Source organism: Microbacterium sp. F01, from assembly GCF_056156365.1.
Genome location: NZ_CM149592.1, coordinates 858,227 through 915,303, shown reverse-complemented (window position 1 = coordinate 915,303; position 57,077 = coordinate 858,227). Strand labels below are relative to the sequence as shown.

Sequence of the window (57,077 nt, the reverse complement as noted above, 5' to 3'; positions counted from 1 at the left end):
AGCGCCGCACCGCCGCCGATCAGCCAGCCGCGCGTGCGGCTGCGCTTCGGCGCGGGCGCGGGAGCGGGCGTGGGCGTGGGTGTGGGCGTCGCGGCGACCGCTTCGGTCTGACCGGCGTCGAGGGGCTGGGTGGGAGAAGTCTCGGGGGTGCTGTTCTTACCGTCCATGCTTCGATCGTGCCGAGCGGTCGCTGAAGCAGACCTGAAGCATCCTGAAGCGGCGTTCAGGGTGCCGCCGGCAGTGCCACGGTGAACCGCGCGCCGCCGAGCGGCGAATCCTCGACGCGCACGCCGCCACCCTCGGCCTCCGCGATCGCGCGGACGATCGCCAGGCCCAGGCCGCTGCCGCCCGCATCGCGCGCGCGGCCCTCGTCGAGCCGCACGAAGCGCTCGAAGATGCGCTCGCGCTCCCCCGTCGGAACGCCCGCACCGTCGTCGTCCACCGTCAGCAGCACCTGCCCATCGCGCTCGAGCACGCCGATCGCGACGGCCGTTCGCGCGTGACGGGCGGCATTGTCGGCGAGGTTACGCACGAGCTGACCGAGCAGGCGGGCATCGCCGCGCACCCGGGCCGCGTGGATGCCGGACGCATCCACGACCGCGCCGGCGGCGCGAAGCCGCTTCGCCTCGGCGAGCGCGAGGTCGTCCACATCGACGTCGTCCCGCTGCAGCACCGCCCGCTCGTCGAGCCGGGTCAGAAGCAGCAGGGCGTCGACGAGCTGCTGCATCCTGAGCCCCTCGTCATGGACCACTTCGGCGAGGTCGTCGACGGACGTCGCCTCGGGGTGCAGCTGGGCCACTTCGGCGTGCTGGCGGATCGTCGCCAGGGGCGAGCGCAGCTCGTGCGAGGCGTCGGACACGAAGCGGCGCTGCGCGGTGGCGGCAGCATCCAATCGGTCCAGCATGCGATTCATCGTTCCGGCGAGCGCGGCGATCTCGTCACCCGATGGTGGCACCGCCACCCGCCGGTCGAGGCGGTCGGCGGTGATGTCTTCGACCTCCGCGCGGATGCGTGAGACCGGACGCAGCGCGCGCCCCACGACCCACCAGGTGATCGCGGCGACGAGCGCGACGACCGCGACGACGGCGACCGCAAGCAGCACCGCGACGGTCGCGAGGGTCTGCTCGTCGTCCTCCACCGGCACGGCGAGGAGCAGCGTGCCGTCGTCGAGGTCTTCCCGCACGACGATCATCGGCTCGTCGTCGTAGGTCACGGTCCCCTCGGCGTTCGGCAGGTCGCCGCTGTCGGCCTCCTCGGATGCGGCGACGACACGCCCGTCGTCGTCGAGCACCTGCGCGATGTCGTCGTCGAGATCGGCGACCGCGGAAGGCCCTTCGGCGTCGATCCGCGCGGCCAGTTGCTCGGCGCGCGTCTCGGCCGCGCGCAGGGTGGCGTCATGGATGCTGACCGAGAGGATGCCGTAGAACGCCAGCGCACCGACGACCAGCGCGGCGGCGACGACCAGCGTCGCGGCGGCGGTGATGCGCGTGCGCAGGGAACGACGCCGCGGCTCAGCCACCGTCGGCCGCCAGACGATAGCCCGCGCCACGGATGGTCTCGATCGCAGCTCGGCCGAACGGCCGGTCGACCTTGCGACGCAGATGCCCGACGTACACCTCGACGATGTTCGGGTCGCCGTCGAAGTCGTCGTTCCACACGCCGGCGATGAGGTCGCGCTTGGACAGCACCTGCCCGCGATGGCGGATGAGGTGCTCGAGAACCGAGAACTCCCGCGACGTCAGGTCGATCTCGGCATCGCCACGCCACACCCGTCGCGCGCCCGGGTCGAGCCGCAGGTCCCCCGCTTCGAGCACCGTCGGCCGCTCGATCCCGCCGCGGCGGATCAGCGCACGCAGCCGGGCGACGAGCACGGCGAACGAGAACGGCTTCGTGACATAGTCGTCGGCGCCGGTCTCGAGCGCCTCGACCTGATCCCACTCGCCGTCCTTCGCGGTCAGCATGAGCACGGGTGTCCAGTTCTCCTCCGCGCGCAGCGCCTCGCAGACCTTCCACCCGCTCATGCCCGGCATCATGAGGTCGAGCACGATGGCGTCGTAGGCCGTCTCGCGGGCCCGCCACAGTCCGTCCACGCCGTTGTGGGCGACATCGACGCCGAAGCCTTCGGCCTCGAGCCCGCGACGGATGCCGTCGGCCAGGCGCACCTCGTCATCCACCACCAGAATCCGCATCGGGTCCAGTCTGGCCCGCTGCGCCTGAATCCCGCCTGAAGCGCGCGTTCGTCATCATCACCGGCATCGTCGCTCCGGACCCGGGGCGAGGGGTGTTGACTCCGGCGAGCATTCTCGCGACCCTGGGCCATGGGATACAGCTTCCGCGGCGCGGCCCGGCAGGGGACTTTTCTGCAGCGCCACAGCCTCTCACTCGTGCTGGCGGCGATCCTCGTCGTCCAGACCGGTATCGCACTCTGGACTGGGCATCACGTCTGGATCGGCGAACAGAACACGCACGGCGATCCGCTCGACTATGCGGAGTTCTGGATCTGGTTCGTCTGGGAGTACAACATCAGCCTCGTCGCCGACACGTTCGGCGTCATCCTGATCGTCTTGCTCTCCAAACGTCTCGAGGAGGAGGGCAGCGCGGAATCCACGCACGAGGAGTCCTCGTCGCGCGACGACGGTGCCGATCCCGCTCGGGCCTGACCGCGGAGCGAGAGCCTGGGTCCACGCGTGGATCAGGGGATGTGCCAGAACTCGGTGCCGAGCCCGTACATGTTCCAGATCCACCACCACTGGCCGGCGGTGCACGCCACGAGCACGGCGATCCGCCAGGCCACACTGCGCGGGGCGGCCACAGCGCCCCACAGCGGCGAGAGCGGGAAGAGCAGGCGGAACACGCTCGACTGCGGCAGGAAGACGGCGAGCAGATAGACGAGATAGCTGGCCGCCCATAGCCGGATCTCGGGGCCCAGACGCACCACGTGGGGACTGAACGCCAGCACGGCGCCGATGCCGATCACCAGCAGGGCGAGCGCGCACAGGCCCCACACCGGATCGATTCCCCACGAGCGGAACCAATAGTCGACCGCCTGCGGCCAGCCTTCGAACGGGACGAATCCGCCGGCGTCACCGACCCACAGCCGCCGCCACGACAACTCGGTCGCGAGGTAAGCGTCGGGTCGACCGGTCGCGAGGCCGGCGATCAGCTGCCACGAGAACCCCAGCGCGGTCGCGAGCGCGCCGAGCGCCACGAGGTGCGCCGATTCGCGCCGACGCAGCGGCTCTCGCCGGCGGGTGAGCCAGCGGCGGATGCCGAAGAGTCCCACCAGGAGCGCGAACGCCAGCACCCCTGGCCTCGTGTACGCCATCACCGGGATGATCGCGTACAGCCAGCCGTACCGCCGGCGCTGTAGGCAGCGGATGCCCAGCATGATGAGGAGGAGGAAAGGCGCCTCCGCGTACCCCACCTGGAACATCGCGGCCAAAGGTGCCGAGGCGAAGAACGCAACGGCCCACAAGCACGCGGCCTCATCGAGTGCCGGTCGCAGGATGCTGCGGAGCACCAGGCAGCACAGATACCCCGCGACGACGGCGATCACCACGGCGCCCGCCGCCCACGACCCGAGGACTCCGCCGATGACGCCGGCCGCCCACGGATAGAGCGGCATGAACGCCCACGCGTTCTGGGCGACCTCGCCCGCAGACGTCAACGGCAGCTCGAGCGGATACCCCTCCGACGCGATGCGCAGGTAGTACTGCGCGTCCCAGGCGACGACGTAGCTGCCGAGATCGGCACCGGGGCCGAACCGGGAACCCGGCGGCGACAGCCCCGACGCCAAGAGGAACAACAATGTCGTGACGACGCGCGAGGCGATGTAGATCGCCGCGATCCGCACCGCGGGCACCGCCGCCAGGCGGCGCATCCCGCCCGCGCGTGATGCAGTCGCGACCCCCGACGTGGGTTCTGCGTCGAGACGGCTCACGCAGCCGCGTCCTCGCGCCGCAGGAGGAGTAGCGAAAGCACGGGCATTGCACCCATGCTCCGACGTCGGCGACGCGAAGTCGATGAATGGCACGTGTGGAGTGGATGAACGGATGCTGCCGCCTGAGATGGTGCGGCACGTCGAGGTCGGATCAGCGGCGAACCCTCTTGCGGGTGCGGTCTGCCGGGAGTATCTGTGAGGTGGTCGCGCGAGCACATCGCGGGTCCCGGGAATCGCAAGACCGGTGGGGAGTGTGGGGTGGCCGATGAGCAGTTCCTCACCAGCACTCGGCGACCCGGTCTCGGTCACGATCGGTCGCGTCCAGAGGTGAGCGGCGCGGTGTGACGAACGTGGAAATGCAATCCACCCACCCGAGAAGGAGTCACCGATGAGTTGGAACGACATCAGCAGCACTGTTCGCATGCTGTCCCTGCTGGGGCGCATCAACCCGGAGATGTTCGACGCCTTCCCGCCGCACAGCCATCGAGGGCGCCTCGGGAGCAGGTTCGACGCTGTGGCGCTCAATCCGCAGCCGCTGCCGCCCCGGTGGATGCTGGCGGCCTCCGAGCTGTCGGGCTACATCGCGGCGGCGGTGCTCGAAGCCGACCTCCGGGGCGAGGACCAGCCCGGCTGGGTGGCCGAAGTGGTGGACGACTGGTGCGGCACGGGGTGGCCGCGACGCCTTCCCATTCCGCTTCCCGGTCCGCGGGGCGAGGGGCCGCAGCCGGAGCCCTGGGACGTCGCTGCCGCGCAGATCACGGGCGCGGTGGCGTTCGCGTCGCTCGCCTCGCGGCTTTCGGGCGGGCACGCGCAGGCGGCGTTCGCCCAGATGGCCGAGAGCCTCGCGGAGGCGTCGAGCAAGGAGATGTGACCGCGGGCCGGGGCGGCGATCCGCCGCCCCGGAGCCGTGCGGTCAGTGATTGTCGCCGGTGTCGTCGATGAGCACCTTGCCGACGGCGCCCTGCTCGACCGCGTCGTGCGCGGCCGCGGTCCGGCCGAGCTCTCAGCCGTCGTGAGCGGCGCGCTCCAGCTCAGCGGCGACGTCAGGCACGTAGTTCTCCAGGTTGCGGGGCGGGCGCTCGTACCCGCGGGAATCGGGACGGACCGGGATCACGACCTCCTCACGCGGGACGAGCTCATAAGGGATGCTCGCCAGCAGGTGGGAGATCATGTTGATCCGGCTGCGGCGCTTGTCGACCGACGGCACCTCGAACCACGGCGCCTCCGGGATGTCGGTGTGGACGAACATCGTGTCCTTCGCTCGGGAGTAGTCCTCCCACCGGGTGATCGAGAGCACGTCGTTCGGACTGAGCTTCCAGCGTCGCATCGGGTCGTCTGCGCGCGACCGGAACCGGGCCTCCTGCTCATCGGGCGAGACGCTGAACCAGTACTTCAGGAGGATGACGCCGTCCTCCACCAGCATGCGCTCGAAGATCGGCGCCTGGTGGAGGAAGCGGTGGTACTCGGCATTGGTGCAGTACCCCATGACGTGCTCGACACCGGCCCGGTTGTACCAGGACCGGTCCATGAGCACGATCTCGCCCGCCGCCGGCAGGTGCGGCACGTAGCGTTGGAAGTACCACTGGGTCTTCTCGCGCTCCGTCGGAGTCGGCAGGGCGACGATGCGCGTGACCCGCGGGTTCAGGTACTCCGCGACCCGTTTGATCGTCGAGCCTTTGCCCGCGGCATCCCGTCCCTCGAAGATGATGACGATCCGCGCACCGGAGGCCTGCACCCACGCCTGCATGTCGACGAGTTGGGCCTGCAGTCGCCGCAGCTCGCGCTCGTAGACCTTCTTCGGCAGGCGCGAGGGGCTCATCTGGTGACAGTACACCCGAGCGCGCGGAGAAGCCGGGCGGCCGCTCGACGCTCCGGTCCGTTGCGCTCCGAGGGTCTTCGAGCTCGATTCACCGGAGGTCGTCGACTTCGTCGAGCGGACCAGGCGTTTCGACTCGCTCGTTCCTGGCTCGCTCAACGACCGGGAAGGAGGCTTCGCTCGACGGACGCAGCGTACCGGGACCTCCCGGCGACGACCGTCTCGACCACCTGGGCGTCGAGCAGCGCCTCCGCCCCGACCGCGAACGGGTCGGTGTCGAGCACGGCGAAATCGGCGGCGAAGCCGGGGGCGATGCGGCCGCGCCAGTGGCCGTCGCCGACCGACGCGGCGGCGTCGCGCGTCGCGTGACCGATCGCGCGGTCGAGCGGCAGGGCGTACTGCGGGTGGGTGGCGGGCACGCCCACCTCGAGCGCGGAGGCGCGCGTTGCGGCGATGTACATGTTCGCGAGGGAGCTGTGCGGAGCCGTCGGCGCGTCGGTCGAGAACGCCAGCAGCGCCCCGGCGTCCTCGTACTCGGGCCATGGGAAGGCGCGCTCGACCCGCTCGTCGCCGAGCATCTCTGCCCAGTTGGCGAAGATCGCGGGGTCGGAGTGCACCGGCTGCATCGACGCTGTGACGCCCAGGGCCGCCATGCGCGCCGCGGTCTCGGGAGCGGCGTACTCGAGGTGTTCGATGCGGTGTCGCCGGTCGCGCGGGCCGTTGACGGCGATCGCGTGCTCGATCGCGTCGAGGGCGATGTCGCTCGCCAGGTCGCCGATCGCGTGCTGCGCGACCTGCAGCCCCGCCGCGTCGGCGGCCGCGACCACGGGCTCGAGCTGCGCGAGCGGCCAGATCGGGCCCGCGTTCGTGCCATCGGCGTAGGGGTGGCGCATCGCGGCCGTGCACGCGTCGATGACCCCGTCGAGGATGAGCTTGATGCCGACGACGCGCAGCCACGGCGACAAGGGGCTCGCGGCGAGCGCGGCCGCGCGGGCCACCTGGGCGAGGTTCTTCGCGTCGTCGCCGGTGTTCTCGATGAGCCAGTGCGCGGCCACGCGGATCGGCAGCTCGCCGCCGCGCCGAGCGCGGGCGCGCTCGAAGGCGGCGAGTCCGTACTCGTCGAACGCCATGTCGACGACCCCGGTGACGCCGGTCGCGAGGTACGCGTCGATCGCGCGCTCGACGGCCTCGTCGCGATCGGCGTCGGTCGTGCTGGCGTCACGGTGAGCCCACGCGAACTGCACCGCCGCCGTCTCGTACAGCAAGCCGGTCGGCTCGCCGTCGGCGTCGCGGGCGATCTCGCCCCCGATCGGGTCCGGCGTGTCGCGCGTGATGCCGAGCTCGGCGAGCGCCGCGCGATTGACCCAGCATGAGTGGTAGTCGTTGGCGTCGAGATAAACGGGGATGTCGGAGACCACCGCGTCGATCATCGCGGCGGTGGGCGCGCCGCCGGGAACGGAGTCGAAGAGCCATCCGCGTCCGCGCAGGACCGCAGCATCCGGATCCCGCTCCCGTGCGTCGCGCAGCCGCGACTGGATCTCGTCCAGGGACCGGGCGTCGGTGAGGTGCACCTGCCCGAGGGCCGCGCCCATCATGAGGAGGTGGGTGTGCGCGTCGGTGAAGCCGGGGAGCACGAGCCGACCCTGCAGGTCGACGGTCGCGTCGGCCTCGGGAGCCTCCTCACCGTCGCCGACGAACATGATGATGTCGTCACGGACGGCGAACGCCTCGGCCCATGCCTTCTCGGGGTCGGGGTCTGCGGTGAAGACGCGACAGTTGACGTAGTTGGTGATCATGGGCGGCCCTTCTTTCCGAGCGGGGTGCGCTGGAGGCCAGCGTAGAGAACGGCGGCGACGAGCATGCCGACCGGCACCGAGAGGTCGATGTACCCCGTTGCGACCGCGATCGGGCCCGACCAGACGCCGGTCGAGAGGCACAGCGCGGTCGCGAGGCCGCCGACGAAGAGCGCGGTCACGCCCGGGATGCCCCATCCGCCGGAGTACCAGAAGCGTCCGCCGGGGTGGTCGTCGAACAGCTCCACGCCGTCGTACGCGTACCGGCGCAGCAGCACGTCCACGACGAAGATGGCCATCGCAGGCCCCGAGACGACGACGAGGAACTGCAGCATGAGGTTCGCGGCCTCGAGGAGGCTCGACGACAGCACGAGGTAGATCGTGAGGGCCGTGCCCACCGCACCCACGATGATGGCCGCGGGGATGCGGCGGAGCCGAAAGCCGATCGCCTGCAGCGCCATGCTCGAGGTGTACGTGGTCATCGCGTTCAGGGCGATCGTGTTGATGACGACGCCGATCACGAGGATCGGGCCGAACCACCCCGGCAGCAGGTCGAGCAGCGCCACGTCGAGGCCCGCGGCGAACGCGGCCTCGCTCAGCCCGGTGGCCAGGAGCACGCCGACGATCGTGAAGACGACGAACGGGACGGCTCCGCCGAGCGCTGTCGCCAGCGCGATGTGCGAGTGCTTCGTGGAGCGCGGCAGGTAGCGGGCGATGTCGGGGCTGTTGATGAACGACAGCGGCGTCGAGGCGAGGATCGTGAAGCCGATGGCCATCGCCGACCACAGGGCGGGACCCTCGAGCGCCACGGGCGCGGTGTACTGCCAGTCGACGGTCGGCAGGATGAAGGCGGCGACCCCGAGGAAGATGACGAACAGCGCAGCCGCCATGTAGGAGTACGTCCGCAGGATCAGGCCGTGGCCGAAGATCGCGACGAGGATCGTGATCGTCGCCACCACCAGCGTCACGCCGATGGGCACCCAGACCGGGTCCTCGAGACCCATGCGGCGCAGCAGGTCCGCGCCCATGAACGACGAGGCGAGCCACGTCAGCGACAGGAACACCGCGCCGATGAACCACCCGACGAACGCGACGAAGAGCCGGTTGCCGAGGATGCCGTACATGGCCCGCGTCACGACGGAGCCCGACGTGCCCGACGCGGGTCCGCTGCCGGCGATGATGCCCGGAAAGACCCAGAGCACGGCGGCGGCGAGGATGACCGCGATCGCCTGCCACAGCTCCAGCCCGAGCAGGATGAGCGTGGCGCCGATGGTCAGATTCAGGATGCTGACGCTCGGCGCCGCCCAGATGAAGAAGAGGTCGCGCGCGCGGCCGTGGCGCTCGGCATCGCCGATCAGCTCGATACCGCGCGTCTCGGGACGCGACGCGGTGTCGACGAACTCGTCATCGAGCTCGGTCTGTGAATGGGTCACGGTGTTCCTTCCGGGAGAAGCATCGTTGCTATTGGTCACATGCCCAATGGACTATTGGTCACACATTCAATAGCATGATCACCGTGACGTCAAGTGAGATTTCGGTTCGCACGCGCAAGCGTCCCGAGGAACGCCGGGAAGAGATCCTCGAGCACGCGACGGCGATCGCGCTCGACGAAGGGCTCGAGCGCATCACGCTGCGCGCCGTCGCCGACCGGCTCGGGGTGCGCCCGGGCCTGATCACGCACTACTTCCCCGCCGCCGAGGCGCTCGTCATCGAGGCGTTCACGCGCGCCGCCGTACAGGAGCGCGAACGGTTCTTCACCGCCGCGGGCACCCCGGTGGAACGCGTGGCGCATTTCGTGACGCACGTCGAACGCGGCGCCTCACTGCCGCTCGCCCGGATGTGGCTCAACGCGCGGCACCTCGCCCGCTTCAGCCCGGCGCTCGACGTCGCGCTGCAGCAGCAGGACGAGCTCGACCGCGAGCGCCTGACCGCGATCATCGAGGACGGCATCGCCTCGGGTGACTTCACCATCACGGATGCTGAGACCGCCTGCATCCGGATCCTCATCGCCCTCGACGGCGGCGGCTCGTACGTGAACACCGCGACGCCGCCGACCCACCGCGCCCATCGCGAGGTCGTCGCCGACGTGAGCGAATGGGCGCTCGGACTCGAGCCCGGCGCGCTGCGCGCCGCCGTGGAAACGGCGACCGCCGTCGAGGCGACGGCCGCCTCACCCGCGGACTGACGCGCGCACGACAGTGCGGGAGGCCGGGGCATCCGGCCTCCCGCACGACGCTGCGGCGCAGCATCCGTCATCCCGCGGGAATCAGCCCTTGACGCTCCCTGTCGCGAGACCCGACTGCCAGTAGCGCTGCAGGAACAGGAAGGCGACGATCAGCGGAAGGATCGATACGAACGAACCGGTGATCACTGTCGAGAAGAGCGCCTGCGTGCCTCCGCCCGCCGACGCGGCGGCCTGCAGCTGCGCGAGGCCGACGGTGATCGGATACAGGTCGGACGTGTTCAGCATCACCAGGGGCAGGAAGTAGTTGTTCCACGTCGCGACGAGCGAGAAGAGGAACACCGTGACGAGCCCGGGTCCGAGGAGGCGGAAGCCGACCTGCCAGAACGTGCGGAACTCGCCCGCCCCGTCGACGCGGGCCGACTCGATGAGCGTGTCGGGGATCGCATCGGCCGCGTACACCCTCATCAGGTACACCCCGAACGGACTGACGAGCGAGGGGATGATGATGGCCCACGGGGTGTCGGTCAGTCCGGCCCGCGCGAACAGCAGGTAGGTCGGCAGGGCGAGAGCCGTCAGCGGGATCATGATCGCGCCCAGGGTCGCACTGAAGAGCACCTTCTTGCCGGGGAACTCGTACTTCGCGAAGGCGTAGCCGGCCATCGCCGACAGCAGCGTCGCACCGACCGCCGCCGTCACGGAGTACACCACCGTGTTGATCAGCCACCGCGTGAACAGCCCGCCGCGGATCGTGAACAAGGTCTGCAGGTTGTCCCACAGCGAGAGCTCGCCGCCGAACCACAGCCCGAAGGTGGAGAACAGCGCGGAGTTGTCCTTCGTCGACGACACGAGCAGCCACCACAGTGGCAGCACGAAGTACAGCACGCACAGCCACAGCAGGATCGTCAGCAGCCAGCTGCGCCGGCGGGAGCGGGAGTACGAGCTCTGCGGGCGGTCGAGCCGCTCCCCGGTGACCAGCGTGCGGGTCTCGGTGGAGGTCATGCCAGCCCCTTCCGCTCACGGCGCGCGGATCGCTCGGATCCGAGCTGCACGAAGTACGACACGATCGCGATCACGATCCCCAGCAGGAACGCGAGAGCCGCACCGTAGTTCAGCTCCTGGTTGATGAAGGCGACGTTGAAGGCGTAGTAGTTCGGCGTGAACCCGTTGGTGATCGCGTCAGGGGCGAGCGCGTTGAGCAGGCTCGGCTCGGTGAACAGCTGGAACGACCCGATCACGGAGAAGATCACCGTCAGGAGGATCGCCGGCCGGATGGCGGGGATCTTGATGCTCCACGCCATCCGGAACTGCCCCGCCCCGTCGATCTCGGCCGCCTCGTACAGCTCGCCCGGGATCGCCCGCAGCGCCGCGTACATGATGATCATGTTGTAGCCCACGAACTCCCACGTGACGATGTTCATCATCGACCCGAGGATGTTGCCCGGTGACAGGAAGTCGGGGGTGCCGAATCCGAGCGCCCGCGCCATTTGGGCGATCGGGCCGAAGTCCGGGCCGTACAGATAGCCCCACATCAGCGTCGCCACGACCGCCGGAACCGCGTACGGCATGAAGATCAGCAGGCGGATGCCCTTCGACCCCCGCGCCAGGAACGTGTCGAGTGCGAGCGCGAAGAACAGGGCGAGGCCGAGCATGATCGGCACCTGCACGACGAAGAACAGCGCCACCCTGCCGAGGCCGCCCCAGAACTGCGGGTCGGTCAGCGCCCGGACGTAGTTGCTCAGGCCCGCGAACACCTCCCCTCCGATGAGCTTGCTCTCGAACAGGCTCAGGTACCCCGCGTAGACGAGCGGGATGACGAGCATCGTGAGGAACACGACGAAGAACGGCAGCAGGAACAGATAGGCGGCGCGGTACTGCTTGCGCTGGGTGGGACTGGTGCGCCGCTTCTTCACGGGCGGTGCGGGACGCGCGGTCGGCAGCGCAGATGCATTCGCCACGGGGTCTCCTTTCGAATGGATGCTGCGGGCCGGCGGATCGCGCCGCGACTGCGGGGCGATCGGCCGGGGCGAAGGGCGCCCGCCCCACGTGAGCGGGCGCCCTTCGGTCTCACTCGACGGTGAAACCCTGGTCCTCTGCGTAGCTGACGAGCTGGTCCTGCCAGGCGTCGAGGGCGTCGCTGATGTCGCCCTTGTCCGCGATCACCGTGCCCATGGTCTCTTCATAGGTGGAGTACACGTAGTCCATGAAGGGGAGCCACTGGAAGTCGGTGTCGACCGTCGTGGAGATCTCCGCGAACAGCTTGTTCACCTGCTGGCCGCCATAGAACTCCGACTCCTGGTCGGCGAACGCCGGGTCCTCGAGCACCGACACCTGCGGCGGGTAGAGGAACTGCTCGGTCGCGAGCATCATCGCCGACTCCTGGTCGTTGTTGATGAACTTCGCGAGCTCGTACGCGGCGATCGGGTTCTCGCTCGACGCCAGCACGGCGTCCGAGGACCCGCCCCAGTTGCCCGAGACCTCTTCGCCCGCGCTCCACTGCGGCAGCGGCGCCGCGCGCCACAGCCCCGAGGTGTCGGCGGCCGTGCCCTGGAGGAAGATCGGCCCCCAGGCGGCGGTCAGCCAGCCGGCGTACTTGCCGCTGGCCAGGCCCTGATACCAGGTGTCGTTGAAGTCGACATCGGTCGAGATGAGGTCCTGCTGGATCAGGCCGGTCCAGTAGTCGGCGACCTGCTTCGCCTCGTCGCTGTTGACGTTGATCGTCACGGTCTCCTCGCCGTCGTAACCGAACGGCTTGACGCCCGCTTGCCAGAAGAACCCGATCATCTGACCCGCCTGCGTCGCACCGAGGTTGGAGATGTACGAGCCCGTGCTGTCTTTGACGGCCTTCGCGGCGGTCGCGTAGTCGTCCCACGTGGCCGGCGGCTCGGTGATGCCCGCCGCGGAGAGGATGTCCTCGCGGTACAGGTTGCCCATCGGACCCACGTCCTGCGGGATCGCCCACACCTCGTCGCCGGGCGACACCTGGTTCCACGCCCAGTCGACGTAGTCATCGGCGAGGTCGTCGGCGCCGTACGGGGTGAGGTCGAGGAGCGATCCGGGAAGGACGAACGACGGGATGTACTGATACTCGACCTGCGTGACATCCGGCGCCCCCTCGCCCGCCTCGATCGCGCTGCGGAGCTTCTGGTAGTGCGCCAGGCCCTGGCCGACGTTCTCGACCTTGACCGAGATGTCGGGGTACTTCTCCTCGAAGAGATCGACCTCGTTCTGGATGTCGGGAACCCAGGTCCAGAACGTGAGCTCCGTCGGAGTGCTCATTGCCTCGTCGATCTGCTCCTGCGTGATCGGGCCCTGCGCGCCGCCGCCGTCGTCGCCGCTCGGGGCGCACCCCGTGAGGAGCACCGCGACCGTGGCCGCGCCGACGGTCAGCGTCGCTGCTGTTCTGCGTGCCTTCTTCATGATTGCTCTTTCTTCTCGGTGGGATCGTGCGATCCCCTGGGTGCTCACCTTCCGACGAGGCAGCGTGTCGACCACGCCGGAAGGGAGATCTCGGTGTCGGCGGACAGCTCGTCCGCCGTGACGGCGTCGGCCAGGTCGACGGCCGGCGTGAACGCCTGCGGCTCGCCGCTCCAGTTGAAGACGAACCACACGCGGCGGCCGTCCGGGAGCGAGCCCGAGCTCACGGTCACCGGGAGCGCGCGGTCCGGCGCGATCGCGTCGGCGACAGGCGCCGGAGTGGCCCAGCGGACGAGGTCGGCCGCCAGTTGGGCGGAGGGAACGGTGCCGACCACGGTGATGCGTCCGTCGCCGTGCGCGCGGCTGGTCACCGCGGCGAAGTCGCCGAACCGCGGGTGCACGTAGCGCACGAGGGTGTCGGCGTCGGACGGCAGGAGTCCGTCGGCCCACAGGGTCGCCTCCGCGCCATCGGAGAGCTCGAGGTCTCCCTCGGCCCGCACCGGCAGCGGTTCGCGCAGGTTCGAGAATTCCTCGTAACTCACGCCCGCAGCATCCGTCAGCCGCGCCGGAGCCACACTGACGCGAGCCCGTGCCTCTTCGTCGCCGTAGCCGGTACGGATGCCCACGATGAGGTGGCCGCCGGCCGCGGCGTACTCGCGCAGCAGGTCGAGGTGGGCGTCGGTCGCCACGTAGAGCCCGGCCGCGATGAGCACGGGGAATCGTGCGGCGAGCTTCGCCGCGCCCCACGAGAGCGCCTGGTCGGGATGCAGGATCCGTGCCTGTGCGCCGCCGTCGACGATGCCGCGATGGAACGCATCGAAGATGCGCGTGTAGCTGGTGCGGTCCGGCTGCCCCGTCGCGGTCGGGAAGGTGGGGAAGAACTCCAGCGCGAAGCGCGAGTCGTTCGACCACAGGATCGCCACGTCGCCGTCCGGCTCGTAGCCGTCGAGCAGGTCGCCGATGGCGGCGAAGTCCGCGCCGACGCCCGCAAGCTCGCGGTAGACGCGCCCCGGCTCGAGACTGTGGGGAAGGATGCCGCCCCAGTAGGTCTCGGTGCCGTACGGCAGCGTGTGCCAGTGCCAGTACTCGATCATCGCGGCGCCGCGCGAGACGAACGCGAACGCCGCCTGCGCGAGCTGGCCGGGATAGGGCGGCAGGTTGAACTCGGACCCGCCGATGGACTGCGCGTCGGTCTCGGTGACGAGGAAGCGGCCCTGGTTCGACGAGAACAATCGGTCGGCCTGGCGGAACATCGCGGGGACGCCGCTCGTCGTCCAGGGCGTGACCGGGGCGAGGTCCTTCGTGGCGTCGAGATGATCCTGCATCGCGTAGTACGGGTTGCCCGCCGTGATGTCGAGCGCCTCGACGAGCTTCTCGTCGTCGAGCGCCGGACGCGGGTACGCGATGCACGTGGTGACGAACTGCTCAGGCGTCGCGTATTCGCGCACGATGTCGGCCTGCCACGCGATGAACTCCGTCGTGAGTTCGGCCTGGTAGCGGCGCCACGCGAGGTCGTACTGCGGCAGCGAGTTGCCGTCGGGTGTCCACAGATCCGACCAGTCCGACAGCCGGTGCGACCAGTACGTCAGCCCCCACTCGCGATTGAGCGCGTCGACCTCGCCGTACTTTGCTGCGAGTCGGCGCACGAACCGCTGGAACGAACCGCGGTTGTGGAAGAGCACCATGCCGGGCTCGTTGTCGACCTGATACCCGATCACTGCCGGATGATCGGCGTACCTGCCGACGACGGCGCGGATGACCCGCTCCGCGTGGAAGCGGAAGGCGGGGTGCGAGTAGTCGACCTCCTGGCGTGCGCCCCACGGCATCGGCTCGCCGGTTCGCACATCGGCGGCGATCTCGGGGTACCCGGTCTGCAGCCACGGCGGAACGGCGTACGTCGGGGTGCCCAGCACGACCGCGATGCCGCGGTCGTGGGCGCCGTCGAGAACCGGCTGCAGCCACTCGAGGTCGAACTCGCCGTCGCGCGGCTCCCACGTCGACCACACCGACTCCCCCACGCGGATGACCGTGAAGCCGGCCTCCTTCATCAGGTCGAGGTCTTGATCGACGCGGTCGCTCTGGTGGTACTCCGCGTAGTACGCGGCGCCGAAGAGGATGCCGGATCGGTCGAGGTGCATCGGGGACTCCGTTGTCGTCGAGAGGAGGTTTGATGTTTTCGGAAACATCAGGGCGGAGTTAGTATGTTTCCGGTAACATCGCGTTGTCAAGGGACAATCGGGAATCGTGAGCAAAGAGACCCAACCGCAACTGGGGGCGCCGCCGTCGGGGTCGGCGCGCGCAGCGACGATCTACGACGTCGCACAGGTGGCCGGCGTGTCGCATCAGACGGTCAGCCGGTTCCTCACGGGCTACCCGGGCATCCGGCCGGAGACCAAGGCGCGCGTGGAGGCGGCGCTCGCCGAACTCGGCTATCAGCCGAACCTGTCGGCCCGCAGCCTCAAGTCCGGGCGGTCCCACCGCATCGGCGCGCTCGTCCACGACGAGTCCGAGACGGGTCCCAGTCTCACCGCGCACGGCGCGACCATGGAAGCGCGCGAGTCCGGCTACGTGCTCGACGTCATCTCACTCGACGCCCACGACCGCGACTCGATCGCCAAGTCCCTCGCCCTGATCGGGCCGAACACCCTGGCAGGGGTCCTCGCCCTCGCATCCACCGACGAGATGGTGCGCGCGTTCGAGGCCGCGCACTTCACCATGCCGACGTACGTCCACAGCGAGGCAGACGACACCCGGCTCGCGAAGACTGACGTCTCCCGCGTCGGCATGCCCGCGCTCATCACCTACCTCCGCGACCTCGGTCACCGCCGGCTCGCCCACGTGGCAGGCCCCGCGAACTGGTCGGCAGGCCGCAACCGGGCGCGCGCGTTCGCGGCGGCGGTCGAGGATCTCGGTCTCGTCCACGCCGGCGAACTCACCGGCGACTGGTCCGCCCGATCCGGCTACGACGCCATCGCCGGCCTCCCGACGCTCCCCGACGCGACCGCCTACGTGGTGGCGAACGACCAGATGGCGATCGGCGCCATCCTCGCCCTCAAGCGACGGGGCCTGCGCGTCCCGGCAGACGTCAGCGTCGTCGGCGTCGATGACCTCCCCGAGTCGGCGTACATCGATCCCCCACTGACCACGCTACGTGTCGACCACGTCGCACGCGGACGCGAGGCGGTCGCCTCCCTCATCGGAGAGATCGAGGGCGTTCCGCCGCGCGCCGTGCCCATCGACATCCCGCACGTGGTGGTGCGCGAGTCCTCCGGCCCGGCGCCAGGGTAGATTCCCGCACGCCGTGGTGTGCGGAAACCTACCCTTTCGCGATTCCAGCCGGACGGGGGACGGATGCTGCGACCCCGCGCGGGGCGTCAGGCCGGCTGCTTCTCGTCCAGCACGTAGCCCGTCTCGCCGTGCTCGGCGAGGTCGAGGCCGGCGATCTCGTCCTCGTTCTTGGCGCGGAAACCGAGCGTCTTGTCGATCGCGAAGCCGATCACGAGCGTGAGGATGAGCGAGTAGCCGAGCACCGCGAAGGCGGCGATCGCCTGGACCAGCAGCTGAGTGCCGTCACCGCCCATGAAGAGGCCGGTGCCGGTGGCGAAGAACCCGAGGTAGAGCGTGCCGATGAGGCCGCCGACGAGGTGGATGCCCACCACGTCGAGCGAGTCGTCGAAGCCCCACTTGTACTTGAGCTCGATCGCCAGGGCGCAGAGGGCGCCGGCGACGAGGCCGAGCACGATCGCCCAGATCGGGGTGAGCGCGGCACAGGCCGGAGTGATTGCGACGAGGCCGGCAACCGCGCCAGAGGCGGCGCCGACCGAGGTGGGCTTGCCGTCCTTGAGCTTCTCGACCACGAGCCAGGCGAGCAGCGCCGCGGCGGTCGCGGCGATCGTGTTCACGTAGACGAGGGCCGCGGTGCCGTCTGCGGCGAGCTCGGAGCCGCCGTTGAAGCCGAACCAGCCGAACCACAGCAGGCCCGCGCCGAGGAGCACGAACGGTGGGTTGTGGGGAACGTGGACGCCCTTCTTGAACCCGACGCGCTTGCCGAGCACGAGTGCGAGGGCGAGGGCCGCGGCTCCGGCGTTGATGTGCACCGCGGTACCGCCGGCGAAGTCGATGACACCGACGCCGAAGACCTCCTGCAGGCCATACGTGATCCAGCCGCCGTAGGCGAAGCTGCCGTCCTCGGCGAGCCCGAAGTTGAACACCCAGCTGGCGACCGGGAAGTACACGACCGTCGCCCACACGCCGGCGAACAGCATCCATGATCCGAACTTCGCGCGATCGGCGATCGCGCCGGAGATCAGCGCCACCGTGATGATCGCGAACGTGGCCTGGAAGGCGACGAACGCCATGGGCGGGTAGGCCGCTCCCTCCGGCACCTCGATGAGGCTCTCGAGTCCGATGGCCGACCAGTCGATCGACCACGGCGCGACGAGTCCGTCGGCGCTGGGGAACGCGATCGCGTAGCCGTAGATCACCCACAGCACGCCGATGAGCCCGGCCGCGCCGAACGTCATCATCATCATGCTGATGACGCTCTTCGCTTTGACGAGGCCTCCGTAGAAGAAGGCCAGACCGGGCGCCATCAGCAGCACGAGCGCTGCCGACAGCAGGATGAATGTGGTGTTTCCCTGATCCATGACGCGAGCCTCTCTGCAGGCGGCTGCGGGAGGGACCGCCGGGTTGCGGTGCACCTGTGATCTGCGCCTGCCGGCAGACCACTGCCGTGCAACCCATTTTCACCACGCGCAACTCAGCGGCGATTTCTGCCGCGTGAACCTTGCGTGACGTCGGGTGAGACCGGTTTTACGCGCCCGAAACATGGGCGACACCTGCGCGGAGCGGACTGGTTGTTACTGTCGTTCAACAAGCTTCACCAACAGTCAACTCGACCTGAGGAGATCCGCTATGACCCTTCCCGCCTTCGCCGGGGGTGACCTCGTCACGCTCCCCACCGCACCGCAGTCGCTGCGCGACCGCGCGCTGGCGGACGATGTCCGCTTCATCCTCGCGGTGTTCGTCGACCTCAACGGCAAGCCCTGCGCCAAGCTGGTGCCCGTCTCGGCGGCCGACGAGCTCGAATCCGGCGAGCTCGGATTCGCGGGCTTCGCCGCCGGTCTCATCGGCCAGCGCCCGCACGACGCCGACCTCATCGCCGTGCCCGACCTCGACTCGTACGCGCCCATCCCGTTCGTGCGCGAGGGCCTCGCGATCGTGCACTGCGACCCCTACGTCGACGGTGAGCCCTGGCCCTACGCGCCGCGCGTGATCCTGAAGCGCGCGCTCGCCCGCCTCGCCGAGCGCGGACTTTCGGCCAAGGTCGGCGCCGAAGTCGAGTACTTCCTCGTCGACCGTTCCGAAGACGGCACCCTGACCGCCGCCGATGCGAAGGACGAGGGCCTGCGCTCCTGCTACGACGCCCGCGGCGTGACGCGCATGTACGACCACCTCGCGGCGGTCAGCGACGCGATGAACGCGCTCGGCTGGGGCAACTACGCCAACGACCACGAAGACGCCCCAGGCCAGTTCGAGCAGAACTTCCAGTACGACGAGGCGCTCGTCACGGCCGACCGCGTCATCACGCTGCGCTACCTCATCGGCATGCTCGCCGAGCAGCGCGGCATGACCGCGACGTTCATGCCGAAGCCCTTCAGCGACCGCGCCGGCAACGGCCTGCACTTCCACCTCTCGCTGTGGAACGACGACGGCGCACCGGTGTTCCCCTCCGCGGCCGACGAGCGCGGCCTCGGACTCTCGGAGGTCGCCTACTCGTTCGTCGCGGGCATGCTCGACCACGCCCCCGGGCTGCAGCTGTTCCTCGCGCCGAGCGTCAACTCGTACAAGCGCCGTGGTGCGACGACGAGCGCCTCGGGCGCGACATGGTCGCCCAAGCACGCGACCTACGGCGGCAACGACCGCACGCACTTCATCCGCGTGCCCGACGCGAACCGCATCGAGCTGCGCGCGGCCGACGGCTCGGCGAACCCGTACCTCGCCCTCGCCGCGGTGGTGCACGCCGGCCTCGACGGCATCGAGCGGGCGGCCGACCCCGGCGCCCCGTGCGGACCCGGCGAGTTCCGCGAGACGTCGGCCGTGCTCCCCCGAACCCTGCTGCACGCGGTGCAGTCGCTCCGCGACGACGCCGTGCTGCGCGAGGCCCTCGACGCCGGTCACGGCGTGGGCGAGTACTTCGCCGACGCCAAGGAGGACGAGTTCCTCGGCTGGCACAACACCGTCACCGAGTGGGAACTCGACCGCTACCTCACGGCGTACTGAGCGCCGCGGCATCCGTTTCACGAACGAAAGGAACCTCTTCTATGTGCGGAATCGCTGCACTGCAGATTCGCAACCCCGCGCTGCGTGGCGAGCTCGGCGGCCTCATGCACGGCATGCTGTGCGAGATCGTCGAGCGCGGCCCCGATTCGGCTGGCCTCGCCCTCTACGGCTCGGATCGGCTGATTCCGGAGGGATCGTCGGCGATCACGGTGATCACGGATGCTGACCCCGCGGTCCTCGCGGCGGACCTGCGCGCGAGCCTGCCGGAGGGGGCGGAGCCGACAGTGGTCGCGTATGCCGAATCGGTGCTCGTGAACGCCGGGGCCCCGGCATCCGTCCTGGAGAAGGCGGTGCGTGCGGCGCTTCCCGGCGAGAGCATCATCGGGCGCGGATCGAACGTGGCGGTGCTGAAGGGCGTCGGCCACCCGGTCGAGCTCGCCGAGGTGTACGGACTCACCGAGATCAGCGGCACGCAGGCGCTGTCGCACACCCGCATGGCGACCGAGTCGGCCGTGACCGCCGTCGGCGCGCACCCCTTCACCGTCGCCGAGGACCTCTGCCTCGTGCACAACGGCTCGTTCAGCAACCACGCCTCGATCCGCCGGTGGCTGCGCGCCGAGGGCGTCGAGTTCGACAGCGAGAACGACTCCGAGGTCGCGGCGCGCTTCATCGCGTGGCGGATGGACCACGGCGACGACCTGAAGACCGCGCTCGAAGCGCTGCAGGGCGTGTTCGACGGGTTCTACACGCTCGTCGTCACCACCGCCGACAGCATGGCGGTCGTCCGCGACCCCATCGCGTGCAAGCCGGCGATCATCGCCGAGACCGACGACTGGATCGCGATGGCGTCGGAGTACCGCGCCCTCGCGGGCCTGCCGGGCATCGAGGACGCCCGCATCTTCGAGCCGTCGCCCGGCGTCGTCTACACGTGGACCATCACGACCGGGGCGCTCGCGCCCGTCCTTGAAGGAGCAGCCCGATGACCCTCATCGCCCCCGCAGCCACCGCAACCACGATCGACCTCGCTGATTCGACCGTCCGCCAGCTCAACCAGCTGCTGCACGACGCGGCCGACGGCGACGCGTTCGTCGTCGAGTCGCCGGTCGGCAGCCACAACATCGCGGTCGGCATCACGGCCGACATCGACGTCACCGTCGAGGGCAACGTCGGCTACTACTTCGCCGGCATGCACCAGACCGGCACCGCCACGGTGCACGGCAGCGCCGGCGTCGGCCTCGCCGAGAACATCATGTCGGGCGTCGTGCACGTGACCGGGGATGCCTCGCAGTCGACCGGCGCGACCGGTCACGGCGGTCTCGTGATCGTCGACGGCAACACCGGCGCCCGTTGCGGCATCTCGATGAAGGGCGTCGACATCGTCGTGGGAGGCAGCATCGGCCACGCGTCGGCCTTCATGGCGCAGGCCGGCCGCCTCGTCGTGTGCGGCGACGCCGGCGAGGCCCTCGGCGACTCGATCTACGAGGCCCGCATCTACGTGCGCGGCCATGTCGCCTCCCTCGGCGCCGACTGCGTCGAGAAGGAGATGCGCCCCGAGCACCTCGCCGAGCTCGCGGAGCTGCTCGAGCGCGCCGGCCGCACCGAGGACCCCGCCGACTTCAAGAGGTACGGCTCGGCGCGCAACCTCTACCACTTCAAGGTCGACAACGCCGGCGCGTACTGACCCCCAGAGACCCAGGAGCTTCACATGACCACCGATCTCGCCGCCCTCGGCCTGCGCGAATCCGCGACCTTCGACCGCGCCACCATCGCCGACATCCAGCGCGCCGCCGACACCGGCATCTACGACATCCGCGGCTGGGGCGCGAAGCGCGCACTGCCGCACTTCGACGACCTCCTCTTCCTCGGGGCGAGCATGTCGCGCTACCCGCTCGAGGGCTACCGCGAGAAGTGCGCGACCGACGTCACCCTCGGCGCCCGCAACGCGCTCGAGCCGATCCACCTCGACATCCCGGTGACGATCGCGGGCATGAGCTTCGGGGCCCTCTCGGCCAACGCCAAGGAGGCCCTCGGCCGGGGTGCGAGCGAAGCGGGCACCTCGACCACCACCGGCGACGGCGGCATGACGCCCGAGGAGCGAGGCCAGTCGAAGACGCTCGTCTACCAGTACCTGCCGTCGCGCTACGGCATGAACCCCGACGACCTCCGCAAGGCCGACGCGATCGAGATCGTGCTCGGCCAGGGCGCCAAGCCCGGCGGCGGCGGCATGCTGCTCGGCCAGAAGATCACCGAGCGCGTCGCGGGCATGCGCACGCTCCCGGTCGGCATCGACCAGCGCTCGGCGAGCCGCCACCCCGACTGGACCGGACCCGACGACCTCACGATCAAGATCGCCGAGATCCGCGAGATCACCGACTGGCGCAAGCCCATCTACGTCAAGATCGGCGCCTCGCGGCCGTACTACGACACCGCGCTCGCGGTGAAGGCCGGCGCCGACGTCGTCGTGCTCGACGGCATGCAGGGCGGCACCGCGGCGACGCAGCAGGTGTTCATCGAGCATGTCGGCATCCCGACGCTCGCGGCGATCGGACCCGCCGTCCAGGCGCTGCAGGAGCTCGGCGTCCACCGCACCGGCGTGCAGCTCATCGTGTCGGGCGGCATCCGCAACGGTGCCGACGTCGCGAAGGCGCTGGCATTGGGGGCGGATGCTGTGGCCATCGGCACTGCGGCCCTGATCGCTCTCGGCGACAACGACCCGCGCTACGCCGACGAGTACGCGAAGCTCGGCTCTGCGGCCGGCTTCTACGACGACTTCCAGGACGGCCGCGACCCCGCCGGCATCTCGACGCAGGACCCGGAACTCTCGGCACGCCTCGACCCGGTCGCCGCCGGGCGCCGCCTCGCGAACTACCTCCGCGTGCTCACGCTCGAGGCGCAGACCATCGCCCGCGCGTGCGGCAAGTCCCACGTGCGCAACCTCGAGCCGGAGGACCTCGTCGCCCTCACGGTCGAGTCCGCGGCGATGGCGGGAGTGCCGCTGGCCGGCACGTCCTGGATCCCCGGGCGCAGCTGACGCGATGTCCCTCGACCTGGGCGCACAGGCTGGTCTTGCCGATCTGGCCGACCTGGATGTGGTCACGCCCGCCGACGCCTCTCCGGAGTCGTGGGCGAACGGCCTCGGCGTCACGCGCGTGCTCGCGAAGCGGCTCGCATGGCGGCTGAGCATCGCGGAGCTGCGCGGACGGATGCCGTTCTCCGCGTTTCCCGGCACAGACCGCGTGCTCATCCCGCTGAGTGCGCCCACGGTCACCCTGGCCGTCGACGGCGTCGAGCGGCGCGTCACGCGGGAGCGCGGCATCCGTTTCCGTGGTGAAGCCCGCGTCATCGCGACCGCGGATCGCGGCGGCGTCTCGGTCGTGAACCTCATGGTCAAGCGCGGGCTCGCAGAACCCGCGTACCGGGTCGACCTGCACCGCGGCACGGTGCACGTCGACCCGGACGCGACCCTCACGGTGCTGCTCGCGGGAGCGGCGACGGTCGACGACCTGCCGCTCCCGCCCGGCAGCGCGCTGCTGCAGAGCCCGCGCGAACGCCGCATCCGCTGCGAGTCCGCGCTCATCGCGCGATTCGATCTCACTCCGTCCGGCGACGAGCCGCACACCTGAAAGGCCTGGAATGTCCACTCACCCGATCGCGATCATCGGCGCCGGCCTCGCGGGCGCCGCAACGGCGTGGCAGCTCGCCCGGCGCGGGCATGACGTCGTCATCCTCGAGCGCAGCGTTCCCGCGAGCGAGTGGGGCAGCTCGCACGGCTCGGCACGCATCCTGCGCTACACCTACCCCGACCCCTTCTACACGGGGCTCATGGTCGAGGCGCGGCGTGGCTGGGACGAGCTCGAAGACCTCCGCGGCGAGCGCCTCATCACCCCCACGGGCTCGCTGGACTACGGCGCGACCCGCGATCCGGCGGCGCTGGCAGCGGTGCTCGCGAACGCGGGCATCGCGCACGAACTGCTGACTGCCGCCGAGGCTTCGGCCCGCTGGGCGGGCTTCGCCTTCGACGGTCCGGTGCTGTGGCACGAGAACGCCGGCGTCATCGATGCCGAGGAGACGGTGAAGACGATGGTCGGGCTCGCGGTGACCGCGGGCGCCGAACTGCGACAGGACTGGGCCGCCACGCGAGTGCTCCCCCACGGCGACGACTACCTCGTCGAGTCGGAGGCGGGCGATACGGTCGTGGCGTCGCAGGTCGTCGTCGCGGCAGGCGGATGGCTGCCCGCGCTGCTCGGCGGTCTGGGCCTGCCACAGGAGGCGCTCGACGCGTTCCCGACGCTCGAGGTGCGGCAGGAGCAGGCGCTGCACTTCCCGTACCGCGACCCCGAGACGGCGTGGCCGACCTTCATCAACAAGCGGTCCGACATCCAGGTGTACGGCCTGCCCGGCGGACGCGACGCGGACTTCCGCGGGCAGAAGGTCGCGGAGTACAACGGCGGCCGCGTCATCGGCTCGGCGCTCGAGCACGACCGCATCATCGACCCGGCGCGGCGCGAGCGGCTCGTCGAGTACGTCGCCGAGGCGCTGCCCGGACTCGTGCCCGAGCCGTACGCCGAGACCACGTGCCTGTTCACGAACGCGCCGGCCGACGAGTTCATCATCGACCGCGTCGGCGGCGTGACGATCCTCTCGCCCTGCTCCGGCCACGGCGCCAAGTTCGCTCCGCTGCTGGGCGAGCTCACCGCGCGGCTCGTCACCGGCTCGGACTCGGGGGTGGCGCGGTTCCGCCCGCTCGCGGCCCTGGCGGGCGCATGAGATTCCCTAGGTCAACCTCAGGCGGCGATCTGCTGCATGGCGCCTCCGTGGAGTTGGGGGTTGTAGGCGGTGTGGTCTTGCCAGCAGCGCCAGATCACGCGGACCCAGGCGCGGGCGAGGATGCGGACGGCATGGGGGTGGCGTTTGCCGCGGGCGATGGCATCTTGGTAGATCTTCGCGGCCCAGGGGCTGGCGTGTCGGGAGTCGTCGGCGAAGTCGATGAGCGCGTTGCGGAGCTTCTTGTCCGCGGCCCAGCGGAACGCGACGGAGTGGATCTTTCCGCTGGCTCTGGTGACGGGTGCGACGCCGGCGAGGGCGGCGAGGGATTCCTCGTCGGGGAACCGGGCGCGGACGTCGCCGATCTCGGCGAGCAGCGTTGCGGCGCGGACGCCGTGGCCCGCTTTGGGGAGGCTGGTGAAGATGTGCGCGTCGGCGTGGGCGTCGAGGCGTTCGATGATCTCGGCTTCCAGTTCGCGTTCCTGGTTGCGGATGGTCTCCATGGCTTTGAGCAGGGCGTGGACGCAGACGGCGTGCCCGTCGGCTTCCTCGGCGGACAGTCCCGCCGGGGGCGCTTGGGTGACGCGAGCGTAGAGGTCGTCGACGCTCTTGCGGCCGCAGTAGGCGATGCGCCGCAGGAACGCCGCGAGCCGGGCCGGGGTGAGTCGGGCGGCGGCGCGCTGGGTGGGGTAGCGGCGCAGGAACGCGATGGTGACGTCGCTGTCCAGTCGGGCGAACAGGCCGATCGCGCCGGGGAAGCAGCGCTCCAGTTCGGCGCGCAGCTGGTTCATCAACCCGACCCGGGCCTCGACGAGCTGCTTGCGGGTGCGCGACAGCGACCGCAGTACCTGGGTGGCGCCGCTGTCCTGGGTCAGCGGGCTCAGCCGGTGGCCATCGGTGCGCAGCACGTCGGCGAGCAGGTAGGCGTCGCCGGCGTCGGACTTCGCGCCCGAGCCGGAGTAGCGGCTGCGCAGTCCCTTGACCTGTCGTGGCGTGATCACCACGACGTGCAGGTTCGCGTCCAGCAGCGCTTCGACCAGCGGCCCGTCACACCGTTCGATCGCGACGCCTTCGACGGCGAGCTTGGCCAACCGTTTCACGAGCCCCGCGAAGGTCTTGCCGGTGTTAGCGATCTCGAAACGCACCCGGATCTCTCCGTGAGCGTCGACCACGCAGACGGCATGGGTGTTGCTGGCCCAGTCGATGCCGGCGAACAACCGCGGGTCGTTCTCTGTGGACATCTGTCCGGTCCTTCCTGTGATGATGGATCTGGCACCGTCGGTGACGGGGAGCCAGTCCGGATGCTCATTGCGTGGCGGTCCAACCCGCATATCCCTAGCGCCGGTATCGGCTTCCCGGCCCGGCGGCTGCCGCAGATCTCATGCTGGTCCTCGAGGGACAAGCGGCTCAGGCGGTCAGCCACCGGCCGGCGGTTCAACAGGAAGCCTCATCCAACGCGACCCGCTCGCGCTACAGAAGCGATGGTGCACCAATGAGCGTCGCGGGCATGCTGCGCGAGATCGCGGCGGTGGGCGCGGATCCCGCGCGCGGCGGGTTCAGCCGTGCCGGATACTCGGACGCCGATCGCGAGCTCCGCGAATGGTTCACGGGCCGCGCGGAAGCCCGTGGCCTCGACGTCGAGCGCGACCGCAACGGCACGCTGTGGGCGTGGTGGAACCCGGGGGGCAGCACCGCGGACGCCGTGATCACGGGCAGCCACCTCGACTCGGTCCCGGGCGGGGGTGGTTACGACGGACCGCTGGGCGTCGCATCCGCTCTCGCCGCCGTCGATCTGCTGCATGAGCGCTCGATCGTTCCGGACCGCCCCATCGGGATCGCGGTCTTCCCCGAGGAGGAGGGGTCGCGCTTCGGCGTCGCGTGCCTGGGCTCGCGGCTCATGAGCGGCGCGATCAGCCCCGAGCGCGCCCTCGCGCTCACCGACCGCGAGGGTGACACGCTCGCCGAGGCCCTGCGCCGCGACGGCCTCGACCCGGCGCACGTCGGCCCCGATCCCGAACGGCTCGCGCGCATCTCGTCGTTCGTCGAGCTGCACGTAGAGCAGGGGCGCGGGCTGATCGATCTCGGGAAGCCGGTCGCGATCGCGTCGTCGATCCTCGGTCACGGCCGATGGCGCGTGACAGTCGACGGGCAGGGCAACCACGCCGGCACCACCCTCATGGACGACCGCCGCGACCCCATGGTCGCCGCCGCGCGCATGGTCGTGGAGATCCGCGATCTCGCGCGCCGCACGCCGGACGCACGCGCCACGGTGGGCCGGCTCGAGCCGGTGCCCGGCGGTACCAACGTCATCGCGTCGCAGGTGCGGTTCTGGATCGACATCCGCCACCCCGACGACCTGGTCACAGCGGCGCTCGTATCCCAGGCCCGCGACAGGGTTCTCGCGGTCGCTCTCGAAGAGGGCTGCCTCGCCGAGGTGCGCGAGGAGTCCTTGAGCCCCACCGTCGACTTCGACCAGGGCCTCCGCGAGGCGCTGCGTGCGACCCTCGCCGACGCCCCCGAGCTGGGCACGGGTGCTGGTCACGACGCGGGCGTGCTCGCAGCATCCGTCCCCACCGCGATGCTCTTCGTCCGCAACCCGACCGGCATCTCGCACTCCCCCGAAGAGCTCGTGGAGGACGCGGATGCCGAACTCGGCGCCGTCGCGCTGGCCGATGTGCTGCAGGGGCTGGCCGCGCCGGCCCCCGGGGCCGCGGTCGAGGCGGACCATATGATGGCGAGGTGAGTGCCGCGATCCCGGGAGCAGATGGCGCGGGAGGCGTGCTCGAGCCGATCATCGCCCAGCAGGTGCGCCGCTACCGCGCCGAGCAGGGCATCTCGGCGGCCGATCTCGCGGCGCGCACGGGGCTGTCGAAGGCGATGATCTCGAAGATCGAGTCGGCGACGACCTCGTGCTCGCTCACGACGCTGCAGCGGCTGGCGGATGGCTTCGGCATCCCAGTCACGGCGCTGTTCCGCGGGTCGGCGAGCGACCGCGAGGCGTCGTTCACCAAGGCAGGCGCAGGCAGCGTGAGCGTGCGCAGCGGCACACAACACGGGCATCTGTACCGGATGCTCGGCGTCTTGAAAGACACCCCGAACGCCCTCGAGCCGACCCTCGTGACGCTCACCGACGCCTCGAACGTGTTCCCTCTCTTCCAGCACCCGGGCACCGAGTTCCTCTACATGCTCGAGGGTCGCATGAAGTACGGACACGGCGGCTACGAGTACGAGATGGCGCCGGGCGATGCGCTCCTGCTCGACGGCGAGGCCGCCCACGGCCCGGTCGAGCTCATCGAGGTGCCGATCCGGTTCCTCGCGATCCGGTCGCGCTGAGCGGCCGCGCGCCCCGCGATGTCGGGGGACGGATGCTGCGCCCCTGTCGCATGTCGGACGCCCGTGATTGGCTGGCGCAATGGACACCGTGACCTCTGCTGACGGGACACCCATCGCCTACGACCAGACGGGTGACGGCCCGGTCGTCGTCATCGTGAACGGCGCCATGTCGACGGCCGCCGACGCGGCGGGGCTGGCGACGGCCCTGGCGGACGCCGGGTTCCGCGCCGTCACGTGGGACCGCCGGGCGCGCGGCTCCAGCGGCGACGCACGCGGCTCGACTCCCGACCGGGAAGTCGAGGACCTGGGGGCGGTGATCCAGGCCGTCGGCGGAGAGGCGGCAGTGCTCGGCCACTCGTCCGGTGCGGTGCTCGCGCTGGTCGCCGCCTCGCGAGGGGTGCCGGTGCGGGCGCTCTTCCTGTCGGAGCCACCGCTGCGGTTCGGCGTCGACGAGCCGGCCGACGATCTCGCGGAGCGCTTGCAGTCGGCCGTCGACGAAGGACGACTCGACGACGCGATCGTGACCTTCCAGCTCGAGGGCGTGGGGCTGCCGCGGGAGATGGTCGAGGGCATCCGCGCGAGCGATCAGTTCGCCGCGCTGCTGCCGCTCGCGCAGTCGACGGTGTACGACACCAACCTCACGCGGGAGGCGTCGACGCCGAGCGCCGAGATGCTCTCGGTCTCAGCCCCGGTCACCGTGCTGCGCGGCGCGCAGACATTCCCGTTGCTGATCGGCTCGTCGGACCGTCTCGCCGACGAGATCGACGGCGCCGAGCTCGTCGTCGTCCCCGAGTCGGTGATGCATCGCCCCGACCCCGCCGCCACGGCGAAGGTGATCCGGGAGCGCTTCCTTCCCGGTCGTTGAGCGAGCTTGCCGCGAAAGCTCGTCATCCGGTGGGAGGCGCGGGCCGGGGTCGAGGCTGAGACCACGACCACGTTCGAATTCGAGCCCGTCGACGATGGCGCGCGGACGCTCGTCACGATCACCGAGTCCGCCTGGCAGGCCAACGCTGACGGAGTGAAGAGCGCGTTCGGCAACTGCGAGGGCTGGACGGGCATGCTCGCCGCCCTCAAGGTGTGGGTCGAGCACGGCATCAACCTTCGCGACGGCTTCTACGCCTGACGACGCCGCTCAGGCAGCGAGGCGCCGACGCTCGGCGAGGCTCTCGATCGCCGCGCGGTACTCGTCGATCATCCGGCCGCGCGACAGCCCGGGGCGGGCGGCGAGCGCCGCGTCGCGGTAGCGGGCGCGATCGTCGAGCACGGTCTTCCAGGCGCCCGCGATGGCGTCGGGGTCGCGCGGGGTCACGAGGCCGAAGCCCTCGACGCTCTGGGCGGCGTCGCCGACGTCGGTGGTGACCGGCGTCGCGCCCGACGCCGCACCCTCGAGCAGGCACAGCGGGGAGGCCTCCCCGAACGCGCTGGTGAGCGCGACGATGTCTGCGATCCGGTAGAGCGCCGGCATGTCGCCGCGAATGCCGAGGGCGTGCACGCGGTCGGCCGGGGTCGCAGCATCCGTCATCAGCGAAGCGAACCCCGCGTTGTCGTGGGTCATGCCGGCGCCGCACAGCACGTAGTGCGCATCCGGGCGGGCCGCGGCGTGCCGTGCCGCCGCGCGGAGGAACAACCCCGGGTCCTTCATGGCGTCGAACCGGGCGGCGAGCAGAACCACGGGCGCGTCGAGCGGGATGCCGAGACCGGCGCGCAACGCAGCAAGCTCGGCGTCGTCAGCGGCAGGCCCGAACACGTCGATGTCGATGCCGTTGCGCACGACCCGCCGATCCAAGCCGAACGGCAGATGCTGCGCGTACGCCTCGTCGGTCGAGCCCGCGCACGAGATCGTGGCCGTGAGCAGCCCCGTCTCAGCCGCCTCGCGCAGCCACCCGAGCGCGGGGCCCGAGTGCGTCGGGTCCGAGCGGTGGAGGCACACGGCGACGGGCACCGACGGCATCAGCCCGTGCGCACGCAGCGCGAGGAGCAGGCCGAGCGGCTGCTCCTTGAGCGAGAGCACGACGTCGGCCTGGGCGATCGCCTCGGCGGCACGGTGCAGGTCGAGTTCGCCGAACGACGATGGGGCCATCGGATCCGCGCCGGCGGTGCCGCCGAGCGCCGTGATCTCGACACCCGCCCCGGCGAGCCGCTGATAGCGCGGATCATCGTGGGCGAACTGGACCGTCGCGTCGCGTCGCGCCTGCGCGGACAGCGACAGCACCGCGTGGGACTGCTCGCCGCCGGAGTGCAGGCCGGTGACGACGTCGGAGTGGAGGATCCGCGCCCCACCGGCGAAGAATCCTTCATACAGAGACAGCACGCGAAGGGTCATGTGGCACCTCTCGGGTGGAGGGACGACGGACGGATCGAATGCCGGAACCTTCGTTCCGGCCGGTCACTGTCGGCGCCGGTGCCGGTCGATCCATCGTCGGGGCCACGCGCCCTGATGTCGATGAACGGACGGGGTGTATCGGGTGAACGCTCGCCGCGCGTGCGGGGCCTCGAGCTGCACGTCCGCGTGCTCCCCGCGTCACTATCGCGTGCTCTCACCGAGATCACCCGATCCGAACGCGAATAACACGTGCTCTCGGCGAGAGCACCCGATGCGAACGCGGCGGCTCAGCGCGGGCGGCTCGCGGCCATGCGTCCGTCGGGATCGAGCCGGGCGAGCACGGCGGCGGTGATCTCGCGCAGCTGCGCCGCCTGCTCGGGCGTGATCACGTCGAGGAGAAGGGACCGAACGGTCGCGACGTGCCCGGGGGTCGCCTGCAGCACCTTGCGGCGACCGTCGGCGGTGATGACGGCGTCGGTGGCGCGGGCGTCGGCGGCGTTGCGCTCGCGTCGCACGAGGTCACGGGCCTCGAGCCGCGAGATCACGTGCGACAGGCGCGGCAGCGTCGCGTTCGTCATCGACGCGAGCTCCTTCATCTGCAGGCGGTGGTCGTCGGCGTTCGACAGCATCGACAGCGCGAAGTAGTCGAAGTGCGTGAGGTCCTCGTCACGCAGCAGCTGCGCGTCGAGCTCGCGCGGGAGCAGTTCGAGAAGGGCGGCGAACGGCACCCAGGTGTCCTGCTCATCCGCCGTATAGAACCTCGGCCTGCTCATTCTCCGATTCTAGGAATAGTTGTGGCGACAAGCGAGTTGCTGGCGGTCGGCGAGCAGATCGGCTGGACCGGAGGACTTGCGCTCGTGCGCTGAGCCCCGGACCACCGCGCCCGGGCGCGGGCCCGCTCCTACGCGATGCGCGTCCCCGACGGCAGGCGCCCGGCGGGGGTGCGCGTCCGCGCCCACGCCCACCACATCAGGCCCGCCGCGAGCAGCAGCTGCAGCGCCATGCCGACGAACCAGCTCGGCGTCGACTGGTCGATGACCTCCGCGGGCGTGGGTCGTTCGTCCTGGAGCGCAGGCGCACAGTCGTCCCAGCGCTGCTCGAGCTCGGGCGGCTGCTGAGCCGCACGCACGCCGAACTTGATCTGGCCGAACAGGTCGCTCGGATAGCCGTTCTCGTCGAACTGCGTGGGCGTCGCGTCGGCGAGGATCACGAATGGGTTGGCCGCGAGCAGCCACCACACGTGGTCGAACCGCGGCACCTCGTAGGTCGACGTCTGCCATTCCCCGCACGTCACCTCGGCATCGTCGTCGCACGGGTACTCGTCGCTGGGCGTCTCTCCGGGCATGCACGGGAAGGTGTCGCCAGAGTACTGATCGATCGACCGGTAGTGGTTCGTCACCTCGGACCGCATCGTCATGCCGACGAGCGCGAACGCGATGAGCGTGCCGACGACGAGCGCTGCGACGACGAGGTACGTCGTCGCGACCGAGAACAGCGGACGCGACAGGATGCCGCTGAGCGCTACGCCGATCGCCGAGATGATCCCGACCTCGAACACGAGCACCAGCAGCGACACCGTGATCGTCGCCGGCTCTCCCCCGCCCGCGAGCGTCGCGAGCACGAGGAACGGCACCGACACCGCCACGAACGCGAGGCCCGTGACCCACGCGGCGAGGAACTTGCCGAACAGGATCTCGAAGGTCGTCGCCAGCGTGACCTGAACGGGCGCGAGGGTCGCAGCATCCCGATCCCCGTTGATCGCGTTGCCGCTCAACGTGGGTGAGACGAGCACGACGAGGAGCAGCGTGATGTAGACGATCGTGGAGTAGATCGCCCCACCCGGCTGCAACGCCGACCCCCACGCGAGGAACGACAGCCCGGTGACGATCGCGAGCAGCACCGCGAAGACGCCGATCAGCACGTACCAGGCGATGCTCCGGGTGCGCTGGGTCAGCTCGAGGCCGACGATGGTGCCGAGTCGCTGACCGTTCACGAGGTCGCCTCGCTCTCGTCTTCAGCGGCGGCGGCTTCGGGCGGCGCCTGCGGCGGGCGTCCGTCGCCGAGGTCGAGGAACGTGCGCTCGAGCGCGCCCTGCGCGGCCGCGAACTCCACGACGTCGAGTCCGGCGGTGACGAGGTCACGCAGCGCGGCGGCCGCAGCATCCTCCGATTCGAACGACACCATGACGTCACGGCGGTCGACACCCAGGCTCTCCGCGGGGATCCGCAGTGCGTCGGCCACGCTCGGGAGGGCGATGGATGCCTCGGCCCCGGCGATCCGCACGCGCCACACGCGCGCGCGACGCGAGGCCGCCTCGACGCGCGCCGGGTCGACGGTCGCGCCGGCCATCAGGAAGATGGCGTCGTCGACGACCTCCTCGAGCTCCGACAGGATGTGGCTCGACACGAGCACCGTGCGCCCCTCGGCGGCGAAGCGCCTGAGCAGCAGGCGCAAGTCGATGCGCGCCTGCGGGTCGAGACCCGACGCCGGTTCGTCGAGCAGCAGCACCCGGGGGTCGTGCACGAGGGCGCGCGCGAGTCCCAGGCGCTGCTTCTGGCCGCGCGAGAGCACGCGGGCGGGCGCATCGGCGAGATCGACCAGGCCCACCTCGGCGAGGAGGGCGTCGGCACGGACGGATGCCTCGGCGCGCGGCATCCCGTACAGCCGCGCCGTGACCGCCAGCGTCTCGCGTGAGCTGAGCGAGTTCCACGCGCCGAGCGCGTCGGGCATCCAGCCGAGCAGCGCGCGGGCCGCCTGCGGGTCGGCCACGGGGTCGACGCCGTCGATGCGGATCGAGCCCGCGTCGGGCGCCAGGAGGGACGCGAGCATGAGGAGCAGCGTCGTCTTGCCCGAGCCGTTCGGCCCGACGAGGCCGGTGACACGGCCGGCGTGCGCCCGCAGGGTCACGTTGCGGACGGCCTGCACCTCGCCGAACGAGCGCCGCACGCCCTGCACGACGATGCCGGGCTCGGCGGGGATTCCTGGGGCCTGAGGGGCCGGACTCGGCATGCTCACGCGCCCCACCCTAGCGAGCCCGAGCGGCTCGGCCGCGCGTTGATGAGACGGGGAGTGTCAAGACACACCCGAAGCCTCCGCCGCGGGCTCAGGCGCGGAAGAACCCGACCCCGAGGTCGGGGTGGTCGACGAAGACGCCGTCGACGCCGGAGTCCCGGATCACCGCCCACTCGGACTCCCAGTCGCCGAACGCCGCCGGGCCACCTCGTCCACGGAATTGCCCGATCAGAAACCTGTTCTCGGGCCGACAGGTCCAGGTGAAGACGCGCAGGCCGCGCTCGTGTGCGTCGGCGACGACGCGAGAGGGGCCCGCCGTGCGCCCGAGCCGGTCGGGGCGCAGGATCGTGCGCTTGTCGACGCTGATCCCGTCGACCCGCCCGACGAGCGCATCGAGCCCCGCCGGCGCTGCCGTCTGCCGGTACGTCAGCGAGGCCTTCCCGTGGGCGCTGAACAGGTCGAACGGGCGCCCCGCGTCTTCGAGCAGGTACACATAAGAGCCACGGATGCCGCGTTCCTGCAGCGCGAACAGCACTGTCGACTCGAACGACTCGATGGTCAGCGGCAGCTCTCCGTCGGCCCACCCCGCGTCGCGCAGCTCGGTGTCGACGAGCTCCGCGACATCCCACCCGATAGAGGCGAAGTAGGTCGCGTGCTTGATCTCGAGCACGACGCCGATCTCGCGGCCGAACTCGAGTGAAGCCTCCCGCGCAGCGTCGAGCACGTCGCGCAGCCGCAGCACGTGCTGCTCGCCGTCGAAGCTCGCGCTCGTCGGACGCACGTCCGAGATCCGCTCGCGGCAGTGCAGCGTCGCCAGCTCGTCCCACGTGAAGTCCTCCGTGAACCAGCCGCTGAGCTCGACGCCGTCCACGTACTTCGTCGCGTGCCGATCGGCGAACTCCGGGCGATCGGCGACGTCCGTGGTCCCCGAGATCTCGTTCTCGTGCCGCACCACGAGCACGCCGTCCTTCGACACGACCACGTCGGGTTCGACGGCATCGACGCCCATCTCGAAGGCGAGGGCGTACGACGAGCGCGAGTGCTCGGGCCGGTAGCCGGGGGCACCGCGGTGTCCGATCACGAGGGGATGTCGACGGGGCATCGCTTCAGCGTAACCACGGGCGCCCTTGGCGGGCTCTGCGACCAGGGGTCGCAGCATCCGTTCATAGTCAGCTCACAGCACGAACCCGTGCCCGGTCACGGCCGGTCGGATAGTGTTGATCAACAGCATCGTGCTGGGATTCCCTTGACATTGGAGTGTGAGAGCAGTGGCCCTCAACAACCCCGCGTTCAACAACCCGGCCTTCCAGGACCCGAAGGCCGTTCAGACCTACCCGGGCGGTTCGCAGGCGGCGAACCTGGGCGGGCAGTCGCAGTTCCAGACGGCGCAGCGTGCCGGGACGGATGCTGCGGCCCAGGCGCAGCTCGAAGGCATGTACGCGGCACCGTCCGCAGGTGCCGTCGAGACCGGCCGCATGTCGTACGAAGACACCATCTGGAAGACCGTCGGCCTGTTCGCGGTCCTCCTCGTCACCGCGGCCGTCGGCTGGGTGTGGACGATGGCGGGCGTCAGCGCCGTCAACCCGAACCCGTCGATCCTCCCCTGGATGATCGGTGCGCTCGGCGGCTTCGTGCTCTCGCTCGTCGTGATCTTCACGTCGCGCAAGAAGATCCGCCCGGCGCTCATCTTCGGCTACGCCGCCTTCGAGGGCCTCTTCGTCGGCGCGATCTCGGCCTTCTTCGAGTTCCTGTGGCCGGGCATCGTCGTGCAGGCGACGCTTGCCACCTTCGCGGTCGTCGGCGTGACCCTCGCCCTGTTCGCCAGCGGCAAGATCCGCGCCTCGAAGCGCGCGACCAAGGTCTTCATGATCGCGATGATCGGCTACCTGGTGTTCTCGCTGGTGAACATCTTCCTGATGCTCTTCAACGTCCCGATCGCCGGTGGCGCGTTCGGCATGCTGAGCGAGCAGAGCCCGCTGTTCGGCATCCCGTGGGGTGTGCTCATCGGCGTCTTCGTCGTCATCATGGCGGCCTACTCGCTGGTGCTCGACTTCGACCAGATCCAGCAGGGCGTGCGCAACGGCGCTCCCCGTCAGTTCGGCTGGCTCGGCGCGTTCGGCATCATGGTGACGGTCGTCTGGCTGTACCTCGAGATCCTCCGCATCCTCGCGATCGCGCGCGGCAACAACTGACGCCCAGCGCTTCGCTTCCGAACGGCCGCCCGGTTCTCCGGGCGGCCGTTCTGTTCTGCGCGCGGGACGCTTAGGCTGAAGCCGATTCGAGGAGTGGCATGGCTCGACGTCATCCGTACGCCGCCGGCGCGATCGTCGTGCTGGCGCTGTGCCTCGCCGCGTGTTCCGGAGGAGCCATGACCGAACCCACGCAACCGGAGCCGACACCGACCCGCACGCCCTTCGAGACGACGCCGCGTGGCCCGATCGCCCCCACCGGCGAACCGGTCGCCGTGCCTCCCGCGCGGTGGGACGCCATCATCGCCGACCTCGCCGAGAGGGGCGTCTCCGGGGCGCCGGAGCTCGTCTCCGCCGAAGCCGTCACCTGGAACAACGGCGCCCTGGGGTGCCCGTCGCCGGGAGTCTCCTACACGCAGGCCCTCGTCGACGGCATGCGGATCGTCGTCACGGTCGAAGGCGAGACCTACGACTACCGGTTCGGCACGACGGATTCCCCCAAGCTCTGCACCCGTTGACATCGAACGGATGCTGCGGCGCCGGGCGGCAGCATCCATCCCGCGTCTGCGCAACGCGAGGTGGCGCCCCGCCGTCCGACGGAGCGCCACCTCGTTTCGTGCGCGGTTACTTGGCCTTGACGAGGATCGCCTCGTCCTTGCCCGCGGCGTTGTCCTGCACGACGACCATCACGCCCAGCGGCTTCTGCGCGGCGAACGCGGTGCCGTCGACCGTGACAGGCACGTCGACCTTGGCGCCCACCTCGATCGACGCGAACTGGCCGTTGGTGAGCGCAGGCGTCCACGGGTCGTAGCTCGCCATGCCGTCGATCGCGTCCTCTCCGTCGTTGACCGACGAGAAGCTCTGCACCGTGTAGCTGAACGCACCCGATGTGATGCCGAGGTCGCTCGCGATCACCGGAAGCAGGATCGTGCTGCTGTCGGTGGGCGCCGAAGCGTTGAACCCGGAGGCGAAGACCTCGCCCGTCGCGATCTCGTACTCGAACACCTGCGAGATGCCGCTGGCGCTGCCCGCCGTGATCAGCCCGCCGTCGGCCGAGAATACGATCCAATCAGGCTCGCCGTCGCCGTTCGTGTCGATGACGACGTCGAACTCGTTCGCCGCCGCGTTCGACCACCGGTTGTGGGTGTTGACCGCGAAGACGAGCAGCTGATCGCCGGCGTCGTCCCAGGGGAACGACTGCACGCCGGCGGCCCGCAGGTCGTAGCCGGTGTCGGTGAACGACTTCGGCGCGTCCTTCTTGTCTTCTAGTCCCCACGTGTAGAAGTCCGCCGCGCCGGCGAAGGCGCCTCGGTTGTTCTTCAGCATGACCGCCACCTCGCCGTCGACGGGCGTGTTCTTCTTCGTGACCTTGAGGTCTCCCGCCGCGGTCACGTCGGTCGTGGCGCGCGGCACGAGCAGGTACGGAACCCGCAGGGTGTCGGACGCCGAGGAGAGCACGACGTCACCCGAGAACTCGTAGAACGCGAACCCACCGGCGCCGGAGCTGCCCACGGCCGTCGCCGGGGCGGTGAGATCGACCGTGACCTTCTCGGAGCGGCCGGGCTTCACCGTGATCTGTGCCGGGCTCGCCGTCACCGTCGCGACCTCGGACTGCGCGGATGCCTCCGTGCTCACGCTGTACGTCACAGGCTGGGTGCCGTAGTTCGTCACCGTCACCGTCTTCTTGCCCTGGAAGGTCTTGGCGGTCTCCTGGAAGCCGAAGCTGAGCGCCGCCTCGCGCTGCTTGCCGTCGTCCGTCCGGAACGAATCGCCCGTCGCCGTGACCTGCTGCGACACGGCCTGCGCAGTGTCGACCAGACCGACGCCGCCGCGGACGAGATTCTGGCCGGTGACCTTGTCGGGGTCGGCGGTCGAGACGAGCACCGACGAGACCTCCGAGGCCGACCAGGCCGGGTGGGCTTCGACGGCGAGCGCCGCGACACCCGCCACGTGCGGCGCGGCCATCGACGTCCCCGAGATGGTCGCCGGGCCGTTGCCGGTGCCGACGCCGGTCGAGACGATCGAGACACCGGGCGCCGCGACGTCGACGCCGAGGGCGCTGTCACCGCTGCGGGGTCCGCTCGAGCTGAACGACGCGTAGCCGCGGAAGCCGGGGTTCTCGAGCGGGGCCGCAGCGACGGTCGCCTCGGCATCGTCGACGAGCTTCGGTCCGTCGGACATCCGCACGCCGAGGAACGGGATGGTGACCGTGTAGTCGTCGCCGGTGTCGGGGTTCTCGGTGATCTCGCCTTCGAACGGCGGGTAGTCGTTCGTGTTGTTGATCATGACCGCTGCCGCCGCGCCCGCCTGCTGCGCGAAGATGGCCTTCGCGACGCGCGCGCAGACTCCGCGGGTCGAGACCGCGAGCTGGTTGCCTCCGACGGTGACTCCGGCGTAGTTGTACGCCGCGACCGAGCAGCCGAGCGCCTCGTTCTCGTCCGGCGTCGCGGGGTTGTCGGTGAGCCGGACGACAGTCATCGCCGGAAGTCCGGTCAGCACCGCGCCGTTCGCGTTGATGGCGGGCACCTGGACCCCGTCGACCGTGATCAGCGCGCCCGGGAATGTCGCCGTGCTGTCGACGGCGGCGACCGAGACCACCCCGTTGCCGTTGCCGGCGAGGTACGGGCTCGGGCCCTCGTTGCCCGCGGACTTCACGACGACGACGCCGGCGCCGATCGCGTTCGCCGCGGCGACCTCGTCGGGGTCGTCCCCGCGACCGAACGGCGAGCCGAGCGACATGTTGATGACGTCCATGCCGTTGTCGACCGCCCAGTCGATGGCCGGGACGACGATGTCGGTCGATCCGCCGCACCCGAAGACTCGCAGCGCGTAGATGTCGGCCTGCGGCGCGACGCCCGGGCCGATCGTCCACTCGGCCGAGGCCGTGGACTCGTCGTAGGTGCCCTCGTAGGTGTCGCCGTCGGCCGTGACACCGCTGCCCGCGGCCGTGCCGGCGACGTGGCTGCCGTGGCCGTTGCAGTCGAGCGGGTTGGCGTCGGGCATCGGCACCGGCTGGTAGTCGTCGCCCGCTCCGGGGTCGGCGTTGTACGAGTCGCCCACGAAGTCCCAGCCGCCCTTGATCCGCGGCGCGTTCGGGCCGAACTGCGCCGGGTCGGCCGGCTGCGCCTCAGCCGCGTTCGCCGCGGCGTAGGCCTCGGGCGTGCCGATGCCGCCGAAGTTGGCGTGGGTGTAGTCGATGCCGGTGTCGATCACCGCGACCTTGATGTTCTCGCCGGTGTATCCGGTGCTCTCCCACACCTGGGGCACTCCGAGGAACGGCACCGACACGGCGTTGTCCAGCGTGTACGTCTTCACCGCGTGCACGGCCACGACGTTGGGCAGGGCTGCCACGGCGTCGACCTGGTCCGCAGGGATGTTCAGCTGGATGCCGTTGTAGGCCGACTGCATGGTCGCCTCGATGCGGCCGTCCTTCGCCTCGATCGTGCCGGCGATCGCGTCCTGGTTCTTCTTGAGCGAACTCTTGATCGCCTTGCGCTCGGCGGCGGTGAGGTCGCTGCCCTTCTTGGCCTGGGCCACCGCGACGGGATCGCCCGTCATCTCGACGATGACCGTGACCCGGCCGTCGGCGCCGACGCTCAAGGGGCGTGCGGTCGTGCCGACCGCGCCCTTGGTGTCGGACTTCTCGAATCGCGACGACGGATCGTCGTCTGGTGCCGCAGCCATCGCTGCGGTAGGGGTTGCGATGGCCAGCGCAAGCGCGCCTACCACCGCCAGGGGACGTCGGAACAAGGGGGAGCCTGCTTTCTCGTGTGTGGGGCAGCGAGGGTCGTGAGGGGGACGTTAGGGGGGATTAACCAAAACGTCAACAGGAAACTCCCAGGTTGAGCAGAGAACGCAACGAGACGGCCGGCGACTGCTCGAATCGATGCATAACGCCCGGCCGTGCCGCTTCTGCTGTGAGCGGAACGCCTCGCGGCCCGCGACACCGTCGCCTTATCGTGAGCGCATGGCTGAGATCATCCCGCTGCCGACGAGGGCCCCACGCCCTGCCCGTGAGCCCGAGCCGCTCTGGCGCGATGCGCTGGGCGAGCGACTGCGCACCCTGCGCCACGAACGCGGCGAGCGACTCGCCGACACGGCCGACCGCGCCGGAGTCTCGCCGCAGTATCTCTCCGAGATCGAGCGGGGACTCAAGGAGCCGTCGAGCGAGATGATCGCCGCGGTCGCCGGCGCGCTCGAGGTGACGCTGATCGAGCTGACGGCGGGTGTCGTCGACGACCTCCGCTCGCGCGCGACCGAGCGGGCGGCGGTCGGATGCTGCGCCGCCTACGCCCTCGCCGCGTGACTGGCTCGGTCGTGCCTCTGGTCGATGCCCCGGGCCGTCGCTAGCCTGGCCGGGTGTCGCCCGCGAAGACGGAAGCCGAGATCCTCGACATCGGCGGGAACGAGGTGAGGATCTCGAGCCCGAAAAAGATCGTGTTCCCCGAACCGGGGATCACGAAGCTCGACATCGTGCGGTACTACCTCGCCGTCGCCGACGGAGCCCTCCGCGGCGCGGGCGGTCGCCCGATGGTGCTCAAGCGCTTCCCGAAGGGCATCGATCAGGAGCCGTTCTTCCAGAAGCGCGTGCCCGAGAACCACCCCGACTTCATCGACACGGCGACCCTGCAGTACGCACGGGGCACGTCGGCCGAGGAGGCGGTGATCCGGGATGCTGCGGGCCTCGCCTGGGTCGTCAACCTCGGCTGCCTCGACCTGAACCCGCACCCCGTCCGCGCCGAGGATCTCGACCACCCCGACGAGCTGCGCATCGACCTCGACCCGATGCCGGGTGTGGACTGGTCGCAGATCGTCGACGTCGCCTTCGTCGCGCGCGAGGTGCTCGACGACGTCGGTCTCGTGGGCTGGCCCAAGACGAGCGGCTCGCGCGGCATGCACATCCTGGTGCGCATCGCGCCGGACTGGGACTACAAGCAGGTGCGCCTGGCCGCCGAGACGCTCGCTCGCGAGGTCGAGAACCGTGCGCCCGGGCTCGCGACCGCGCGCTGGTGGAAGGAGGAGCGCGGCGAGAGCGTGTTCGTCGACTTCAACCAGAACGCCAAGGACCGCACGGTGGCGTCCGCGTATTCGATCCGTCCGCTGCCGGACGCGCGCGTGTCCACCCCGCTCGGCTGGGACGAAGTGCGCGCCCGGCGCCCGGCGGAGTTCACTGTGCTCACGGTGCCCGAGCGGTACGCCGGCATCGGCGACCCGCATGCCGGCATCGACGACACCGTCGGCACGCTCGACGGCCTCCTGCGCCTCGCGGAAGAACTCGGCCCTCCCGAGAAGCCGCCCCGCGGCGGCGACGGGTCGGGGCGCCGCCAGTCGACGATGCCGCTCATCGAGATCGCCCGCACCAAGACCAAGCCCGAGGCGGTCAGCGCCCTCGAGGGGTGGAAAAGCACGCATGCGACCGTCGTGGAGCAGCTGCACCCTGCCGACGTGCTCGTCGACGGGATGCGCGGCTCGAGCTCGCTCTGGTACCGCGTGCGCGTCAACCTGCAGCACGTGCCCGAGGCCGAGCGCCCGCCCCAAGAAGCGCTGCTCGCCGACTACGACCCCTGGGAGGGCAAGACCTGGCCGGGGTCACCCCCCGGCCGGTAGAGCACGGCGTCCGCGAGGCCGTACGCCACCGCGTCGGCGGCGGTGAAGACGCGGTCGCGGTCCGTGTCCGCGCGCAGCTTCGCCGCATCCTCGCTCGTCGAGCGCGTCGCTGCCCCGCTGCTCTCCCGCCCCTAGCCCCGTTGAGTTGGCGTATATGCACGCGACACGCTGGCGTGTCGCGTGCATATACGCCAACTCAACATCGGTGAGGGTAGGGACGTCCGACGGTCATGAATGCCCGCGGCGGTCAGTGGGCGCGGCGCGAGGGGCTCTCGACGGCGGAGCGGAGCGCTGCGACGAGCGCGGGGCGCACGGCGTCGGACGTGAATGCCGCGGCCGCCGCCCGCGCCCGCGAAGACAGCTCAGCACGACGGCGGTCATCCTGCAGCAGGTCGATGATCGCGTCGGCGAAGGCGTCCACGTCGCCGGGCGGCACGACGATGCCCGCGTCGGCGATCGCCTCGCGCGGCCCGTACCGGGCGTCGAACGACACCACGGGCAGGCCGCGGGCGAGCGCCTCGGCGATCGACAGCCCCTGGCCCTCGAAAGCAGTGGACGTGACGAACAGCGCGGCACGGTCGAAGATCGCGTCGCGATCGGCGGTGGCCCCGTGGAGAGTGACGGATGCCGCCACCCCGAGCTCGTCGATCAGCTCCTGCAGCTCGTCGCGGAGTGGCCCGTCACCGTACACGTCGAGCCGCGCCGCGGGCACAGCCTCGGCCACGCGCTGCCAGGCGCGGATCGCGAGGTCCACGCGCTTCTGCGGGGCGAGGCGGTTGAGCATCACGACACGGTGCGGATCACGGGGTGCCGCATCCTGCGGTTCTGTGCCGAGGTCGATCGTGTTCGGCACGACGTGGAACGTGCCGGGGTCGCCGAACCGGGCGGCCACCTCGTCCCGCTGCGCGGCCGTCGGCCACAGCACCGCGTCGTACGCGTCGAGGGTCCGAAGCCAGCGCTCCCACAGCCCCGTGACGGGGGCGCCGGGATCGTCATAGGGCGTGGGCAGATGCGAGTTGTGAACGGTGTGCACGAGCCTCACCCGAGGATCACCCCATCCCACGAGCGCCTCGCCGATCTGCCGCGATTCGCACACCACCACGAACAGCCGGTCGGGATCGTCGGCGGCCCGTCGACGCTCATCGGCGATCGTCTCCAACCACGCGATGTAAAGGCCACGGAAGCCTCGGAGTGCCCGATCGCCGGCCTTCGCATGAACGACGACCGCCGCATCGCGCAGGTGCCACTCGGGGTCGTTCTCGAACACGGGAAGCGAGACGATGGGGCGGGAAGCGGCATCCGTGATCGTCCGATAGGTGACACCGGGCGTGCGACCCCCGGGCTCGCCGACGAGCTCGAGCCAGTCACCGCGATCCAGGAGGTCGTCGAAGAGATTGCGCACGCGCGACGCGTCGGGCACGTGGCGCCCCTCGACGAATGCCTGCCGCTGCGTCGCGTGCGCGTCGGGAGACTGCCCGTCGACGCTCAGCAGGAGCGGCTCACGAGCCCCTGACGACTCGAGCAGGCGTAGCCGTGCGGGCACGGCGACGGCGAACCCGCCGTCGAGTCCCAGTGCGACGCGGCTGCCCAGCAACACGTAGTCGGCGTCGGGCAGTGAGTCCGCAGCATCCGTCACCCGTCCATCTTTCCTCACCACGCCTCCGCTGCCACGAGCGCACGACCGGAAGAAACAGCGGCGCCCCGGACCGAAGTCCGAGGCGCACACATGCTCACTCCCACTCGATGGTCCCCGGGGGCTTCGATGTGACGTCGAGCACGACCCGATTCACCTCGCGCACCTCGTTGGTGATGCGGTTCGAGATCTTCGAGAGCACGTCGTAGGGCAGGCGCGTCCAGTCGGCGGTCATCGCGTCTTCGCTCGAGACGGGACGCAGCACGATCGGGTGGCCGTAGGTGCGGCCGTCGCCCTGCACGCCCACCGAGCGCACGTCAGCGAGCAGTACGACCGGGCACTGCCAGATCTCGCCGTCGAGGCCGGCGCGGGTCAGTTCTTCGCGGGCGATGGCGTCGGCATCGCGCAGAATCTCGAGGCGGTCAGCGGTGACCTCACCCACGATCCGGATGCCGAGGCCGGGGCCCGGAAACGGCTGGCGGCCGACGATCACCTCCGGAAGCCCGAGCTCGCGGCCGATCGCACGCACCTCGTCCTTGAACAGGGTGCGCAGCGGCTCGACGAGCTCGAACTGCAGGTCATCGGGAAGGCCGCCCACGTTGTGGTGCGACTTGATGTTCGCGGTGCCGGTGCCGCCGCCCGACTCGACGACGTCGGGGTAGAGCGTGCCCTGCACGAGGAAGCGGATGGGCTCGCCGTCGGCCTCGGCCTCCGCGACGAGCGCGGCCTCGGCCTGCTCGAACGTGCGGATGAACTCGCGGCCGATGATCTTGCGCTTCTGCTCGGGGTCGCTGACGCCGGCGAGCGCGTTCAGGAACTGCTCGCGCGCGTCGACCGTGACCAGGCGCACACCGGTCGAGGCGACGTAGTCCTGCTCGACCTGCTCGCGCTCGTCCTTCCGGAGGAGGCCGTGGTCGACGAAGATGCAGACGAGCTGGTCGCCGACGGCCTTGTGCACGAGCGCCGCAGCGACCGCGGAGTCGACTCCGCCCGACAGGCCGCAGATCACGCGGCCCGAGCCGACCTGCGCCTGGATTTTGGCGACCTGCTCGGCGATGACATTGCCACTGTTCCAGTCGGCCGGAAGACCCGCCGCCTTGTGGAGGAAGTTCTCGATGACCTGCTGGCCATGATCGGAGTGCTTGACCTCGGGGTGCCACTGCACGCCGTAGAACCGGCGCTCGTCATTGCCGAAAGCGGCAACCGGGGTGGCCCTCGTCGACGCGAGGACGTCGAAGCCGTCCGGTGCCTTCGAGACCTGGTCTCCGTGGCTCATCCACACGTTCTGCTCGGCCGGCTGACCGCCCAGCAGAACTCCGCCGCCACCCGTGACCGCAGCATCCGTCGCTCCATACTCGCGGAGTCCGGTGTTGGCGACCTCGCCGCCCAGCGCCTGCGCCATGACCTGGAAGCCGTAGCAGATGCCGAGCGTCGGCACGCCGAGGTCGAAGACGCCGGTATCGAGCGCGGGGGCGCCCTCTTCATAGACCGACGAGGGGCCGCCCGACAGGATGATGCCCACCGGGTTCTTCGCCGCGATGTCGGCAGCGGTCGCGGTGTGCGGCACGATCTCGCTGTAGACGCCGGCTTCGCGCACGCGGCGGGCGATCAGCTGCGCGTACTGTGCACCGAAATCGACGACGAGGACAGGACGCTGAGAGGTCTCGGTCTGTGCGGTCAACGCTGGTTCTCCGTGGGGATCGCGTGGGTGAGGGTCGAGTGCCCGGCCTGGGAGTGCAGCTCGGCTGCCTCACGCTCGGCCAGGTAGGTCTTGACGTCGCGGCCGACGCGCGCCTCCATGAAGAACGACAGGAGGGGCACGATGCCGCCTGCGGCGAGCATGCCCAGGCGCAGGAGGTTCCAGCGCATGAGGCTCCACACGCGGAAGCAGGAGATCAGGTAGACGACGTAGAACCAGCCGTGCGCGACGAGGATGCCGAGCGACAGGTTGAATCCGTCGCCGGTCGACTCGAGGCCGGAGGCCGTCTCGACGACGGGGGCGAACCACAGGAACCCACCGGAACTACCGAGGAACAGCTCGTAGCCGATCGCGTACTTGATGATCATCTCGGCGACGAGCAGCAGCAGCATCGTGCCCGTGATGATCGAGCAGATCTGGTAGAACTTCAGGGCTCCGCGGATCGCCGGAAAGGAAGCGAGCTTCGGGGCGCGGGGCATGACCCCCAGTCTACCCGCGGGGTTCCGGGGCGTTTCCCGCTCAGGATGTCGCGGGCTCGGGATCGCCTCCCGGCTCGCGGCGGTCGTCCTCGAAGTCCTCGACCTCCTTCTCCCACGCGTCCTTCGCGAGGCGGTACCAGAGGTAGAAGGCGAAGCCGGCGAACACTGCCCACTCGACGGCGTAGAAGATGTTGAGCCAGTTGATCCCGGAACCCGCGACGGGCGCCGGCGACGAGATCGCGTCGAGGCCGGCGAAGGCGTCGATCGAAGCGATGTACGGGCGGTAGACGAACAGGGCGTCGACGTCGTGCCATTGTCCGAGCAGAGCAGCCGGCGACATGCGGGTCAGCGTCTGCGGGTCTTCACCGCGCGGCGGAACCACCGGCCCCTCGTCGGAGATCAAGCGTCCGGTCACCTCGACGGTTTCATCGGCGGATGCCTCGTCCTCGAGCTGCGCGATGGCAGTGCGCGCGTCCTCCTCTGTGGCGGCCCATCCGAGCGCCACCGCGACCGACGTGGGTCCGACCGTGGCGCTCACCTCGGGGTCGATGCGCAGCTGCCCGGTCACCCAGTAGCCTTCGGCGCCGTCGTTGAACCGCGAGTGGACGACGATGAAGTCCTCGGGGACCCAGGTACCGCGCGTCTCGACGCGCTGGCCCACGAGCGGCTCCGGGAGGTACTCGCCCGGCAGGGCGACGTCCGCAAGGGGCTGCACTTCTTCGGTCGCCCCCGGCGGCACCGGATTCGTCTGCACCGCACGACCCAGCTGCCACTGCCCGAGCCACGCGAACACTCCCGCGACGACGAGGCAGAGCAGCAGCATCCCGATCCATCGCGGGCGCAGCATCACCTCGCGCAGGGTGGGCGGGAACGCCTCGGGCGCGAGGTCGGCCGCTCCCGGCGGCTCCGGGTCGGTCATGGCATCCGTCATCCCGCGGCGTACGGCGCGACGACGACCTCGACCCGCTGGAACTCCTTGAGGTCGGAGTACCCGGTCGTGGCCATCGACTTGCGGAGGGCACCGATGAGGTTCGCGGTGCCGTCGGCGACCGGCGCGGGCCCGTAGAGGATCTCCTCGAGCGACGCGACCTGGTCGACCTTCACACGACGCCCTCGCGGCAGCTTGGCGTGGTGCGCCTCGGGTCCCCAGTGGAAGCCCCGGCCCGGAGCATCCGTCGCCCGCGCCAGCGCGACGCCGAGCATGACGGCGTCGGCGCCCATCGCGATCGCCTTGACGATGTCGCCCGACGTGCCCACGCCGCCATCGGCGATGACGTGCACGTAGCGCCCGCCCGACTCGTCGAGGTAGTCACGGCGCGCGCCGGCGACATCGGCGACCGCGGTCGCCATCGGGGCGTGCAGGCCCAGGGTGGCGCGCGTCGTGGACGCCGCTCCCCCGCCGAAGCCGACGAGCACGCCGGCGGCACCCGTGCGCATGAGGTGCAGGGCCGCGGTGTACGTCGAGGCCCCGCCGACGATGACGGGGACGTCGAGGTCGTAGATGAACTTCTTGAGGTTCAGCGGCTGGTCGACACTCGAGACGTGCTCGGCAGAGACCGTGGTGCCGCGGATCACGAAGAGGTCGACGCCGGCGGCGACGACGGTCTCGTAAAGCTCCTGGGTGCGCTGCGGGGTGAGGGATCCGGCGACCGTGACTCCCCCGGCGCGGATCTCGGCGAGACGATCGCGCACGAGTTCGGGCTTGATGGGCTCGGCGTAGAGCTCCTGCATGCGGCGGGTTGCGGCGGCCTTCTCGAGGCCGGCGATCTCGGCGAGCAGCGGCTCGGGGTCGTCGTAGCGGGTCCAGAGGCCCTCGAGGTCGAGGACGCCGAGGCCGCCGAGCTGGCCCAGCATGATCGCGGTGCGCGGGCTCACGACGGAGTCCATCGGAGCGCCCAGCACCGGGATGTCGAAGCTGAAGGCGTCGATCGTCCACGTGGTCGAGACGTCCTCCGGGTTGCGCGTGCGCCGCGACGGCACCACCGCGATGTCGTCGAACGTGTAGGCGCGACGCGCCCGCTTGGCCCGGCCGAGTTCGATGTCCATGCTCACGCGTCCACCCTACCTTCCGGGGTTCTCACGACTCGAAAGCGTCAGCGTGTGCGGGCGACACGGGACTCGTCCCAGACGGGCTCGGTGGACTCGAACACCTGGCCGTCGGAGCCGAAGACGAGGAAGCGGTCGAAGGACTTCGCGAGCCAGCGGTCGTGCGTCACCGCGAGCACAGTGCCCTCGAAGCGCGCGAGGGCGTCCTGCAGCGCCTCGGCCGAGACGAGATCCAGGTTGTCGGTCGGCTCGTCGAGGAGCAGCAGCGTCGCGCCGGAGAGCTCGAGCAGCAGGATCTGGAACCGCGCCTGCTGGCCGCCCGACAGGCTGTCGAACGTCTGCTCGGCCTGCGCGACGAGCCCGTAGCGGTCGAGGGCGCTCGACGCCGCCTCGCGGGGTAGACCTGCGCGGGCGTCCTCACCGCGATGGAGGATGTCGAGCAGCGTCTTGCCGTCGAACTCGGGGTGGCGGTGGGTCTGCGCGAACCAGCCGGGCACGACGCGCGCTCCGAGGATCCCGCGACCGGTGTGCGCCACGGGATCGAGCCCCGCGCCGGTCGTGGTCACGTGCCCGAGCCGGCCGTCCGGGTCGGTGCCGCCACGGGCGAGCAGGCGCAAGAAGTGCGACTTGCCCGAGCCGTTCGAGCCGAGCACCGCGACCCGGTCGCCGAACCACACCTCGAGGTCGAACGGCTTCATGAGCCCGGTGAGCTCGAGATTCTCCGCCACGACCGCGCGGCGCCCGGTGCGTGCGCCGCGCAGCCGCACGTCGAGGTCCTGCTCCTTCGGGCGGTCCTGCGGCGGACCCGCCTCCTCGAACTTGCGCAACCGCGTCTGCGCGGCGCGGTACCGCGAGGTGAACGTGTCGTTCGCGGTCGCCTTCACTTTGAGGGTCGCCACGAGCTCCTTGAGCTTGACGTGCTGCTCGTCCCAGCGGCGGCGCAGCTCGTCGAGGCGCAGCATCCGATCCTCCCGTGCGCGGTGATACGTGCCGAAACCGCCGCCGTGCACCCACGCGGTGCTGCCCGCGCCCCCGGCCTCGAGCGTGACGATGCGGTCGGCCGCCCGGGCCAGCAGCTCACGGTCGTGCGACACGAGCAGCACCGTCTTGCTCGTCTCGCGCAGGCGCTCCTCGAGCCAGCGCTTGCCGGGCACGTCGAGGTAGTTGTCGGGCTCGTCGAGCAGCAGCACCTGGTCGGGCCCGCGCAGCAGCGCCTCGAGCGCGAGCCGCTTCTGCTCGCCGCCCGACAGCGTCGTGAGCTCGCGGAACCGGGCACGAGCGAACGGGATGCCGAGCGCCGTCGTCGTGCACGTGTCCCAGACGGTCTCGTACTCGTAGCTCCCGGCCTCGGCGTAGTCGGCGAGCGCGCCGGCGTACCGCATCTGCGTGTCGAGGTCGTCGTGCTCGATGATCGCCGCCTCGGAGTCCTCGAGCTCGCGTGCGGCGCGGCGCACGCGATCGGGCGCGACGGCGATGAGGAGGTCGTGGACGGTCTGCCCGGCTTCGCCGTGGCCGACGAACTGGTCCATGACGCCGAGCCCGCCGTCGATCGAGACGACGCCCGAGAGCGCGGGCGTCTCACCCCGGATGATCCGCAGCAGCGTGGTCTTGCCGGCGCCGTTCTGACCGATGAGCGCCGTCGTCGACCCCTCGCCCACACGGAACGAGACCTCGTCGAGCAGGGGCCGGCCGTCCGGCAGCGCATACGAGACGGCGGCGATGTCGATGTACCCCACGGTGTTCCCTGTCTGCTCCGGTGCGGCATCCGCCGCCGTTCAGGGAGCCGACCAGACTACCCCACCGGGCGGGTGCCGTCAGGCGGCGGGGGCGGCGTAGCGGCCGGACTTGATCGCGCGCTCGCGCGCCTTGGCCGCCTCGACCTCGCGGTTCTTCGGCGGTGCCACGGCGACGAGGTCGTCGAGCAGGTGTTGCGTGATGTGCGCGATCTCGTGCACGGCGTGGTCGAAGGCCTCCTGGTTCGCCTTCGACGGCTTGGTCGTGCCCGCGATCTTGCGCACGTACTGGAGCGCGGCGGCGTGAACCTCTTCGGACGAGGCGGCGGGCTCGAAGTTGTGGAGCGTGTGGATGTTCCGGCACATGCCCCCGACCCTACGCCGCGCCCCCGACGCGGACCAGGGCGCAGCATCCGTCCCCTCGTTCACATCGCGTGCTGTCACCGAGGCGACCCGTTGTGCGCGCGAACGACGCATGCACTCGGTGAGAACACGTGATGTGAACGGATGCTGCCGCCCGCGGCATCCGTCATCCGCAACGGAGCCGGTTACCAGCGGTCGGTGCCGCGCGGGAGCACCTCGAGCACGTGGGGCAGCTCGGTGGGGAAGCACGAGCGGAAGAGCTCGGTGATCTGCGGGTCGGAGCCGTAATCGTCGACGATGCGCAGGCCGATCATCGTCGAGATGAGCATTCCCTCGGCCATGAACGCGCGCGACTCGTCGGCGTCGAGGCCCATCTCGTCGCGGAAGAACCGCCACACCTTCGCGAATCCCTGGCGCGCGGCGGCGCCGATCGCGGGGTGGCTGCCCAGGAGGTACGCGTGTGCGAGCGTCTGGTGGAGGCCCCGCACCTCGATGAGGTCGACGTAGGCCTGCCCGATGCGCTTGGCGGCGGCCTTCTCGGGCGTGATGTCGGGGTCGTGGGGGGTGTCGTCGGCGAGCGCGGCGCGGAAGCCCGCGAGCATGCGCGCCAGGGCGTCGTCGAGCGCCGCGAGGAAGAGGTTCTCCTTCGAGCCGAACAGCCGCACGACGTACGGCTGGCTGACGCCGGCCGCCCGGGCCACCTCGTCGGTCGTCGCGCCTTCGTAGCCGCGGGCGCCGAACACGGCGAGCGCGGCCACCAGGATCTGGCGCCGCCGCTCTTCGGACGACAGGCGTTTGCCCGTTTCGGGCGCCTCGTCCATGGCGACGGCGCCGCTGCCGCTGCCGTTGAGTCCCGGAGATGTCATGTCGAAAGGTTATCAGCGAATGACTTGACTTTGTAATCAGTCGATTACTACATTGTGGTCCAGCAAGTAATCATCGAATTACAACGTAGCTTCCCATGACCGACACCACCCTGACAGCGGCCCCGCGCCGCACGCGCCCCTTCGCGCTCGTGCTGGCCGCAGCATCCCTCCCGATGTTCATGGCCACGCTCGACAACCTCGTCATGACGAACGCGCTCCCGGTGCTGCACCGCGAGATGGGCGCGAGCGTCGAAGAGCTGCAGTGGTTCGTGAACGCCTACACGCTGGCCTTCGCCGGCGCGATCCTCATCGCCTCGGCGCTCGGCGACCGGTTCGGCCGCCGCACGCTCTTCGCGATCGGCATCGCCGTGTTCGGCGTGGGCTCGGTGCTCGCCGCGCTCAGCGCGGATCCGGGTCAGCTCATCGCCGCCCGCGCGGTGCAGGGCCTCGGCGCAGCGGGCGTCATGCCGCTGTCGCTGGCCCTACTCAGTGGCGCGGTCGCCCCGGCCAGACGCGCGCTCGCGATCGGCATCTGGGGCGGCGTCTCAGGCCTCGGCGTCGCGGTCGGCCCGCTCGTCGGCGGGGCGATCATGGAGGGCTGGGACTGGCAGGCGATCTTCTGGATCAACGTGCCTGTCGCGATCATCGCGATCCCGCTCGCGCTCGTCGTGCTGAACAACGACTTCGGCGCCCGCGCGCGCATCGATGTTCCCGGCGCGCTGCTCGCGGCGGCGGGCGTGCTCGCCCTGGTCCACGCGATCGTCCGCGGCAACGACGACGGCTGGGACTCGATCGGGGTCATCGCCGAGATCGTGCTCGGGACTCTGCTCATCGTGGCGTTCCTGTGGTGGCAGACGCGGGCGACCGCACCCCTCATGCCGTTGCGCCTCTTCCGCGACCGCTCGTTCTCGATCACCAACATCGTCGGGTTCGCGTTCAGCTTCGGCACGTTCGGCGCGGTGTTCATCCTCATCCAGTACCTGCAGGTCGTGCAGGGCTCGACGCCGTTCGAGGCCGCCCTGCAGACCACCCCGTGGACGCTCGCGCCCATGATCGTCGCCCCGATCGCCGGCATCCTCGCCCCGCGTGTCGGCACCCGCATCCTGCTCGTGCTCGGCCTCGCCCTGCAGGGCGTCGCGCTCACGTGGATCGCCGCCGTCATGTCGACCGACCTCGACTACCCGACCCTGATCGCGCCGTTCATCATGGCCGGCGTCGGCATGGCGCTCGTCTTCGCCCCGTCCGCGACGGCGCTGCTGGCGACCCTCGGCCTCATCGACCACGCCAAGGCGTCGGGCGTGAACTCCACCGTTCGCGAGCTGGGCGTCGCCCTCGGCACCGCCGTGATGACCGCGATCTTCGTCAGCGCCGGCGGCGAGCTCCTCCCCGACCTGTACGTCGACGCCGCCCGCCCCGCGGTGTTCACCGGTGCGGCAGTGCTGTTCGCCGCGACGATCGTGGCGCTGTGGCTCCCCTCCGGGAAGGGGACGGATGCTGCCGCCCCGGGCTCGTCCGAGGCCGAGGCCGCCGAGCCCGCCGAGCCCGCCGAGCCCGCGCGCGAGGTCGTGCCCGTGACCTGACCCCGTCCCCGTTCCTTCCTTGCCCCGTGGGAAGGCGGGGAGCCGAGAGGCCGGGATCAGTCGCCCTTCCCGCGGAGGGCGCGGGTGAGCAGCCCGTCGAGGAAGAACAGCAGGAAGGCCGCCGAGCCGATCCACGGCGCCAGCGCCACCACCGCCGCCGAAATGAGGAGGGCGCTGAGCGAGCCGCGGCCGTAGGCCACAGCATCCGGTCCGCTCATGTCGGGCATCAGGACGTCGCGCTGCCGCACCGCCCATCCCCACTGCAGCCAGCTGAACAGGATCGCGAGGAAGAACGTCACCGGCATGGCGAGCCGGCCCGCGAGCCACTCGGAGTACTCGGTCGTCAGGTTCGTCGCGAACGGCACGAGCACGATGAACAGCAGCCGCGCGTTGTTCAGCCACACCGTCGTCGCGTCGACCCGGGCCAGGTGCTCGAACTGCTGGACGTGCACCATCCACATCAGGCACAGCAGCACGAAGCTCAACCCGAAGTTCAGGAACAGCTCGTACATGCCGCCGATCGCCGCCCACATCTCGGCGTCGGAGTCGACCTTGCCGAGCGAATGCTGCGTGAGATCGAGCACGAGCAGCGTCGCCGCGATCGCGAAGACGCCGTCGGTGAACGCCTCGAGACGCGTGGTCCGCTGTGTCGCCAGAGGGTGCCGCCGCTGCCTGATCATGGCGCCAGAGTAGCGACACCGTCCGCCGCAGCGCCCGTCACACTCCGTCACCGCCCCCTCGGCAGCGGCGCGCGGTGCGATTGGATGGACACGGAGACGGATGCTGCGCCCCTCGGCATCCGAGACCTGGGAGGCCCCGTGACCGAGCATGTTCCGTACGTCGTCGTCGGCGCCGGCGCCATGGGCCTCGCGACGACGTGGCAGCTCGCGCGCCGCGGCCACCGCGTGGTCGCGCTCGAGCGGTTCGAACGGGGCCACACCCGCGGCGCTTCGCACGGCGCGACCCGCAACTTCAACAACGCTTACGCGGCGGCGCACTACCTCGACCTGCTCACCCTCGCCCGCGTCGAATGGGACCAGCTCTCGCGCTCGACCGGCGAACCGCTGCTGCGGCTGCACGGCCTGCTGACCCACGGCGACGACGCGGTCGTCGCCCAGGTGCACGACGCCCTCGTCGGCCGGGGCGAGCGTGCCGAGGTGCTCGCCCCGGCCGAGGCGGCACGGCGCTGGAGCGGCATGCGTTTCGCCGGCGACGTGCTGTTTACGCCCGACGCGGGAGTGGTGCGCGCCGCCGCAGCGCTCGAGGCGCTCGAGCGCGGGGCGCGCGGCTACGGAGCCGACGTCCGCTTCGGGCACCGCGTGGTCTCGCTCGACGAGCGGGACGACGGCGTCGCGCTCGCGATCGACGCCGACGGCGAGCGCCTCGACATCGTGGCCGAGTCCGTCGTCGTGACCTCGGGAGCCTGGAGCCGCAGCATCCTTCCCCCGTCCTTTCCCCTCCCCCGGCTGACCGTGACCGAGGAGAGCCCCGCGCATTTCGCGCCGATCTCCGCCGACCCGGTGTGGCCGTCGTTCAACCACCTCCTGCCGCCCGAGCGGTATCCCGCGAACGTCTACGGCATGCCGACGCCGGGCGAGGGGGTGAAGGTGGGCTTCCATCTCGTCGGTCCGGTCGTCGACCCCGACGCGCGCACGTTCCGCCCGGTGCCCGCCCAGGCCGCGCAGCTGCGGGGTTACGTGGCCGAGTGGTTCCCCGGCCTCGACCCCGACTCGGCCGCGCCGATCAGCTGCACCTACACGTCGACGGACTCGCAGGACTTCATCCTCGACCGCCGCGGCCGCATCGTCGTCGGCGCCGGCTTCTCCGGCCACGGCTTCAAGTTCACCCCCGCCGTCGGCTCAGTCCTCGCCGACCTCGCGACCGACGACGGCGCCCGCGCGGCGGAGCCCTTCCGCCTCCCCTGACCTCCAGCTCACAGACTTCGCAGGGTCGCGCGAACCTCGCGGGATTGTGGACGGATGCTGCGAACTCGGCGCGATTCTGCGAAGGCTGTGTAGGTGCACCCCGACTGGCCACCGAAGCGTCGGCCCACCATCCAGTGACAGACTTCGCAGAGTCGCACGAACCTCGCAGGGTTGTCGCCGGATCCTACGAAGTTCGCGCGATTCTGCGACGTCTGAGAGTCGCCGCCCTCTCACGCGGCGCGGTGAAGGCCGGCAGCGACGGCACGCCGGATGGTGCGCTCCACGCTCGTCCAGTCATGGACGACCTGCGAGTAGCTGACTCGCAAGACGGTGTACCCACGCAGCCTGAGCTCGGCGTCGTGCGCGATGTCGCTGGTGCGCTGCGCGCTCGAGGAGTGGAACTCGTACCCGTCGATCTGGACGACCAGGCGATCGCCGACGAGCATGTCGACGGGGCGCCCGGCGAGGACCACCTGCTGCCGGACACGAAGGCCCAGTCGCCGGAGCGGAATCACCACGAGGGTCTCCAGTCCCGAGTCGGAGAGACCCGTGACCGCGTCCGCGAGGTCGCGTGCCACGCCCGAGCGCCACTCGATCGCGCGCAGGGTCTCGGGTGCGAGCTTCTCGACGCGGGCGGCGGATTCCCACAGCACGAGCGCGGTGTCGCGGTCGACGCACAGCGCGATGTGGAGGAGAGCATCTTCCACCGCCCCCAGGAGTGAGCGTGCAGCGGGAACCACCGGTTTGGTCCAGTGCGTCACACCGGACCACGTCTCATCGAGCCGCGTCGGGCCCGACCCGGGGAGCATGTGGAGGTGCAGCTCCGACCCGATACCCTCCGGCATCCACCATTTCCGTCGCCGCGCGAGCGAGATGCAGGACACCCGGCCACCTGCACGGGCGGCGGTACGGAGCTCGTCCGGGGCCTGCGGTGTGCACAGCCACACACGACGGATGAGTTCGGCGTGGCCCTCACGGACGAATGCACGGATGACCGCGATGGCGAATCCAGCCCGCAGCGCATCGTCGCGGTGCGCGATGCCTCCCTGCGCCGATAGCCAATCCCCCAGCTGCTCTGTCGTCTTCCGGATCACTCCCACGCCGCGAGTCTGGCCATCCCCTGCGATGCGAGCGCCCGTTTCGAGGTGGATGGGGAAAAGCCGGTTCCTCCCCGCCCTGTGGAGGACGCGGCATCCGTTCACAGACTTCGCAGAATCACGCGGATCTCGCAGGTGATCCCGCCAACCCCGCGAAGATCGCGCGAATCTGCGAAGTCTGCGCGTGGAGCCGCCGAGAAGTGCGGAAAAAGGATGCTGCGGCCAGGCGCAGTGCGCCGGGCCGCAGCATCCGTGTCCGAAAGGGGTTACTTCTTGTAGTTGGGGGCCTCGACGACGATCTGCACGTCGTGGGGGTGCGATTCCTTGAGGCCGGCGGCGGTGATGCGGACGAACTTGCCCTTGGTCTTGAGCTCTTCGATCGTGCGGGCGCCGACGTAGAACATCGACTGGCGCAGGCCGCCGACGAGCTGGTAGGCGACCGCCGAGACGGGGCCGCGGTAGGCGACCTGGCCCTCGATGCCCTCGGGGATGAGCTTGTCGTCGGTCGGGACGTCGGCCTGGAAGTAGCGGTCCTTCGAGTACGACGTCTTCTTGCCGCGGGTCTGCATCGCGCCCAGCGAGCCCATGCCGCGGTACTGCTTGAACTGCTTGCCGCCCTGGAAGACGATCTCGCCGGGCGACTCGTCGGTGCCGGCGAGCAGCGAGCCGAGCATGACCGTGTCGGCGCCCGCGACCAGCGCCTTGGCGATGTCGCCCGAGTACTGCAGGCCGCCGTCGGCGATCACCGGGATGTCGGCTTCGCGCGCGGCCAGGTAGGCCTCGTACACAGCGGTCACCTGGGGCACGCCGACGCCGGCGACCACGCGGGTGGTGCAGATCGAGCCCGGGCCGACGCCGACCTTGACGGCGTCGACGCCCGCGTCGATGAGCGCCTGCGCGCCCTCGCGCGTGGCCACGTTGCCGCCGATGACGTCGATGTGGTCGAAGCTCGCGTCGGCCTTGATGCGGCGGACGATGTCGATGACGCCCTGCGACTGGCCGTTGGCGGTGTCGACGACGATGACGTCGACACCGGCGTCGCGCAGCGCCTCGGCGCGCTGCCAGGCGTCGCCGAAGAAGCCGATGGCGGCGCCGACGCGAAGGCGGCCCTGCTCGTCCTTCGTGGCGAGGGGGTATTTCTCGCTCTTGTCGAAGTCCTTGATGGTGATGAGGCCGGCGAGCTTGCCGTGCTCGTCGATGAGCGGGAGCTTCTCGACGCGATGCTGCGCGAAGAGGGCGATGACCTCGCCGGCGCTGATGCCCACGCGCCCGGTGACGAGGCCGTCGGTCGTCATGACGTCGCGCACCTTGGTGGTCTGGCGCTCGAAGCCCGAGACGAAGCGCATGTCGCGGTTCGTGACGATGCCCACGAGGTGGTTCTCGTCGTCGACGACCGGAAGGCCCGAGATGCGGTACTGCGCGCAGAGCGAGTCGACCTCTTCGATCGTCGCGTCGGGGGTGGTCGTGATCGGGTCGGTGATCATGCCCGACTCGCTCCGCTTCACGCGGTCGACCATCGACGCCTGGTCCTCGATCGCGAGGTTGCGGTGGATGATCCCGAGACCGCCTTCGCGGGCGATCGCGATCGCCATGCGCGACTCCGTCACCGTGTCCATCGCGCTCGAGATGAGCGGGGTCGCGACGGTGATGCGTCGCGTCACCCGGGACGAGGTGTCGGCTTCGCTGGGGATCACGTCGGTGTGGCCGGGCAGCAGCAGCACATCGTCGTAGGTCAGTCCGACGAAGCCGAAGGGGTCGTTGTGCTCCATGGGGTCTCCTCGCGCGGGCGCGCGCGTGCTCTCGGGGGTTGGACGGCGGCGGCCGGTGCGCTCGTGACGCTCCGTACTCGATTCTAAGTCGGCGAACCTGGAAATGATTCCTGAATGCCGCCTCCTGAGACGCGGTCCCACCCTCGTTGCGATCGGGTCACGTATCCACAGGGTGCGATAGGCGAAACACCGGCGACACATTACGCTCGTACCGTCGTTCATCACAGCCGATGCGACCCGGACATCGGTGCGCTCGTCGGCGGCGAACTGGAGGTTCTGTGGGTCCTGCGACTGTGACCACGAGGCATGTGTCTGGAAGGCGGTCGATCGCCGCCCTCTTCGGACTGCTGCTCGTCCTGTTGGGGCTGTTCGCCACCGCGACGCCCGCCCTGGCAGCCGAAGACGATCCCTATCGGATCAGCGGCAACGTCCAACTCGACGGTGAGCCGTTGGAAGGCGTCGAGCTGACGATCGACGGCCCGGGCGGCGAGCAGACGGTCGAGACCGATGAGAACGGCCAATGGCGCGTCGGCGTGCCCGAACGCAATGCCGAGTACACGGTGACGCTCAACGAGGAGACGCTCCCCGAGGGCATCGCCGTCGTCGACGACGAGGACGATACCCCGAACGAGAAGGAGGTGACCGTCGGCCCCGGTGGCCGCGTCACGGTGAACTTCTTCATCGGCGAAGGCGAGCGCAACGTCACCGGGTTCTGGGATCAGCTGGTGCAGCGACTCGTTCAGGGCATCAGCTTCGGCCTGATGCTCGCCCTGGCCGCCATCGGTCTCTCGCTCGTGTACGGCACAACCGGCATATCGAACTTCGCCCACGGCGAGATGGTGACCTTCGGCGCGATCGTCGGGTACCTGCTCGTGACTCCGGCGACCCTCGGGCTCCCCTGGTGGTTGGCCTATCCGCTGGCCGTGATCCTGAGCGGACTGCTGGGCCTGGTCCTGGACATGGCCCTATGGCGACCATTGCGCCGACGAAGGACCGGTGTGGTGCAGCTCATGATCGTGAGCATCGGGCTGTCCCTGGCGCTGCGCTACACCTACCAGTTCTTCATCGGCGGCGGCACGCTGCAGCTGCCCGGCGCCGCGGCGGAGAAGATCCCGCTTTTCGGCGTCGTGCAGATGAGCGTGATCGACATGGTTTCCCTCGCGATCTCGATCATCATGATCGTCGCCTTCGCCCTCTGGCTCACCCGCTCGCGGCTGGGCAAGGCAACG

50 protein-coding genes and 2 pseudogenes (2 of these 52 running past the window's edge) are annotated in these 57,077 nt (G+C 70.2%); 21 read left to right on the top strand and 31 right to left on the bottom strand.

Going from position 1 to position 57,077, the window contains the following annotated elements; translation table 11 throughout:
* The 3 genes in view from ACVN90_RS03985 to ACVN90_RS03975 are tightly spaced (at most 56 nt apart) and all read right to left on the bottom strand, a layout consistent with a single transcriptional unit that may run on beyond the window.
* Window positions 1-167 carry the beginning of a PepSY domain-containing protein gene (locus ACVN90_RS03985; RefSeq protein WP_475100874.1) on the bottom strand. 586 nt of this gene lie to the left of the window's left edge, so the window shows 167 of its 753 coding nt (coding positions 1-167); it begins with the start codon at window positions 165-167; its stop codon lies off the left edge, out of view.
* A 56-nt stretch (window positions 168-223) separates the two neighbouring features.
* Complete coding sequence (locus tag ACVN90_RS03980) at window positions 224-1,519, bottom strand: sensor histidine kinase (protein ID WP_475100873.1); 1,296 nt, start codon at window positions 1,517-1,519, stop codon at window positions 224-226.
* Window positions 1,512-2,189 (bottom strand): response regulator transcription factor, encoded by a 678-nt coding sequence (locus tag ACVN90_RS03975; RefSeq protein ID WP_475100872.1) that lies wholly within the window; start codon window positions 2,187-2,189, stop codon window positions 1,512-1,514. Before ACVN90_RS03975 ends, ACVN90_RS03980 begins: the two co-directional genes overlap by 8 nt.
* 129 nt (window positions 2,190-2,318) lie before the next feature.
* Here ACVN90_RS03975 and ACVN90_RS03970 point away from each other — a divergent pair, with 129 nt between their 5' ends.
* The gene (locus ACVN90_RS03970) at window positions 2,319-2,660 is read left to right on the top strand and encodes a hypothetical protein (RefSeq protein WP_475100871.1); all 342 of its coding nucleotides are present in this window, start codon (window positions 2,319-2,321) and stop codon (window positions 2,658-2,660) included.
* A 32-nt stretch (window positions 2,661-2,692) separates the two neighbouring features.
* On the opposite strand, the gene ACVN90_RS03965 is transcribed toward ACVN90_RS03970, so the two are convergent.
* Entirely contained in the window at window positions 2,693-3,940 is a 1,248-nt protein-coding gene (locus ACVN90_RS03965) for a hypothetical protein (RefSeq protein ID WP_475100870.1), read from the bottom strand.
* A gap of 388 nt (window positions 3,941-4,328) precedes the next feature.
* On the opposite strand from ACVN90_RS03965, the gene ACVN90_RS03960 reads away from it, so the two are divergent.
* Window positions 4,329-4,811: a hypothetical protein gene (locus ACVN90_RS03960; protein ID WP_475100869.1), complete on the top strand. Its 483-nt coding sequence runs from the start codon at window positions 4,329-4,331 to the stop codon at window positions 4,809-4,811.
* A gap of 132 nt (window positions 4,812-4,943) precedes the next feature.
* Here the strand turns inward: ACVN90_RS03960 and ppk2 are convergent, their stop codons facing one another.
* The 3 genes from ppk2 to ACVN90_RS03945 all read right to left on the bottom strand — a co-directional run bounded on the left by ppk2 (window position 4,944) and on the right by ACVN90_RS03945 (window position 8,982).
* Entirely contained in the window at window positions 4,944-5,759 is an 816-nt protein-coding gene (gene ppk2 / locus ACVN90_RS03955; RefSeq protein WP_475100868.1) for a polyphosphate kinase 2, read from the bottom strand.
* 152 nt (window positions 5,760-5,911) lie between these two features.
* Complete coding sequence (locus ACVN90_RS03950; protein ID WP_475100867.1) at window positions 5,912-7,552, bottom strand: amidohydrolase; 1,641 nt, start codon at window positions 7,550-7,552, stop codon at window positions 5,912-5,914.
* Window positions 7,549-8,982 carry a purine-cytosine permease family protein gene (locus ACVN90_RS03945; RefSeq protein WP_475100866.1) on the bottom strand — a complete coding sequence of 478 codons (1,434 nt, stop codon included), beginning with the start codon at window positions 8,980-8,982 and terminating at the stop codon, window positions 7,549-7,551. The genes ACVN90_RS03950 and ACVN90_RS03945 overlap by 4 nt, the downstream gene beginning before the upstream one ends.
* 74 nt (window positions 8,983-9,056) lie before the next feature.
* Between ACVN90_RS03945 and ACVN90_RS03940 the strand changes: the two genes are divergently transcribed.
* Window positions 9,057-9,734 carry a TetR/AcrR family transcriptional regulator gene (locus ACVN90_RS03940; RefSeq protein WP_475100865.1) on the top strand — a complete coding sequence of 226 codons (678 nt, stop codon included), beginning with the start codon at window positions 9,057-9,059 and terminating at the stop codon, window positions 9,732-9,734.
* 81 nt (window positions 9,735-9,815) lie between these two features.
* Here ACVN90_RS03940 and ACVN90_RS03935 read toward each other — a convergent pair whose 3' ends face one another.
* The 4 genes from ACVN90_RS03935 to ACVN90_RS03920 all read right to left on the bottom strand — a co-directional run bounded on the left by ACVN90_RS03935 (window position 9,816) and on the right by ACVN90_RS03920 (window position 15,286).
* Complete coding sequence (locus ACVN90_RS03935) at window positions 9,816-10,733, bottom strand: carbohydrate ABC transporter permease (RefSeq protein WP_475100864.1); 918 nt, start codon at window positions 10,731-10,733, stop codon at window positions 9,816-9,818.
* The gene (locus ACVN90_RS03930; protein WP_475100863.1) at window positions 10,730-11,689 is read right to left on the bottom strand and encodes a carbohydrate ABC transporter permease; all 960 of its coding nucleotides are present in this window, start codon (window positions 11,687-11,689) and stop codon (window positions 10,730-10,732) included. Before ACVN90_RS03930 ends, ACVN90_RS03935 begins: the two co-directional genes overlap by 4 nt.
* A gap of 109 nt (window positions 11,690-11,798) precedes the next feature.
* Window positions 11,799-13,151: an ABC transporter substrate-binding protein gene (locus ACVN90_RS03925; protein WP_475100862.1), complete on the bottom strand. Its 1,353-nt coding sequence runs from the start codon at window positions 13,149-13,151 to the stop codon at window positions 11,799-11,801.
* A 44-nt stretch (window positions 13,152-13,195) separates the two neighbouring features.
* Complete coding sequence (locus tag ACVN90_RS03920) at window positions 13,196-15,286, bottom strand: beta-galactosidase (protein ID WP_475100861.1); 2,091 nt, start codon at window positions 15,284-15,286, stop codon at window positions 13,196-13,198.
* 106 nt (window positions 15,287-15,392) lie between these two features.
* Here ACVN90_RS03920 and ACVN90_RS03915 point away from each other — a divergent pair, with 106 nt between their 5' ends.
* Complete coding sequence (locus ACVN90_RS03915; protein WP_475100860.1) at window positions 15,393-16,436, top strand: LacI family DNA-binding transcriptional regulator; 1,044 nt, start codon at window positions 15,393-15,395, stop codon at window positions 16,434-16,436.
* A gap of 86 nt (window positions 16,437-16,522) precedes the next feature.
* Here the strand turns inward: ACVN90_RS03915 and ACVN90_RS03910 are convergent, their stop codons facing one another.
* The gene (locus ACVN90_RS03910; RefSeq protein ID WP_475100859.1) at window positions 16,523-17,794 is read right to left on the bottom strand and encodes an ammonium transporter; all 1,272 of its coding nucleotides are present in this window, start codon (window positions 17,792-17,794) and stop codon (window positions 16,523-16,525) included.
* A 268-nt stretch (window positions 17,795-18,062) separates the two neighbouring features.
* On the opposite strand from ACVN90_RS03910, the gene glnT reads away from it, so the two are divergent.
* From glnT to ACVN90_RS03880, 6 genes and pseudogenes are all read left to right on the top strand, one after another.
* A complete protein-coding gene (gene glnT, locus ACVN90_RS03905; protein ID WP_475100858.1) occupies window positions 18,063-19,430 on the top strand; it encodes a type III glutamate--ammonia ligase in 1,368 nt (455 codons plus the stop codon).
* 41 nt (window positions 19,431-19,471) lie between these two features.
* Window positions 19,472-20,413, top strand: a complete 942-nt coding sequence (locus ACVN90_RS03900) for a class II glutamine amidotransferase domain-containing protein (protein ID WP_475100857.1) — start codon at window positions 19,472-19,474, stop codon at window positions 20,411-20,413.
* Window positions 20,410-21,111, top strand: a complete 702-nt coding sequence (locus ACVN90_RS03895) for a protein glxC (protein ID WP_475100856.1) — start codon at window positions 20,410-20,412, stop codon at window positions 21,109-21,111. The genes ACVN90_RS03900 and ACVN90_RS03895 overlap by 4 nt, the downstream gene beginning before the upstream one ends.
* A 24-nt stretch (window positions 21,112-21,135) precedes the next feature.
* Complete coding sequence (locus tag ACVN90_RS03890) at window positions 21,136-22,461, top strand: FMN-binding glutamate synthase family protein (RefSeq protein WP_475100855.1); 1,326 nt, start codon at window positions 21,136-21,138, stop codon at window positions 22,459-22,461.
* A gap of 4 nt (window positions 22,462-22,465) precedes the next feature.
* Window positions 22,466-23,053, top strand: a complete 588-nt coding sequence (locus ACVN90_RS03885; protein WP_475100854.1) for a HutD family protein — start codon at window positions 22,466-22,468, stop codon at window positions 23,051-23,053.
* A gap of 10 nt (window positions 23,054-23,063) precedes the next feature.
* Window positions 23,064-24,194 (top strand): annotated as a pseudogene (locus ACVN90_RS03880) (FAD-dependent oxidoreductase); the annotation flags it as partial.
* A gap of 20 nt (window positions 24,195-24,214) precedes the next feature.
* On the opposite strand, the gene ACVN90_RS03875 reads toward ACVN90_RS03880, so the two are convergent.
* The gene (locus tag ACVN90_RS03875; RefSeq protein ID WP_475098221.1) at window positions 24,215-25,411 is read right to left on the bottom strand and encodes an IS110 family RNA-guided transposase; all 1,197 of its coding nucleotides are present in this window, start codon (window positions 25,409-25,411) and stop codon (window positions 24,215-24,217) included.
* Window positions 25,412-25,686: 275 nt separating this feature from the next.
* Between ACVN90_RS03875 and ACVN90_RS03870 the strand changes: the two genes are divergently transcribed.
* From ACVN90_RS03870 to ACVN90_RS03855, 4 genes are all read left to right on the top strand, one after another.
* Window positions 25,687-26,937 carry an allantoate amidohydrolase gene (locus tag ACVN90_RS03870; protein WP_475100853.1) on the top strand — a complete coding sequence of 417 codons (1,251 nt, stop codon included), beginning with the start codon at window positions 25,687-25,689 and terminating at the stop codon, window positions 26,935-26,937.
* Window positions 26,934-27,527, top strand: coding sequence for a helix-turn-helix domain-containing protein (locus tag ACVN90_RS03865; RefSeq protein ID WP_475100852.1), 594 nt, complete (start codon window positions 26,934-26,936; stop codon window positions 27,525-27,527). The genes ACVN90_RS03870 and ACVN90_RS03865 overlap by 4 nt, the downstream gene beginning before the upstream one ends.
* Window positions 27,528-27,606: 79 nt before the next feature.
* Window positions 27,607-28,392 carry an alpha/beta fold hydrolase gene (locus ACVN90_RS03860; RefSeq protein ID WP_475100851.1) on the top strand — a complete coding sequence of 262 codons (786 nt, stop codon included), beginning with the start codon at window positions 27,607-27,609 and terminating at the stop codon, window positions 28,390-28,392.
* Window positions 28,393-28,398: 6 nt separating this feature from the next.
* Window positions 28,399-28,650: an SRPBCC domain-containing protein gene (locus tag ACVN90_RS03855; protein ID WP_475100850.1), complete on the top strand. Its 252-nt coding sequence runs from the start codon at window positions 28,399-28,401 to the stop codon at window positions 28,648-28,650.
* Between the two features lie 9 nt (window positions 28,651-28,659).
* On the opposite strand, the gene ACVN90_RS03850 is transcribed toward ACVN90_RS03855, so the two are convergent.
* The 5 genes from ACVN90_RS03850 to ACVN90_RS03830 form a co-directional block, all read right to left on the bottom strand.
* The gene (locus tag ACVN90_RS03850) at window positions 28,660-29,850 is read right to left on the bottom strand and encodes a glycosyltransferase (protein WP_475100849.1); all 1,191 of its coding nucleotides are present in this window, start codon (window positions 29,848-29,850) and stop codon (window positions 28,660-28,662) included.
* Window positions 29,851-30,137: 287 nt separating this feature from the next.
* Window positions 30,138-30,623, bottom strand: coding sequence for a MarR family winged helix-turn-helix transcriptional regulator (locus ACVN90_RS03845; protein ID WP_475100848.1), 486 nt, complete (start codon window positions 30,621-30,623; stop codon window positions 30,138-30,140).
* 128 nt (window positions 30,624-30,751) lie between these two features.
* Window positions 30,752-31,843 carry an ABC transporter permease gene (locus tag ACVN90_RS03840; RefSeq protein ID WP_475100847.1) on the bottom strand — a complete coding sequence of 364 codons (1,092 nt, stop codon included), beginning with the start codon at window positions 31,841-31,843 and terminating at the stop codon, window positions 30,752-30,754.
* On the bottom strand, window positions 31,840-32,859 hold the full coding sequence (locus ACVN90_RS03835; protein WP_475102055.1) for an ABC transporter ATP-binding protein: 1,020 nt from the start codon (window positions 32,857-32,859) through the stop codon (window positions 31,840-31,842). Before ACVN90_RS03835 ends, ACVN90_RS03840 begins: the two co-directional genes overlap by 4 nt.
* 94 nt (window positions 32,860-32,953) lie before the next feature.
* A complete protein-coding gene (locus ACVN90_RS03830) occupies window positions 32,954-33,964 on the bottom strand; it encodes a glycerophosphodiester phosphodiesterase family protein (protein ID WP_475100846.1) in 1,011 nt (336 codons plus the stop codon).
* 166 nt (window positions 33,965-34,130) lie between these two features.
* On the opposite strand from ACVN90_RS03830, the gene ACVN90_RS03825 reads away from it, so the two are divergent.
* Together ACVN90_RS03825 and ACVN90_RS03820 are read left to right on the top strand one after the other, a co-directional pair.
* Complete coding sequence (locus tag ACVN90_RS03825) at window positions 34,131-35,054, top strand: Bax inhibitor-1/YccA family protein (RefSeq protein ID WP_475100845.1); 924 nt, start codon at window positions 34,131-34,133, stop codon at window positions 35,052-35,054.
* A gap of 98 nt (window positions 35,055-35,152) precedes the next feature.
* A complete protein-coding gene (locus ACVN90_RS03820) occupies window positions 35,153-35,569 on the top strand; it encodes a hypothetical protein (protein ID WP_475100844.1) in 417 nt (138 codons plus the stop codon).
* A 106-nt stretch (window positions 35,570-35,675) separates the two neighbouring features.
* Here the strand turns inward: ACVN90_RS03820 and ACVN90_RS03815 are convergent, their stop codons facing one another.
* Window positions 35,676-38,735, bottom strand: a complete 3,060-nt coding sequence (locus ACVN90_RS03815; protein ID WP_475100843.1) for a S8 family peptidase — start codon at window positions 38,733-38,735, stop codon at window positions 35,676-35,678.
* 283 nt (window positions 38,736-39,018) lie between these two features.
* Here ACVN90_RS03815 and ACVN90_RS03810 point away from each other — a divergent pair, with 283 nt between their 5' ends.
* Both ACVN90_RS03810 and ligD read left to right on the top strand, forming a co-directional pair.
* Window positions 39,019-39,357 (top strand): helix-turn-helix domain-containing protein, encoded by a 339-nt coding sequence (locus tag ACVN90_RS03810; protein ID WP_475100842.1) that lies wholly within the window; start codon window positions 39,019-39,021, stop codon window positions 39,355-39,357.
* Between the two features lie 53 nt (window positions 39,358-39,410).
* Window positions 39,411-40,658 (top strand): non-homologous end-joining DNA ligase, encoded by a 1,248-nt coding sequence (ligD, locus tag ACVN90_RS03805; protein WP_475100841.1) that lies wholly within the window; start codon window positions 39,411-39,413, stop codon window positions 40,656-40,658.
* Here ligD and ACVN90_RS03800 read toward each other — a convergent pair.
* From ACVN90_RS03800 to ACVN90_RS03760, 9 genes and pseudogenes are all read right to left on the bottom strand, one after another.
* Window positions 40,607-40,753 (bottom strand): annotated as a pseudogene (locus ACVN90_RS03800) (ATP-dependent Clp protease proteolytic subunit); the annotation flags it as partial. The gene ligD and the pseudogene ACVN90_RS03800 sit on opposite strands and share 52 nt — an antisense overlap.
* Window positions 40,754-40,905: 152 nt before the next feature.
* Window positions 40,906-42,312: a glycosyltransferase gene (locus ACVN90_RS03795; RefSeq protein WP_475100840.1), complete on the bottom strand. Its 1,407-nt coding sequence runs from the start codon at window positions 42,310-42,312 to the stop codon at window positions 40,906-40,908.
* A gap of 76 nt (window positions 42,313-42,388) precedes the next feature.
* A complete protein-coding gene (gene guaA, locus ACVN90_RS03790) occupies window positions 42,389-43,972 on the bottom strand; it encodes a glutamine-hydrolyzing GMP synthase (RefSeq protein ID WP_475100839.1) in 1,584 nt (527 codons plus the stop codon).
* Window positions 43,969-44,469, bottom strand: a complete 501-nt coding sequence (locus ACVN90_RS03785; protein ID WP_475100838.1) for a DUF3817 domain-containing protein — start codon at window positions 44,467-44,469, stop codon at window positions 43,969-43,971. The genes guaA and ACVN90_RS03785 overlap by 4 nt, the downstream gene beginning before the upstream one ends.
* Before the next feature lie 40 nt (window positions 44,470-44,509).
* Window positions 44,510-45,316: an SURF1 family protein gene (locus ACVN90_RS03780; RefSeq protein WP_475102054.1), complete on the bottom strand. Its 807-nt coding sequence runs from the start codon at window positions 45,314-45,316 to the stop codon at window positions 44,510-44,512.
* An 80-nt stretch (window positions 45,317-45,396) separates the two neighbouring features.
* The gene (locus ACVN90_RS03775) at window positions 45,397-46,515 is read right to left on the bottom strand and encodes a GuaB3 family IMP dehydrogenase-related protein (protein ID WP_056371118.1); all 1,119 of its coding nucleotides are present in this window, start codon (window positions 46,513-46,515) and stop codon (window positions 45,397-45,399) included.
* Between the two features lie 47 nt (window positions 46,516-46,562).
* A complete protein-coding gene (locus ACVN90_RS03770; RefSeq protein WP_475100837.1) occupies window positions 46,563-48,251 on the bottom strand; it encodes an ABC-F family ATP-binding cassette domain-containing protein in 1,689 nt (562 codons plus the stop codon).
* A 78-nt stretch (window positions 48,252-48,329) separates the two neighbouring features.
* On the bottom strand, window positions 48,330-48,614 hold the full coding sequence (locus ACVN90_RS03765; protein ID WP_116194361.1) for a DUF2277 domain-containing protein: 285 nt from the start codon (window positions 48,612-48,614) through the stop codon (window positions 48,330-48,332).
* Window positions 48,615-48,796: 182 nt separating this feature from the next.
* On the bottom strand, window positions 48,797-49,477 hold the full coding sequence (locus ACVN90_RS03760; protein WP_475100836.1) for a TetR/AcrR family transcriptional regulator: 681 nt from the start codon (window positions 49,475-49,477) through the stop codon (window positions 48,797-48,799).
* A gap of 95 nt (window positions 49,478-49,572) precedes the next feature.
* Between ACVN90_RS03760 and ACVN90_RS03755 the strand changes: the two genes are divergently transcribed.
* Window positions 49,573-51,057, top strand: coding sequence for an MFS transporter (locus ACVN90_RS03755; protein ID WP_475100835.1), 1,485 nt, complete (start codon window positions 49,573-49,575; stop codon window positions 51,055-51,057).
* Window positions 51,058-51,113: 56 nt separating this feature from the next.
* Here the strand turns inward: ACVN90_RS03755 and ACVN90_RS03750 are convergent, their stop codons facing one another.
* Complete coding sequence (locus ACVN90_RS03750; RefSeq protein ID WP_475100834.1) at window positions 51,114-51,737, bottom strand: TMEM175 family protein; 624 nt, start codon at window positions 51,735-51,737, stop codon at window positions 51,114-51,116.
* Window positions 51,738-51,821: 84 nt separating this feature from the next.
* Between ACVN90_RS03750 and ACVN90_RS03745 the strand changes: the two genes are divergently transcribed.
* Window positions 51,822-52,982 (top strand): FAD-dependent oxidoreductase, encoded by a 1,161-nt coding sequence (locus ACVN90_RS03745; protein ID WP_475100833.1) that lies wholly within the window; start codon window positions 51,822-51,824, stop codon window positions 52,980-52,982.
* 230 nt (window positions 52,983-53,212) lie between these two features.
* On the opposite strand, the gene ACVN90_RS03740 is transcribed toward ACVN90_RS03745, so the two are convergent.
* Entirely contained in the window at window positions 53,213-54,082 is an 870-nt protein-coding gene (locus ACVN90_RS03740) for an endonuclease domain-containing protein (RefSeq protein ID WP_475100832.1), read from the bottom strand.
* A gap of 263 nt (window positions 54,083-54,345) precedes the next feature.
* Window positions 54,346-55,848: an IMP dehydrogenase gene (gene guaB / locus ACVN90_RS03735; RefSeq protein ID WP_475100831.1), complete on the bottom strand. Its 1,503-nt coding sequence runs from the start codon at window positions 55,846-55,848 to the stop codon at window positions 54,346-54,348.
* Window positions 55,849-56,156: 308 nt separating this feature from the next.
* On the opposite strand from guaB, the gene ACVN90_RS03730 reads away from it, so the two are divergent.
* Window positions 56,157-57,077, top strand: the 5' portion of a protein-coding gene (locus tag ACVN90_RS03730; protein WP_475100830.1) for a branched-chain amino acid ABC transporter permease. The gene runs 372 nt beyond the window's last position; only the first 921 of its 1,293 coding nucleotides appear in the window; it begins with the start codon at window positions 56,157-56,159; the stop codon falls past the right edge of the window.

Coding starts and splice junctions, on each gene's coding strand:
- ACVN90_RS03830 (WP_475100846.1), bottom strand. CDS start 33,964: ATGCCCCGTCGACATCCCCTCGTGATCGGACACCGCGGTGCCCCCGGC.
- ACVN90_RS03780 (WP_475102054.1), bottom strand. CDS start 45,316: ATGCTGCGCCCGCGATGGATCGGGATGCTGCTGCTCTGCCTCGTCGTC.
- ACVN90_RS03845 (WP_475100848.1), bottom strand. CDS start 30,623: ATGAGCAGGCCGAGGTTCTATACGGCGGATGAGCAGGACACCTGGGTG.
- ACVN90_RS03835 (WP_475102055.1), bottom strand. CDS start 32,859: ATGCCGAGTCCGGCCCCTCAGGCCCCAGGAATCCCCGCCGAGCCCGGC.
- ACVN90_RS03870 (WP_475100853.1), top strand. CDS start 25,687: ATGAGCGTCGCGGGCATGCTGCGCGAGATCGCGGCGGTGGGCGCGGAT.
- ACVN90_RS03785 (WP_475100838.1), bottom strand. CDS start 44,469: ATGCCCCGCGCCCCGAAGCTCGCTTCCTTTCCGGCGATCCGCGGAGCC.
- ACVN90_RS03775 (WP_056371118.1), bottom strand. CDS start 46,515: ATGGACATCGAACTCGGCCGGGCCAAGCGGGCGCGTCGCGCCTACACG.
- ACVN90_RS03750 (WP_475100834.1), bottom strand. CDS start 51,737: ATGATCAGGCAGCGGCGGCACCCTCTGGCGACACAGCGGACCACGCGT.
- ACVN90_RS03765 (WP_116194361.1), bottom strand. CDS start 48,614: ATGTGCCGGAACATCCACACGCTCCACAACTTCGAGCCCGCCGCCTCG.
- ACVN90_RS03885 (WP_475100854.1), top strand. CDS start 22,466: ATGTCCCTCGACCTGGGCGCACAGGCTGGTCTTGCCGATCTGGCCGAC.
- ACVN90_RS03925 (WP_475100862.1), bottom strand. CDS start 13,151: ATGAAGAAGGCACGCAGAACAGCAGCGACGCTGACCGTCGGCGCGGCC.
- ACVN90_RS03950 (WP_475100867.1), bottom strand. CDS start 7,552: ATGATCACCAACTACGTCAACTGTCGCGTCTTCACCGCAGACCCCGAC.
- ACVN90_RS03920 (WP_475100861.1), bottom strand. CDS start 15,286: ATGCACCTCGACCGATCCGGCATCCTCTTCGGCGCCGCGTACTACGCG.
- ACVN90_RS03910 (WP_475100859.1), bottom strand. CDS start 17,794: ATGGATCAGGGAAACACCACATTCATCCTGCTGTCGGCAGCGCTCGTG.
- ACVN90_RS03815 (WP_475100843.1), bottom strand. CDS start 38,735: ATGGCTGCGGCACCAGACGACGATCCGTCGTCGCGATTCGAGAAGTCC.
- ACVN90_RS03940 (WP_475100865.1), top strand. CDS start 9,057: ATGATCACCGTGACGTCAAGTGAGATTTCGGTTCGCACGCGCAAGCGT.
- ACVN90_RS03900 (WP_475100857.1), top strand. CDS start 19,472: ATGTGCGGAATCGCTGCACTGCAGATTCGCAACCCCGCGCTGCGTGGC.
- ACVN90_RS03970 (WP_475100871.1), top strand. CDS start 2,319: ATGGGATACAGCTTCCGCGGCGCGGCCCGGCAGGGGACTTTTCTGCAG.
- ACVN90_RS03860 (WP_475100851.1), top strand. CDS start 27,607: ATGGACACCGTGACCTCTGCTGACGGGACACCCATCGCCTACGACCAG.
- ACVN90_RS03760 (WP_475100836.1), bottom strand. CDS start 49,477: ATGACATCTCCGGGACTCAACGGCAGCGGCAGCGGCGCCGTCGCCATG.
- ACVN90_RS03890 (WP_475100855.1), top strand. CDS start 21,136: ATGACCACCGATCTCGCCGCCCTCGGCCTGCGCGAATCCGCGACCTTC.
- glnT (WP_475100858.1), top strand. CDS start 18,063: ATGACCCTTCCCGCCTTCGCCGGGGGTGACCTCGTCACGCTCCCCACC.
- ACVN90_RS03755 (WP_475100835.1), top strand. CDS start 49,573: ATGACCGACACCACCCTGACAGCGGCCCCGCGCCGCACGCGCCCCTTC.
- ACVN90_RS03820 (WP_475100844.1), top strand. CDS start 35,153: ATGGCTCGACGTCATCCGTACGCCGCCGGCGCGATCGTCGTGCTGGCG.
- guaB (WP_475100831.1), bottom strand. CDS start 55,848: ATGGAGCACAACGACCCCTTCGGCTTCGTCGGACTGACCTACGACGAT.
- ACVN90_RS03895 (WP_475100856.1), top strand. CDS start 20,410: ATGACCCTCATCGCCCCCGCAGCCACCGCAACCACGATCGACCTCGCT.
- ACVN90_RS03850 (WP_475100849.1), bottom strand. CDS start 29,850: ATGACCCTTCGCGTGCTGTCTCTGTATGAAGGATTCTTCGCCGGTGGG.
- ACVN90_RS03745 (WP_475100833.1), top strand. CDS start 51,822: ATGGACACGGAGACGGATGCTGCGCCCCTCGGCATCCGAGACCTGGGA.
- ACVN90_RS03960 (WP_475100869.1), top strand. CDS start 4,329: ATGAGTTGGAACGACATCAGCAGCACTGTTCGCATGCTGTCCCTGCTG.
- ACVN90_RS03810 (WP_475100842.1), top strand. CDS start 39,019: ATGGCTGAGATCATCCCGCTGCCGACGAGGGCCCCACGCCCTGCCCGT.
- ppk2 (WP_475100868.1), bottom strand. CDS start 5,759: ATGAGCCCCTCGCGCCTGCCGAAGAAGGTCTACGAGCGCGAGCTGCGG.
- ACVN90_RS03935 (WP_475100864.1), bottom strand. CDS start 10,733: ATGACCTCCACCGAGACCCGCACGCTGGTCACCGGGGAGCGGCTCGAC.
- ACVN90_RS03975 (WP_475100872.1), bottom strand. CDS start 2,189: ATGCGGATTCTGGTGGTGGATGACGAGGTGCGCCTGGCCGACGGCATC.